The organism is Lentimicrobium sp. S6, from assembly GCF_013166635.1.
GTDB lineage: Bacteria > Bacteroidota > Bacteroidia > Bacteroidales > UBA12170 > UBA12170.
Map to the genome: position 1 here is coordinate 1 of NZ_JABKBZ010000014.1, position 57,671 is coordinate 57,671.

The window sequence follows — 57,671 nt, forward strand, 5'->3', positions numbered from 1 at the left end:
AGAATTTTAAAATACTTAAGTTAACACTTGGGTGGAAACGCAAACCACCTTTATATGGACCGATTGCATTATTAAACTGCACTCTATAACCTAAGTTTACATGAACTTTACCACTATCATCAACCCATGGCACTTTAAAAGTAAAGATACGATCAGGTTCAACAAGTCTTTCAAGTATTCCAGCTGCCTCAAATTGTGGATTAGCTTTTAATACATCTTCTAATGATTCTAAAACTTCCTGAACTGCCTGAAGATATTCTTTCTCACCGGGGTGTTTAGCCTCCAGATTATGCATAAATTGTTGTAAATCCATTTTATTATGTTTTTTAGTTGTTTGAATGATTACTGGGCAAAATTATGATCAATTCAGTAGGTGTATCATCAGTATTTTGCTGATTTTGGTTTCTAAATTAATCTCATTGATTGCAAGCACATTACAAACACAAACCTAGCTTGTTTAGACTATAAAGATACATATTTTTTTTCTAACCAATAAATTCACTTAGAGCATGGGGCACGATTATGGCTTGGTAAAGATAATATCGTCAAAATGCCCCTTCAATAACTCATTAATATAGGTCAATAATTCTTTGGATTGCAATTCCTCTTTACTGAAGTTCTGGTGGATAGCATCGGAGTTTAAAACATACTCCCCTCGTGGACTCATATACGAAAATACAATATTACAATGAGGATGATCCAAGATTATCATAGCCAATAAGGAATGAAAATTACCTAAATCCGGAATCAATCCAGAATCTAGTTTCAATTCCATGTTGAGGTTATTATAACCTTTATGATAATATATATGATTTTTATGAGGGTTTTGAAGATTTAGGACCTTAATTATTTTTTCAGACTCTTCTAGAGTCTTGTCTTCAATTTTATCACCAGAATCTTTAATAATGATATCGTAGGAAGCACTATTGACCTGATCAACCAAATATAATTCCAACTCCTTGGCAGATTTTAATCGAAACTGTAAATATTGGGCTAAAAATAAAGAAATATTCATGTAGGTAAATAAAAGTATCAGACTTGGGATTCCAAATCTGATCTAAATTAATATATAAGAAGAATAATTAGCGTCTGTCTCTTTGATATTGGTATGACTCTCCGTATGCAGGGCATTTCTTACTAGAAACACAAGAAGACATCACTAAACTCAAAACAAAAATACTGACTAATAATATGGCTATTCTTTTCATTATAATTATAATTTGTTCAATTCTTGATTTTCCGCTAAAATAGGCATTTTTTCCAAAACAAATCAAGCTCAATACATTTTTAGGAAAATATTACAAGGAATTATTTAATTGTTTCTAAATTTACATGCTCAAAAAAAACAAGAGATATGTCATCCACCCAAGTAGATATCCATCCTGAATGGTTTGAAGTTCTAGAAGATCAGTTTGAATCAGAATATTTCAGAAAACTAAGAGTCTTTTTAATAGAAGAGAAAAAAAAATATCAAATATTTCCTCCAGGAAAAGAGATATTCTCTGCCTTTAATGAAACTCCATTTAGCAAAACCAATGTGATTATCCTAGGTCAGGATCCTTATCATGGCCCAGATCAAGCCAACGGCATGTGCTTTTCTGTTAAAGATGGGATTCCTCATCCACCATCCTTAAAGAACATATTTAAAGAGATAAGGGATGATTTTGGTTTTCCGATACCTCAATCGGGCGATTTGACTCCTTGGGCAAAACAAGGTGTACTTTTGATTAATGCGACTTTAACTGTAAGAGCAGGACAAGCTGGTTCTCATCAAAAAAAAGGCTGGGAAGAATTTACCGATACCATTATAAAAAGACTCTCTGAACAAAGAGAAGGATTAATTTTTCTGCTTTGGGGTAATTTTGCCATTGCCAAGTCAAAACTCATAGACCAAGAAAAACATCACATTTTGACCAGTGTTCACCCCTCTCCATTGTCTGCATACAGAGGTTTTTTAGGTTGTAAACACTTTTCTAAGACCAATGAACTACTCAAATCAATGGGAAAAGAGCCTGTTAATTGGAAAATTAAATAATTCTTTAAAAAGATTTGTTTTTCATTAGCGCTGACAACTAGAATGTTGTAGCAAATAAAGCTTAGCAAAAGCACAAAACCTAAAACAATATGCTTCCTAGTCTTTGCAGAATGGTTTTTTCTTGTATATTTGCAGTCTCAAAACAACAACAGTGCGGGATGGAGCAGAGGTAGCTCGTTGGGCTCATAACCCAAAGGTCGTAGGTTCGAATCCTGCTCCCGCTACAATGAAAAGCTTAACAGAAATGTTAAGCTTTTTTTGCATTTAATAGCTTTGTTTCTTGACGATAAAAAAAGCCCATCAAAAGAATGATTTCTTTCAATGGGCTTCTGATTAAATTTTTGATAATCTATTTCACCATCATCTTTTTAGTAATGATTTGATCTTCTACCAAGATCTTCACAAAATATATTCCGGTGCTAAGCTGAGAAATATCAAGATTAATGCTTCTATCATTGATAGCTTGACTCATCACCTGATGCCCTTTGGTATCTATCACCTCAATATGCTCAATGATATAATCTGATGCAAACTGAATATTACGGCTTCCTGGATTTGGATAGATTTGAATTTCTTCCTCCTTTATCTCTTCAATTCCATAATAAGGTCCAACCTTTACATAATTGCTTTTGGTTTCGGTATGCATTCCCACCCCATCGCTCACTGTTAAGGAAACCGTGAATTCACCATTATTAGTAAAGGTATGACTTGGATTCTGTAAAGTACTGGTTTGTCCATCACCAAAATCCCAAGACCATGATGTAATACCCTGAATGGCTTTTGTTTCTTGCTCTATTTTTGTTGGATAATCAGGAATAGATTTACCAGTACCTGGCTCGGTTTCTTGTATAACATTAATAATATTTAAACCTTGGGAACCACCATCTATGGTACCTACATACCAAAATCTACCAACACCTGTTGTTGGAGCTTGTAAGGTATAAATCAATCCATTCTGATTGTAAATTTGCACTACAGCATCAGAACTTGTTATTTCTCCGTCACCAGCAAATTTATAAATGTAAAAATGGTAAACTCCATTATAAAACTGATAAATAGTTGTGGTTTCAGGACCATAGCCAGAAGTTACATCATGATCTAGAGCTGCAAATGGAATATCTGTTGCATTTCCTTTATTGGAATAGTAAATATGATGGCTATATCCATCTATCTCTGGAGTTCTTAAATGAGAATCTAAATCTCTTGGATTGGCTCCCCAGTTCACCACAAAACGCATTTCGTTTCCTGTTAATACCGGAGAAAGAGATATGTTTAATTCTACAGTACCATCTGCAGGAATAATTACTTGGTTATTATTATAGGTCAGATAATCGGCAGCCGAACAAGTGACCAATTGAGTATTACTGGTTGACAAGTCGCTAAACTGAACATTTAATGGTCCAACGCCCTGAGGAGGGGTCGCCATAAAATTCGCAGTTAAAGAACCTTCCGGAACATTGGCTATGGAATAATTACCATTGGCATCGGTATAGGCCGATAAACCGCCCACTTCAACTAAAGCACCAGCAATGGCAGTTCCATCAATGGCATCACTTACCATTCCTGATAAAGTAGCTTCACCTTGAGAACCTTCAACATAAATATAATTTTCTTCTGTGGTAGTATGATTAGATACACCGTCGCTTACTGTCAGAGATACATTATAATATCCTCCAGAAGTATATATATGAGAGGGGCTTTGCTCAGAGGAGGATTGTCCATCGCCAAAATTCCAATTCCAAGAAGTAATGGCTTTTCTTTGCTCTTTTTTCTCTGGATAATCCACATTACGTTTTCCAGTACCTGGTTCAGTTTCTTGTATGGTGTTGATAATATTCAAACTCTGTGAAGCTCCATCAATAGTACCAACATACCAAAATCTTCCAACACCTGTAGTTGGTGCTTGTAGGGTGTAAATCAACCCATTCTGATTATAAATCTGAACCACAGCATCGGATGTGGTAATCTCACCTGTTCCAGCGTATTTATAAATATAGAAATGATAAACCCCATTAAAAAACTGATAAATAGTTGTGGTTTCAGGTCCATAACCACTAGTTACATCATGATCTAAAGCCACCCAAGGTGCAGAAGTTGCCGAGCCTTTGTTAGAATAATAGATATGATGAGCTGAACCTTCAATTTCTGGAGTTCTAACATGAGAATCTAAATCACTTGGATTGGCGCCCCAATTGACAATAAAACGCATCTCTTGCCCAGATAAAACGGGAGAAAGTGAAATATCTAATTGCACCTCTTGATTTTCAGGAATAGAAACCTGAGTATTCTGGTAAGTGATATAGTCGGTAGCCGAACAACTAACCAATTGAGTATTACTAGTGGATAAGTCGGTGAATTGAACATTCAATGGGCTACTACCAGAGGTAGGCGTTCCCATAAAATTGGCTGTTAAAGAGCCAGGAGGTACATTGGCAATGCTATAATTCCCAGAAGCATCGGTATAAGCCTGAAGACCTGCCACTTGAACCAAAGCACCTTCGATAGCGGAACCATCCACAGCATCGCTTACTTTTCCAGAGAGTGTACTTCCAACTGAAGACGCCTCTGTACTGACCAAAATATCGTCGAGCATTAAAATAAAAGCATCTTCTGAAAGACACTGAAAAGCAATATATACATCTTGGTTATTATAAGCGGATAAATCTATTTGAAAGGATGACCAGTCATCTGGTAATTCGATAATCCCATCACTGATTTCTGTAAAATCATTAACATTAGTTCCTGTAGTAGAAATTAAGACTTTCAATTTCTCTGCTCCATATTGAACTGTATAGGATTTTCCATAAAAACTTAATGCCGAATTTATTCCTAAAGATAGATTAGAAGTAATCATCCAGTCGTTATTTGTTGGTCCTTGCGAGGGTGCAGAACTAAAGCAAGCTGCAAACTTAGCACCGGAATATGCTGCTAATTCAGTATCAGCAGACTGAGAAGGAGTGGTATTAGCAGGATTAAAGATAATATAGGACATAGCCGTACCCGAATTAGGGAAAGTAACATCCTGAATTCCATAAGTAGTTGTTCCATCAATATCATAAAGTGTCCAAGGGGAGAATACAGTACTAAAATCGGCATAGGATTCAAAAGTCTCTATTACATTTGGCTCCAATTGAATACCTACTCGTTCATTGCTTATCTCCACTTTATTGGGAGGAGTAATAGCTCTATTTGACTGTGCGAAAATCCCTATTGGGAGGAGAAAACCAAAAAGAAAGAGAATAGTGAATTGTTTTTTCATGTTATGGGTGTTTAGTGTTAATATTCAAAATTACTACAATATCACTCCTCTCTGAATTAAATGTATATTCGTTGACGAATAACAAATATCCGCAAATGAATTTTGCATTTTTGAAATTCGTAAATTGAAAAACAATAAATCAGAAAAAATGAACACATTGTATGATTACAAAATTAATTATTGAGGTGTTCAAATAACCACTAATGTATAATCGAATTATTCAATTGTAATACTCTGTGTATTAGATTTTTTTGTTTGCCCCAACCCTAAAGGGAGCAAAAAAACATCAAGCTAAATCAAGTTTGCTGTGACAATTTTAATATATCGCTGATTAACTAATAGGTTATCAAACTGATAGGATAAGTGAACAATTGAGCACCTCAAATTAATTATTATTTCATGAATAAACTGTGATCAAAGGGCTTAAGTAATATTATTTTATCCACAGCTTTTAAACAATAACAGAAGGTGAACAAATCATGATAAAAGAAAGTATTATTCAAAATTTTGTAGCAGAATTTCTAGGAATTTCCCGTAATTTGCAGTTAAATTATAAACTATGATTAAAACATACCGATTACACATCATCCTTTTGTTAATGATTTTCGTGAGTTCTTTCACAGCATCTGGCCAAATTATTAATGAAAGCTTTGAAACTTGGCCCCCTGCCGATTGGACCATTTCTCCTAATTCTGGCACTGGCGCTTGGGTTCAGAATAATGGAATATATAACACTGATGATGGAAATGCGGGTCCAGGATTTGTTTTTGATGGAGAACAAGCAGCTATGTTTAGTAATTATGATTTTATCCCCAATATAGAAGGCTCTATAACCACTCCTAGCTTCGATTTAAGCTCTCTGATAACTCCATATCTAACATTCCAATGGTGGAATAATGACGCCCCATTAGAACCTTCACTATTGAAGATTTCAACATCCATTGATGGAGTGATATTTGTTGAAATTGATGTGATAGAAGCAACTGGCAGTGGCGATAATTTTGTTGAATACCATAAAGTTTTAGATCCTGACGTGGTCAAAATTCAAATTACAGCTGTCAGTGATTTTGGTTTTAAAAACACCTATGTGGATGCTTTTATCATCGATGAAGCTCCTGATTGTATTAAACCAAATGACTTGAGTTTAGTATATACTGACGGAAACTCAGCCACTATCGATTGGACCAATGGTGGAATAGAGGAGTCTTGGTTTATTGAGTATGGTGAATCTGGATTTAACTTAGGAGAAGGAACAAGCTTAAGTACCGATTCTCATCCCTATGAAATAATGGATCTAGAAGCCAATACTAGCTATGATGTTTATGTTAAAGCCAATTGTGGTGAAAATGAGTCAGATTGGGAAGGCCCACTTTCATTTTCAACAGATTGTGATGTCATTATACCAATTGATTGGGAAGAAGGCTTCGAAAATGGAAATCTGGGATGCTTCTCTGTTCAGCAATCTAACGAAGAAGATACTTGGTACTATACCCCCGCAGCTGGATTCATTGAACCACATTCGGGCGAAGGACATGCTCGAATTGGGTATAATGTAAACCCTCAAGATGAGTATTTAATCTCTCCTGTATTTAATTTAGCATACACTGGGTTTCCACAATTAAGCTTCTGGTGGGCCCTTTCTTATAACTACTCTGTGGCTCCTAATGATAATTACGACTTGATTGTAGAAGTAACTACCAACGGGGGGCTTACTTGGACTCCAATTTGGGACGAAACCATGGTGGGCGAATTTGAAAATTGGGTTTATTATGAAGCTTTCATTGATATATCTGCCTATTCTGATGAAGATAGCTTTCAGTTTGCTTTTCATTATATAGGAGCTGATGGTGCTGCGGCTTATATTGATGATATTATTTTAACAACTGAAGTTGGGATAACGGAGAATAAGTCTTCTGATAATGTTCGGTTATTTCCAAATCCTGCCAATGACTTCGTGCAAATTTCTTCTGCTGAAAGCTTAAATAGAATTAATTTATATAACCTGATGGGACAGAAAATATACACACTAAATGTTTCAGACCAATCTCAGGTGCAATTAAATACGGCACTATTTGAAAATGGAATTTACATTTTAGAAATTGAATCTTCCACAAGTATTGAATCTAAAAGGCTGAGTATTCAACACTAAAAGATATAAATATCTTATCAAGAATATATACAGACAATTAAGTACCGATATACCCCTTTGAGTATTGGTACTTAATTTTTTTCGCCTATACAAATCTAGTTAACAAACATTCATTCAAGCTTTTAAACCTTTTCATATTTTTATTTTTCAATCAAAATAAAAGATATATTTGCCTACTTTTAACACTAACATATAAAAGCTATGAAGTTAAAAGTTCTTATTGTTTTCATCCTTATTTCTTCTTGAATGAGCCTTTCGGCGAAAATATTCAGTTGCACTAAGACCTTGGGAAGAACAGAAACCATCCGACCACAACTGTAGAAATGTTCAATCCAGACAAATATGGTAATACCTTCTTTATCGACATGGCCTACAACAGCGGTGGGGTAAAAAGATATTCACACGCAAAGAAAATGAAAAGGGAAATCGCAAAGTTAGCGAAGGGATAAAGCTGAACACAGATGAGACGGATTGAACAGATTCTCGCGGATAGCTTTGAATAAAACAAATGGAAAAATGCATGAGGGAATCAATAATTCGCCAGCTCGCCAGCTCTCTTTTCAAGCATGAATGAGGAAATGATTTAATGATAGAATAGTTTGAACTGCATTAATTTATAAACCCTCTCCAACTCTCCAACTCCCGTATAATGTAGTTTCACGCAAAGAAAATGTAAAGGGAAATCACAAAGTTCGCGAAGGGATAAAAATGAACACAGATGAGACGGATTGAACAGATTCTCACGGATTGCTTTGAATAAATCAAATGGAAAAATGCATGAGAGAATCAATAATTCGCCAGCTCGCCAGCTCTCTTTTCAAGCATGAATGAGGAAATGATTTAATGATAGAATAGTTTGAACTGCATTAATTTATAAACCCTCTCCAACTCTCCAACTCTCCAACTCTCCAACTCCCGTATAATGTAGTTTCACGCAAAGAAAATGTAAAGGGAAATCACAAAGTTCGCGAAGGGATAAAAATGAACACAGATGAGACGGATTGAACAGATTCTCACGGATTGCTTTGAATAAATCAAATGGAAAAATGCATGAGAGAATCAATAATTCGCCAGCTCGCCAGCTCTCTTTTCAAGCATGAATGAGGAAATGATTTAATGATAGAATAGTTTGAACTGCATTAATTTATAAACCCTCTCCAACTCTCCAACTCTCCAAGTCCCATATAATGTAGTTTCTCACAAAGTAAACGCAAAGGGAAATCGCAAAGCTCGCCAAGAAATATGAACACGGATAATACGGATTTAGGGGATTTACACTGATTATGAAACCCATTTCTAATGACTACAACCTTGAACTTTGAACCTTAAACCTTAAACCTTAAAACTTGAACCTTAGGCTTTAAACTATCAGTCCCTACCCCTCTTTTCGCCAAACTTTTAAAACAGACCAGCTAAGCCCCCAAGCTCCAATTCCAGAAACTATAGCCAAGATTACAGCTCCAAGGTAATACTGCAGTAAATCTTCTTTAACATCCTCAAAAGACAAATCGGAGGACAGCTCCGGAAATGTATTTCCACCAAGTAGAGCTGCTCCAGTTAGAAAACTAAAATAAATAATAAAAGGTATGATGGGTGGAACAGAAATATTAGCGGCAATAAGTACAATGGCTTTATTGAGTTTAAGCGGAATGGCAAGCGCGACAGCAATCAGCATTTGAAATCCCCAAACTGGAAAAATCCCCATAAAAATACCAAAGCCAATACTCTTAGCTATAGACTTATTGGAATCTTTAGTTTTTAAAACTTCCTCTAAAATAATTTTCTTTAATTCACCATTAAAAATACGACGGGTTAAATCACGGGGTTTAATCCATAATAAAGCAATCAGCACCAATAAACTATTGAGGAGACTAATCCTAAAAAAATCCCAGAACTTACGGAAATGCGTAATTCTATCATCAGGATATTTTACTTCGATTGGAACCCAAAGCATGGCCACTCCTTTCCAACTCAACCTGACTATGCTCTCTATCTCAAACTCGTAACGTGTGGTGATAAATCGCATCTTTTTAAAATGGGATAAGGGATATAAACGATAACCCGATTGGGTATCAGGGAGACTCTTTCCTGTTTCCAGTTTAAACCAAAAATTACTGAATTTATGTCCAAAGCTAGAACCACCAGGGACACCATCGGCGCTTTCCATATTTCTAGCTCCAATAATCATTGCGCCAGGCTCCTCCTCTACTTTATCGAGAAAAGCTTCCAAATCTTTTGCCAAATGCTGGCCATCAGAATCTATAGAGATGAGATAATCGTAGTCATTTTCTAAAGCCCAATCAATTCCTGTTTTTAAAGCGACTCCTTTGCCTTGGTTTTGCTCATGATGCAATACTTTAATCTGAGAATACTGCTCTAGAATCTGAGCTGTTTCATCACTACTGCCATCATTTACGACCAATACAGAATGGGTATAGGACAATACATCCTCCAAAACTCCTTTTAGCTTTGGAGCATTATTATAGCTGGGAATTAAAACCAAAGTCTTTAAGGTTTCAAAACGAGGTTGCAGCTGATATGGAGTTTCTATTGTTGCCATTCTAGTTTTCCAGTCATTTTGAAAAATACAATATCCTCTTTAATCATTTGGGCTTTAACTTTAAAAAGCCTCTCCTCCGTTTTACCCACATTAATTTCCCAATTCACCACATCTAAGTGTTCAGGGTTCAACATTTGTAAAAACTTAATTTGTCCAGCACTTTGAATTAAAAATTTCTTTTCTTCCGCTATTTCTAGTAATTCCTTTACCATTTGCATCATAGTCACGCCAGGCAGCACAGGGACATCGGGAAAATGGCCTTTAAAAATAGGATTGGTTTTAATGAGTTTGATTTCAGCTTTTAATACAAAATCCTGATAATCTATATTTTGAATAGTATATAATTGATCTTTAAGCATTATTCAATTTTTTTTAAACTGATGGCAATATCGGGATTCTTTTGTATAATAGAAATCATATCCTCTCCTACTTTTTCTGCCGTAGCCCATAGTTTATTTTTCCCTCTAAAGCGTTCTACTTTTTTTAAATCATCTTGCTCCAGAAAATATATAGAATGTATCTGAGGAGCGTAAACTAATAATTCCTGATCTGAAGAATAAGTCTGAACTTCTATATTAAAATCTTGAGGAAGAAGCATGAGTATATTGAGTGCCATGGAGTGTTTCACAAACTTGTAGTCCATGTGTTTCATGATGTGGTTCATCTGATAATCGCCATTCTTGCTAATGGTTAAATCCATCACTTTTAAGCCAAAATCGGTAATCATCACTGCACGAAAATTGGTATCCTGATTTTTGAGAATCAGTTGCCCACTTAACTTTTGACCAAAAGCATCAACTTTGCTTCTATAATGAATTTCATTACTGGACTGAAAACTCGCTAAGCCCTCTATTTTCAATTTGGTAGACTCACTTTGCTTGTCTAGCTTTTTCAACACACTAGGCTGACAGGAAATCAATAGCAGTAGTCCTAGCGCCCATACAATATGCATCAATCTTTTATTTGAAAACATCCTCAACAATTTCTTGGTTTAATTGTTTATTAAAAAAAGCAATTTTGGTATAATCACCTCCCGATTCCATCATAATCAACTGATTAACATCTAGTTTTTCTTTATCAAAGAATATTTCTATATGCTGTAGATAAGCACTTAAATCATCAGCTAAAGGAATAAACCTCACAATGATATTGTTTTCGTCCTCAAAATACTCTTTTTTATAATTAGCCTCTTCATCTAATAGTTTTCCTTGAATACTGCCTGCAATCAGGCCATTCATTTGCTCAAACATCTTATTGGCACTTAAGTCGGTAGAATATTCATCACCATCATCTTTCACGGTTAATAAACCATCGTTCATGATCATGATATAAGCATATGGCTTTTGGTATTCCCATCTGATTTTTTCTTTTTGCATAAACCAAAACTCACCTTCAGAAACAATAGGCGTTTCCAAAAAGCTTAAAACTTTCTCTTGCTTAAAACTGGAATGTAAAGTTTGAATTTCGGTGGTGTATTGATTGATTTTCTTCAACCAGGTTTCTGGCTCTTCTAATATTCTATATTGAGCCATCATGGTAAAAGGCATCAGAATAAATAAAGTAAATAGTAAAGATATATGTAAATGTTTTTTCATGTTTTCCATTTAAGATTCTCCAAAAATCGTTTGCAAAAGTAAGGAATACTTTTAGTCTTTCTTTTTGGGTTTTCTATAAATTAAAACTAATTGCTGATGATGCTCTTTTCCACCTTCCACTAAAAACTTGGCCTGTTCAAAAAACGGAGGTCCAAACTTTCTTAAAGCAGCATTGCTAAAAGCAAAAGGTTCGGCAGGGATTCCGAATTTCTTGGTATCCAATTCTTGGTTATTATTTAAATCTTGAATGATGGACATAGCGTATTCACCATCGGGAAGATTATTGAAACTGACCCTCAGCTCATGGGCTTTTACTTCCACAATCTTCCTATATTTCTCTTCTACTTCACCACCAGGAAACTTGGCAGAATCACTGGTTAAAGACAGGTATAGCTTACCTTCCAAAAGTTCGATATTCTTAATTTGAACCTGGAGGGTATTCTCATTTTGTGCTTGAAGCAATCCTTGAAATAAGATTAAAGCAAAACTTAGGATACATATTATATTTCTCATCATATCAGGCCATTACAGCTTATTTGGATTTAAATCAAAGTGCTCACTCAACCAAGGTAAGGCTTGCTGAAGTAATGCTATGGTACGTAATCTATTATCATGAAAAAGAAGGATTTCACCACCTTTAATCTTATTCTTTATGGATTTTAATATCACTTCGTTGGTGCGCCTACTCCCATCAAAACTTCTAAAGCTCCATGCTACAGATTTCATGCCAGATTTTTTAATCAAATTTGCTATTCTAGGATTTGTTATCCCAAAAGGTGGACGAAAAAACTGGGTCTTCTCACCAGCAATTTGCTCAATAAGTTTATTCGTTTTTTCTACTTCAGCTAACATTTTTTTTTCTGAGAAAATATCAAAAAGATGATGATGACTATAGGTATGGCAGCCAATAATATGGCCTCTTGATTTTATTTCTTCTAATAGCAAAGGTGCTTCCTCTGCCTGTTTTCCAATCACAAAGAAGATGGCTTTAGCTTGATATTGGTCTAATAAATCAAGAACCAATGGGGTATAAACTGGATGTGGTCCATCGTCAAAAGTTAATAGCACTTTACTTGTATCCTCTATTTTTTGAATGGATGGAAGAAAGAAATTCAAACGAATATTCACAACTCCCAAAACGATGATAAAAAGGTAGATGGCAATAGGGATAATGAGGCAATAATAGGATGTGAAACTTGCAGCTGCTAATGCTATCAGAATGGCAAAAACAATAAAAATTAGGATATTGATATTTCTATAGTTGAGCAATCTAGAATATAAGGAAGTAGATTTCTCAAATGGTGTTTCAATAAATCCATTGTTCTTTTTATTATTGCTCATATAACAATATTTTCTATACCTTGAGTGAATACACAGACAATACAGCACATATACATTTTAATTCCAGTTTTAATTATTTTTGTCCACTTATCATATTAAACAACATAGCCTACATTAAAGGTGAGTATTTATTTGCATTAGGCTTTCATGAATCTAACAAAACTTTCTGGTGTCAAGACAGCTATTTCACTTTTCTTAAAGTCTTTCACATTTCTAGTAATGATCGCTTCTATTACTCCACTTTCAACAGCTGAATAATTCTGTAATGCATCTTCAAAATCTTTGAATTCAGAATTTAAAGCACCTTCAATTACGGTTCTATTCATTTGTAAAACCTGAGTTATGCTCAACAATTGTTTTAATTTCTCTATTACCTTAAGGTGAGGGGCTGTTCGTCGCAATAAATAATACGTATTACTGATGATAACAGGTGTTACAAAACCTTCTATCTGTTTGCGTTCGCACATGCTCAAAATTATTGCCGAATTTTCAGAAAATGGTTTCCTATCAAAGAAAAAATCAAGGATTACATCTGTATCTATCAATATCTTTTTCATTACATGTATTTTTCTGACAAACCTTTAGATAATTCTTTTTTATAATCAAATGGTTCTGTTGACTTAAAACTTCCTCGCATAGAAGTAATTAATGGAGATAATTCTTCCTCTACTTTCAGTTCTTTAGTTATTGCTTTTAAATAGTTTTCTATGATATCAGATAAGCTACGACCTTTATCTTTAGCATAAGCCTTTGCCTTTTCAATAACAGATTGCTCTATTGTTAATGTTAATTTGGTGTTCATATTGATTGTTTTAAATACACACGTGCAAAGATAACATATTCTACACGTCCGTGCAAGTATTATATTATTAGCACGTATAAAAGAACCTTAATAATAGATTATATATCCCATACATCATCAAAAATATTTTAAAGACATGAATAGGTCAGCTATAAAGGACATAACTTAAAAAAGGGCAATAAAACTAATCATTTTGAATTATTTGGACAAAAGAATTAAACTATGTTCTTTTTCTAGGAACTGATTATAAATCAGTACATGTTTTATATCCTGAGGAATGGAACCCGAAACCAAAATACTTTCTGGAACCAGCTGCTTTTTTAAAATTTGGGAAGCCAACCAAAAAGCAAAAGCTGAAGAGGTATAATATTCTCCACATAAGTTCTTAAATTGAGCAACACAGCTGTTTTCAAAAACAGTTTTCTGCAGTTTTTCGTACTTGTTTTGCTCCGCTTCTACTCCATTAAAACCCATTAAAACTATACATTCAGATTTATCAACAGCATGTACTTTCAACAAATTCTCCACCTCAGATTCTATAACAGAATCCTCTGGTTTATATATGGTTTTTAATTCCTTTAACTCCGCATATGTTGTATCGGAGGCATTCTCCTCTAAAACAAAGAAACCAGAACCTTGTCCAGCCACGGCGCCATCCTCATTATCATAATGAGCCATGGTCATCAATAGCCTACTATGATTATCTGTCATCTCATCGAAACCACCAACCAAAGCATTTTCTATTTCTCCTCCACCAATCATTAATTGTGCATCGAGGAGGGCAGATTCGAAGCTAAAACCACGGTTCACATAAGTCATATTATAATTATGACATCCCAATCCGATGGCTATTCCTCCACCAAGGGTATTATGAGTAGATTGTATAAAAGAAGTTGGGGTGAGCAGGGTCTCTTTGTTTTCTGACATGGCCATGAGAAACTTTTCCGTATCTGCTGCACAGCCCAAACCAGTTCCAGTGAGGATGGCTTCCGGGTTTTCTAATCCGCTATCATTTAAAGCAATCTTAGCAGAAACTATTCCGTTTCTAATAATCTTACTCATTCTTCGCAATTCGCGAGGAGCAATATATTCCTTATAAGGAGGCTCAGCAATTTTAAAATAATCGCCATCAAGCGCTATTACCTCTTCCAAAAAAACTGCATTGTCTTTAGTTTCTTGAGGAGATATCAAGCCTATTCCATTTATATATATTGCCATACTTTATTTTCTTGATAATATGATACTTGAATTATTTCCTCCAAAACCAAAGGAATTAGAAAGCACATAATTCAAAGGCTTTTTTACTAATTCAGTTTGTGGAGAAAAGCTCAATTCTTCCATTTGATTGGAGAAATTAAGGTTTGGAAAAATGATTTGGTTTTGCAAAGCCAAAATCACAAAAACAGCCTCAACACTACCTGCTGCAGCAAGGGTATGACCGGTATAAGGCTTAGTAGAACTTACTGGAGGAATATGCTCACCAAATACTTTCATGATGGCTAATCCCTCTGATAAATCATTATTATTGGTAGCTGTTCCGTGAGCATTGATATAGTCTATTTGCTCAGGCTTGAGATTAGCCATTTTTAAAGCATTTGACATGGCCATAGCAGCACCATTTCCTTCGGGTGAACTTGCGGTTTGATGAAATGCATCATTAGCATTGGCATAACCTTCCACATAAGCATAAACTTTACTTTCAGGACTTAAATCGCTTTCGCGTTCTAACACTAAATAAGCAGCACCCTCTCCTAGATTTAATCCTGCTCTAGTTTGGTCAAAACTTCGACAATGCTCTTTATCTAAAATCATAAGAGAATTAAATCCATTCAAAGTAAAAAGAGAAAGAGCATCCACTCCACCAACCAAAACCTTATCGAGTTTTCCACTTCGAAGCATTCTTGAGCCCAACATCATGGAATTGGCAGAACTACTACAAGCAGTGCTTATGGTGGTCATAAAGTCTTTAATCCCTAAAAAATCTGCAATTCTTTCGGTGCTATCTCCAGCATCGTGAGTATCAATGAAAAAGCTTTCTCCTCCTCCATTCTGAAAATCGGCATAGTATTTTTCAGAAGTCCGCATTCCGGCTACTGTAGTAGCAGAAATAACACCTGCCCGCTTAGAATTCTCCTTTGAGGAATCTTTCCAAGCTTCTTGAGCCGCTATTAATGCCAAGAGTGTGGTTCTGGTAAATTCTCTACTATACTTTATTCCTAGAATCTCGGCTAACTCCTCGTCGGTCTTGTTGACTTCAGCCACTGGAAATTCCTTATGAATACTTTCCAATAGCTCCATCCTCTTAATTCCCGATTTTTGATGCAGAAGAGAATCTAGGTTCTCCTCCACATTTAAACCTAAAGAACTAATGATACCAATTCCTGTTATTGCAATGCGTTCAGCCATTTATAGCTTTTATTTTTGGTGAGCAGTAATGTATTCTGCCATTGTTTTAACTGAGGCAAATATGTCTTTTCCTTTTTTAGGATCTTCCACTTTTATACCATAGTTTTTTTCCAATAACACAATCAATTCCAAAGCATCGATAGAATCTAATCCTAAACCATCTCCAAATAAAGGCTCATTGATATCAATATCATCTGGCTCCATATCTTCTAAGTTTAAAGCCTCTATGATCTCTACTTTTAATTCTTGTATTAACTTATCCATTATTATATGTTTTTCTTATTTTCTTTATTGTGTTGCCAAAGCTTTTGATTTCTGATACAATTCTTCAATCAATTTGGCATCTATATGCTCAGCATCCTCCTTTTTTGTAAAAAAGACAAATGCTTCATAATCGTCTTCATCAGCATCTACAAAACCACCAATGAGCATATCAGCTTTATCTGCAGTATACATGCTTTTTATATATTGACACACAAATTTGGCATCAAATTCATTATTCACAAAAACAGCATTCTCCCCTTTAAAACCATGGCGAATACAGATTTCACCTGTCATCACATTGGGGAGGGTATAAACGAAATTGGCTGGACTGGGAAAATAGTTTTCCTTATCGTTAATAGTAATTTGATGTTTCATATCCACCAAATAGGTAGACACCTTATTTTCAAGCACAATGCCATTACGTTCTGCACTTTCTGAACACTTTTTATCTTTTAAAAGAACTTCTGCGGCTAAAAAGCCAAGCTTGCTCAAAGGATCCATTTTAAAATACTTTGAATATTTGATATCAGCATACTTATAGACTTCTTTCAAATACTTCACAAAAATAGAGTTTTCACCCTTTAAAACAAGTTGCCCATTCACAAAAAGGCAAGACTTCGCAATATATACATGTTTTATTTCTTGCATAGCTTAAACTTTTTCTGATTTACTAATGATTACAGCAGCATTACAGCCCCCAAATCCGCTAGCCGTCTTGAGGATGTTTTTCATGGAATAATCTTTTGTTTCTTGTGAAATATGCAGTGGCATTGAAACACCGTGCTTTTCGAAACCTAGTGATTTGAGTATTTTTTGGTCGATGAGGTTATGAATAGCAACGATAGACTCTATGACACCTGCAGCTCCAATAGTATGCCCAAAGTAGGCCTTTAAAGAATTAACAGGCTTTTCTTGTAGTCCAGCTAAATTCAAAGCTTTGCTTTCCATTTCATCATTATATGGAGTAGCTGTTCCATGAGCTGACACATGATCGATATCATCACTGGTCACTCCAGCTTCTTTCATAGCAGAGCTGATGGCAAAAAATTGTCCATCACCAGTACGAGAAGGACCAGAAATATGGTTGGCATCATTGCTTGAACCTCCTCCCAATACTTCTAAAATGTCTTTATTATTCTTTAAATATTTCTCATTTGAAGAAAGGAAAATACACCCTGCGGCTTCTCCGAGGTTCAGACCATCACGACCTTCATCAAATGGTTTGCAAACATTAGCGCTTAGCGATTGAAAAGACATAAAACCACTCACCACAAATTCGGTGAGCATATCAGCACCCACAATAATTACATTTTCGTAAACACCTTGCTTAATGAATTTTGAAGCAATATGTAAGGCCTCCACTCCACTGATACAAGCATTAGACAATACTCTTGCTTTGTTCTCGAATCCCCAGAATTGGGCAATGACCTCAGCGGCTTTGTATAGCATACTTCTTTCCTTTCCCCATTTCTCCATCAATTCCTCTTGCAAAAGATCAATATTCCCTTTGGTTGTAGAAAGGATAAATAAGGTGTTTTTATCTGTGGGAAAGGCTTGCTCACGATACACTCCTGACATGGAGATGATGGCCATTTTTTCGAATCTGGTGAACTCAAACTCTTGGGGCAACTTACTCATCATCAATAAAGAACTAAAACACCTGTTTAATTGCTTATCATCGAGCCTAGCTCCCATAAAAGGTTCAGGATAAAGTTGAATATCCTCAATTCTCTGAACGCCACTTTTTCCAGCATATAACGCCTTCATGTTTTCCTCAGTACCAAATCCCAAAGAACTAATCATGGAGTCTCCTACTATATATGTTTTCTTGTTCATACTGTCTTTTTATTGCAGTTAACTGTTGGCCATTTGCTGTTGGCATATCTCTGCTAACATTAACTGTTCACAATTCTCTTTTCGCTATTCACTATTACCTGTTAACTATCTTCTATCAATCCCCACTTCTTCTTCCATTCTATACCAAATGCAGGATGATTCAATGACAGTTCCAGATTTTTAATATCTAGAAAAACCTGAATAGTTTTGGCTTTAGCCACCTGTACTCCATCCGATTTTCTATATAATCTATACTTAAACATCAATTTAGCAGCTGCCGTATTTACATATTCTGCTTCGGCAATAACCGTATCACCATATCTCAATTGTTGTTTATAATCGATATCTACTTTTACTATTGGGCTAACAAATCCATGCTTCTCCACATCGAGATATCCCATTTCATATTTAGCTCCAAAAGCCTCTCGGGCCTCCTCCAAATACTTCACATAATGCCCATGCCAAACAATGCGTAAACTATCCACTTCGTTGAAGCGAACTTTTATTTCTGTTTGGGCTTTTAATATCACTGACATGTGCTTATTTTTTAATTTTCTTCAAGTCTTTATAAACTTGTTCTTCTCTATCTGCGATGACTAATAATATATCTGCTGCTTGATTATAAGCATCCTCCACTTGGCTTCTGTCTTTTACTATTCTTGAAGTAGCTACCGCGAAAGAGCGCCATAAATCGCCAATCTGAGTCATTTCTTCAGCCGTGTCATTGAGCCAATCTAACTCTAAAATCTCGGCAGCTTCTTGTAGAAAAGCAGCATACATAAAACGGAAACCAGCACCCCCAGTCCCAATTTCCTCCTGAGCTCTCACTATCTGACCTAAAAACTGAGAAGCTTTTCTCTTTCCTAATTTGGTAGGATAGTTCCTCACTTTTTTGGCCATGAAACGAATCCCTTTCACACCAAACATGGGAACAGGAATCCCCAACATATCTTTTGCTGTATGATGAATTCCTTTGATGATGGCTTTTTTAAAGTCAGGATTGGTAGGGATTTTATCAGCCCAATACATGTGTCCTTTGGGAGCAAATAAACCTTTGGCAAACCTTACTTTTTTCAGTTCTGCTTCCGTAAGGCTGGCATAGTCATCCATTACCGGATCGCTTATTTTATAATTCCCATTTTCTTTGCCAAAAACCACTAGGTTATGGGCATTGAAATGAAAACGATAAGGTGCAGGAAAATAGGATAAATGATAAACACCCACCAACATTCCCACAGGAATATCTTTTTGGAGGAGGCCATCTAAGGCAGCCATCCCCTTATCAGGACTTCTAAATTTCTTTCGTTTCACCGAGAAACCCAGTCTACGAGCCGCTCTGCGGAAAATCACACCTGGCAAAGGTCGAAAGGAGGTCACTGGAATATTATTCACCTTCACAAAAGGCATGTGTGAGAAAAACAATCCGGAGCCAATCCCGAAAATCATGGGTTCGCTCAATTTTATTCCATAGAAATGGAGCAAGTTTGAGGCAACGCCATTTTCGCAATGTGCTGATTGTTCGTGCTTAAAATCGATGGCCATTAAAGTAGTTCTTTCTTTTTTAGTGTTTCAATGCTGATTTCAAAGGCATCAGCATATTTTTCTAGTTTCTTATCATTGAGTTTAATGAAGTTCTTCATTTTAAGATGACGCTTTACCGTCCAGCGGAAAAAGCCAGTATAACCTGACAATACACTCAAATCCATGAGTTGTTTTTCCATATAATAGGCAATAGGACTCAATTCATTGGCTTCTACTTGTTCTCTAATCTCCTCCACCCTCTCGTGAACCGCATCCCATGCTTGCTGCATGATTACATTTTTCGGTTCCCAACCAACACTGCCTACTTTTATATATTTACCCTCCTCATCTACTGCATAACAAGGCTCAGTAAACTTACCTTCTAGCATATTGGCATCATCTTGAGGCACTTCTTGCTTCTTCATGATTCTGAAATTTGAGGGTTAAGAAAAATCTTTAATTCGCAGCTGGCCATGATTTCCGAGTCACAGAACACTTGCGCTTCAACAATGCTTGCATTAAGCACTTCATGTTTGATATTGATTTCTGTTTGAAGAATTTTTCCAACTGGGGGAAGTTGATGAACTTTCAAAGCTTTTACGGCACCTATAAAACCCAAAGGAGGCACTTCACCTTTTTCGGTCACTTCGTATCCCTTGCTTAAAGCAGCTGTTTGAGCCATATTCTCCAACAAACCGGCTTCAGTAAATACACCATTATCAACAAATACATTATCGGATAGAATTTCAAAGCCACTCACCGATTTGCGGTCTTCATGACTAATCAATCGGTCGACCATCATCATGGGCTCCCTTTGTGGAATGTATTTCTTAATATTTTCCAATCCAGAGACCATTATTCTACCACTATTTTTGCAGCCTTTTTTCCAAACTTATTGCATTTGGCTACCAATTTAATTTCATCACCTGCTTTAATACCATCCAATTTGAAATCGGCTTCTTCATTTAGAATTTCTGCTTGCTTTTCGAAAGTAGTGACTTTAACTTCTTCACCATTCACATAAATTGTGACATCAGAAATATAATGAGAATTCACATCTTTTACTTTGTGAATCATATCCGCAGTTAAAGTACTAGAGGCTTTGTTAAAAGTTAAGATTATCTTTTTAGGAGCATGGGCCATTATAGTCATACTTATCATTAAAATGGCAATGATTGAGAATAATATTTGCTTTTTCATCTTTTTGTTTTTTAATTAATCATTAATTAAATACTGAGTCAAATAACTTAGTTGACGATATTTTCAACAAAGTCGTAACGAATATTCAAAACCACATGGCTTTTTACACCACAGTTAGTAGCGCATAAGCATAAGAAAAACGAGCCGATTCAGGCACCATTAGTAATAGCTTATCTCCTTTTTTCAGTTTATTGGTATTGAACAATTCTTCCATCATCAGGTAAACACTGGCAGCACCCACATTTCCCACTCTGGTGAGATTGGTAAACCATTTTTCCTGAGGAATGACTATATCGTTATTGGTTAAGTCTTCGATGATATGTGCACGGAAAAACTCAGAAGAAAGATGAGGAAGGAAATAATCCACATCATCAACTCCAAAATCTCGTTTGTCCATGACTTCTCGTAAAAACTCACCTCCTTTTTTGATGATATTCTTACCCAAAAGCTTCACATCCTGTCGCAAGGAGAAAAGGCTTTTAGTCATTATCTCCTCAGCATCATAATCACGCCAAGGCTTTATGCTGCCATCCTTTAATTTATCACAAGCAGCATACATACAGGTTTCCAGCTCATTGGAGAAAGATCGAAATTCTATCCACTCAATCTTTAAAGAATGTCCTTCTTTATTGGGTTTATTTTCTAGTAAAGCAGCAGCAGCACCATCTGATAGCATCCATCTCAAAAAGTCTTTTTCAAAACCTATGATGGGTTGTTTCTCTAAGTCTTTCCAGTTTTCGCTTTCTAACTTGAAGTTTTTGGCATGCATCCAAGTAGACTGTTTCTCGGAACCAAAGCTTACGGCATTCTTTGTATTGCCAGACATCACACTGAGGTAAGCATACTTTAAAGCTTGCATACCGGCATTACAGCTTCCTCCAGCCGACAATATCTCTGTTGAATTAATAGTATCAGGTCCTAATTCTCCTTGTACCATAGAGACATGAGAGGGTAAAAGCTGGTCAGGCGATGATGAACCTCCTGCCAATAATTCCATGTCTTTCAGACAAAAGTTGGAGCTCTCTAAATTACGAATGGCTTCGGCACAAAGTTGCGCATTGCTATGGGTACTATTACCATTTTTATCCAAAGCATAATAACGAGTTTTAATCTTATTATAGCGAAGGATGATTCTCTTAGATTTGGATGGTTTTCCATCAATAAGCCCTAGATAATCTTCCATTTCCTCATTAGGAACTGGTTGATTGGGTAAAAATTTTGATAATGCAGTTATATAAACGTGATTCACTTGCGTATTCTTTAGTTTTGGAACCTGCAAATATATTAAATCCTCGCAATTTATCAGCTTTTCAAGATTAGGAATCATGCTATTCAAAATCAGACTAAAAAGAAGAATACTGATTATTAATTGATGAGAAAACTACTAACGAAACACTTAGGTTAACCAAAAAGGGATTTCAAAATTTTTTAATACTTTTACTTCTTCATATCAAACTAGCTAGCATAGTATAAAACCCAATTATAAACGTTAAAACATGTTCCTCAAACTAAAATCTTTTTTTCTCTTTTTCCTTCTAGTAATGGAATTACACAGCTTTGCACAAGATTTTTGGGAACAATTGTATTTTCCAGACACAGTTTCAATTAAATGTATTAGTACCAACAATCAAGGTCATATTTTTATTGGAACTGGTGCTACTACAGAAATAGGAGCATTATACCGGTCTATTGACAATGCCCAAACTTGGGAAACTATGTTTAATAATGGATCATTAAGTATATCCTGTATTGATATTAATGAAAATGGTAAAATATTTCTAGGAAAAAATGGCCCCGAAAGTATTGTGATGTCAGAAGATAATGGTCAGACATGGGAAGTTGCAGACCTACCGGATGTGAGTTTCGGTAATGTAATGAAAATATTCTGCATAGGAAACGATACCATTTATGTTAGTCTTTGGGGAGGAAATGGTTCATTAATCACATTCTCATTTGATGGTGGCAATTCTTGGGAACATACTTATATTAATAGTGAGAGTAATGCCTATGCTTCTGATATAGATATGACGAGTTCTGGAGAACTATATGTGAGTACAATAGGAATGAATAATAATACTGGCGGAGTATACAAATCTATTGATGGTGGATATTCATGGGATTTTACAGGTCTTTTTAATCACCAAGTATACTGTTTAGAAATCAACCCTTTAAATGAAGTATTTACTGGAGATTGGGATAGTTTTTATCCTGAGCCAAATGGAATCTATGCACTTCTTGAAGGCCAAACAGAATTTGAAAAAGTTGCTAATGGCTATCATATAACAGATATCGCTATAAGTGAAGAAAATGAAATATTTGTAACAAGTAATGGGAGTATATATCGTTCTAATGATAATGGAGAAACATTCGAAAACATCCAAGATGAAAACTCACAATATATTAAGAAGTTATATATCGATCAGAATAACCTACTCTATGGTATAAAGCAAGATAAATTGATTAGAAGTATAGATCCATTAATTACAAATATCAATACAATTGCAAAAGATAATATTTGTATTTATCCAAATCCAAGCAGAGACTATATAAGTTTTGAAGGCCCTACTGCTATTGATGTTCCATACCTTATTGAAATAACGAATATTCAAGGAGAATGTGTATATTCTAAGTTAATACAAGTAGAAAACTCATACATAAATATAAAAGACTTACAGCATGGAGTTTATGTATTTGAGATAAAAAACTCTGATGACTTTTATCAATCAAAGTTTATTAAGCAATAGCAAACAATGTTAAAATCTTAAGAAACCACTGATTGATAGTATTTTATATTCCTCCTAATCCTCAAAAAGAACAAAGGATAAGTGATATAAAATACAACTGTTGCGATTGGTGCCATGAGGAAAATCATCAAGAGAAGATAGTTTTTGAATAGTTTTAATCTACCTACTCTAGCTGGATTACCTGGACCTCCTTTTTTTAGCACAAATTTGGTCCAAATTTTAAAAATCCTTTTGGCTTTGTGCTCCATGCTCATTAAATGAGGTAACACCTGAACTCCATTATTAGCAATATACTCTTCTTGCAGCTCATTTAACTGATCTGACTCCCACTTCTCTTTTAGAATTTCCCCATAGATATTACTGTTCTGAATATCTTGGTCGGAGACTCCTGGTTTTGGTAGCCATCCCCATTTTCTATCTTTTCGTCCAGTAAAAGCCCAATGCATAATAGTGATGACACTGGTTAGGTTATTTACTTTATCGAATAAAACTAAATGACCAATATAGTTTCCTTTGGCTTCTGAAATATAATTTCGAATACTTCTTTGTGCCATAAACCACATATTACGACAAGCATTGATAGTAATAATGGGTGTATCTTTTGCTAAATCTTTAAAATCTTGAGATTGAAGGAAAGCGGTAGTGGGTATTGATGGAGATAAGAACCAAGTTTGAAAACCTAATATAATTAAGTCATATTTCTGCTTGAGCTGAGGAGGGTAAGGTTTTAAATCGCAGCCTACCTCGGTAACAGATTCTGGAAATGAATCGAAAAACTGTTCGCTGGTCCATGGGAAAGGATAGTCGTTGAGGGGTTGAATTTGGTGGAAAAAGAACTCATAGTTTTCATCAGAATCAAAGGGACTTAAAAAACGGTCGATAATTTCTCTTACTTGCCCCGACTGACTATAATAAGCCACTAAAACCTTCTTTTTTTCCATGCTGCTAATTTAAGTTTTTTTCCTCCTCCCAAAACTCGAAAAAATTAAACCATTGATGGGGATATTTTTCAATCATGGTTTCGAGCTGTTTGATATAATCCTCCAAAATAGCAGCACTCACTACTTTTCTATCTTTTATACTTTTTATTTTGGGATAGGTTTTTCCTTCAGTAGCATAAAAATGATAATGCTTAGCGGTTTCTTTAAATGCAAAGGCAAAGCTCACTGGCTTATTAAATCGCGCTGCCAAATAAAAGGGACCATATGGAAAATGAGCATCTCTACCCATGAGTTTTGAAGGAATAAAAGGTGCTCCTTCTACAAATCTATCCCCATGAATCACAATCATTTCATTTCTGTCCAAAGCATTTTTTATGGCTAGAATATGGCTTAAATCATCTTTTAGAGGGATGATATTCATGGTCTTTTCCGATTGGGCATCATCTAAAATGGCTTTAATATTATCACGCTCATTCTCGAGCATTAGGATATTTACTTTGGTATCGAGACGCTTTAATAATTCTCCGGCCACTTCCCAATTTCCCATGTGGGCACCAATCATAAAACCACCTTCGCTCATATTTCGCAAATGCTCTTCTCCATCAAAATCGAAGGTAAACTGCTGACCATGGCCAGAAAGGGCTGCTACTTTGTCTATCAATACTTGACCGAAACGAAAGTTGTTTTTATAACGGCTAAAAAATGCCTTGAACTTAGATTGTTTAAGTATATTTTGAAAATAGAAACGTTGTGGTTTCTTATTGCCAAAGAAGACAAAATAAAAACCCACAAAATATAATAAGAAATAGGCAGAACGAATGCCCGCATATTTAATAAGGTAAATAAAAATCTGATAACCGAGGGGTGTTCCTCTTGATTGGCCTTTCCAGGAAGGCATAACTTAAGAGTTTATTCGAAGATGGATGAAATCGTAAAACTGGTCTAAAGTCTTTACTCCTACCATATCTTCTCCTTTAATTACAAGTCCGAAAACATTCTCAACTACTACTACTATATCTACAAAGTCAAGGCTATCAATACCCATCTCTTTCCAAGTAGCTTCAGGAAGAAGGTCTTCTTCCTCTATCTCAAATTCATCAATTAAAAACTCGTTAACTTTAGAAATAATAACATTCTTTTCCATTAATCTCTCCATTTTTTGGGCATACAAAATTAAAAGAAAAATTAGAATTTAATAGCAGCAATTAATTATTTAGCAAATTTTTCAATAATTAGTGAAGAATTGGTTCCTCCAAAGCCAAAAGAGTTGGATAAAATCCTTTTAAAACTGGCCTCTTTGGTCTGTTGAACAATATTTAATTTAGCGGAATGTTCATCTGGATTTTCAAAGTTGATATTTGGAGCCATAAAATCGTTTTGAAGCATGAGAATGGAATAAATAGCCTCACTAGCGCCGCCCATCCACATTTCGTGACCTGTCATGGATTTGGTAGAAGAAACAGGAATTTTCCCTCCAAAAGTTTTGAAAAGTGCTTGAGCTTCATTGGCGTCACCTACCGGAGTAGATGTGGCATGTGCATTCACATAATCAATATCAGAAGCCATTAAACCACTTTGCTTTAATGCCATATTTATTGAACGACCTGGCCCATCCACATTAGGTTGAGAAATATGACTTCCATCGCTAGAAAAACCATATCCTTTGATTTCAGCTAAAATAGTAGCTCCTCTTTTTTGAGCTGACTCTAAAGTCTCCACAATTAATGTGGATCCTCCTCCACTGGGCACCAAACCATCTCTATCTCTGTCAAATGGTCTAGAAGCTTTAGTGGGATCACTATTACGCATAGAAAATGCACCCAAACCATCGAAACTTCCCATGGCATATAAGTTTAATTCTTGTGCACCACCACAAACTATGGCTTCTTGTAAACCTTGCTTGATGAGCAGATAAGCCATTCCGATAGCATGAGAACTACTGGCACAAGCTCCACTGATGGTTGTATTTATTCCTCTCAATTTGTAAATCACAGAAAGATTCATGGAAATGGTAGAATTCATAGATTGAAAAATAGAACCTGAACCAATTCGTGTCGTATCTTTTTTGGCTCTTAGTGCATCGATACTTTCCACAACAGCTTTGCTTGAGCTATCGTTTCCATAAAGAATTCCAACTTCATTTTTCTCCAGATAATCATTGTCAATTTTCGCCATTTGCATCGCTTCTTCCGTAGCCATAAAAGCATAGGCTCCTTGTTCGGCTAATCCTATCCTCATTCTGCGATCTATTTTCCCTTTGAGTGTAGGCTCCGGCACATGACCTGCTAAACCACTTTGATAGCCAAAATCGATACGTTCCTGCTCGAAGCCAATGCCTGATTTACCTTGGTATAATGATTCTTTTACCTCGTCCACATTCAGACCGATGGTACTATAAATTCCTAATCCTGTAATTACTACACGTTGAGCCATAATAAGATTATTTTATGTATACAAACCTCCATTAATTGATATCACCTGTCCTGTAATATAGGAAGAATTTTCTGATGCCAAGAAGGATACCAAATCAGCAACCTCCTCAGGTTTTCCGAAACGATTCATAGGAATCAATTTCTTATGTTCTTTTTCATCAATATCTGCAGTCATATCACTTTTAATAAAGCCCGGAGCGACTGCATTTACGGTTACTTTTTTCCTAGCTACTTCTTGTGCCAATGCTTTGGTAGCTGAGATCACACCTCCTTTAGTAGCTGAATAATTAGTCTGTCCCGGCAAGCCTTTCAAACCACTTAAAGAAACCATATTGATGATTCTCCCCGATTTTTTGAGGAGCATGTTTTTGATTAGGGGACGAGTGACATAGAAGAAACTATTCAAATTGGTATTTAAAACATCGCTCCATTCTTCATCTTTCATAAAGACCAAAAGGGCATCTTTTCTAATTCCGCTATTATTCACCAAAACTTGAATATAAGCTTCTGGGTTTTTCTCTTGCCATGAATCTAAAGCAGATTGAACGGCTTCTAAATCAGAAACATCAAAAGGAAGTAACTCTGCAGAACCACCAGCTTCAATTATCTGATTTAATGTGATTTCAGCTTCGGTATGATTAGAACGATAATTGATGATGATATGAAATCCATCACTGGCTAATTTGATGGCGATGGCTTTGCCAATTCCTCTGGAACCTCCAGTAACGAGGGCGTAGTTTTTTTCCATATATTAAATAGCTATGTGATGATTATATATGAAGTCTCTCATCTTTTGAATATCAGTATATCCGATTCCATCTTGCTCAAACCTTGGAACCACTTTTCTTAATTCTTGGAAAGTGCTTTTGGTTTTAGAAGAAAGCTTGTCTTCATATTCCAAGTAGTCAACGGCTTGAATAATAGCAATCATGTGAACCGACATCACCTCAAAACTGTTTTTGATGACTTTTTCTGCTATTAACGCTGAATTGGCTCCCATACTCACCACATCTTGATTGTCGTTATTATTAGGGATACTATGTACATACATGGAATTACTCAACATCTGATTTTCAGCAACGGTGCTGGTGGCAGTAAACTGCATACCTTGAACTCCCATATTCAAACCTAAAACACCCAAATTCACAAATGGAGGAAGTTTTTCGTTGATTTTATCGTTCAATAAAAAATTCAACTGACGCTCCATGAGCATGGACAATTTGGTGGTGGCCATTTTAAGCTTATCCATTTCGAATGAAACGTAATCGCCGTGGAAGTTCCCACCATGAAATACATTTTGAGCTTCAGCGTCGATAATTGGATTATCATTTACTGAATTTATTTCACCGATTAAAATTTCTTCACTCTTCTCAATAGTCTCAAGAACAGGCCCTAAAATCTGAGGAACACAACGCAAAGAATAATATTCTTGAACTTTCTCAGAAAATACTTTTTCACTATTCGTTCCATTGAAAAGCTTTTCTTCACGCTTCTGGAGGAGCTTGCTATCAGAAAGAAGCTCACGCATATGAGCAGCAGTCTCATTCTGTCCCTTATGCTTTTTCACGCCATTTAAAGCAGAGGAAATATGATCATCATAGCTTTCTACAATTTGGTTCAGCATGGCACTGGAATAGATTCCCCAGCCATAAAGATTTCGTGCATTGATGAGGTTAACAAGACCAATCCCTGTCATGGTGCTTGTTCCATTAATCAAAGCCAATCCTTCACGAATATGAATTCCTATCGGTGTTAAGTTTTCCTTGGCAAAAATATCAGCCATGGGCTGACGCTTTCCTTTATAGATAGCTTCACCTTCGCCAATCAAGCCCAAGGCAATATGAGCCAACTGAACCAAATCACCACTAGCTCCTACTCCACCATGTTCTGGTATGATCGGGTAAATCTCCAAGTTGAGGAAACGAGCCAATTGCTCCACCACCTCCACATGAATCCCACTATATCCTAATAAAAGAGTATTCATTCGAGCTAGAATAGCCGCTCTAATATATATTTCGTCAATGATATGGCCACTTCCAGCAGCATGACTTCTAATTAAGTTATATTGTAACTGCTTTAAATCAGCATCGTCAATACGATATTGAGCCATTGGGCCAAAACCAGTATTAATACCATATATGATTTTTTCAGCAGTAAAATCTTTTAGAAATTTGAAGCTTTTCTCAACTCGTTCAATAGCTTCGGGAGCAATCTCCACTTTAGCTTTATGTAAAACAACTTGTTCAAAGGCTTTTAAATCTAATGCGTCTTTACCTATTAATATGTTCATTATAATTTTTCTATAAGCTTGCAAATTTAGAAATAATATTGAAAGCTCAGGCGTATATCATATAGCCATATTGTAATTATTATATAGATGACCATCAATCAATTTATTGCAGTAATAATCTAGAAACTAGTGAGCTTGATTTTAGGTGTCCCAGCTTAATATTTGTTTAAATATTTTTTATTATGCCCTTTTTCGAAAAAGGGCAGCAAAAACAGCCGCTGTATCAGCAAGTCTACTCCACAAATGAATTTTCGGAAAAACAATAAACTCCTCCTTATAGTGACATCCTACAGAGTGTCACTAACGAGCGTCAAACAGTATTGTTTATTATTCCTTCAATCCATTTACTCCGTTTAACGACTTCCTGATAAGGCGGAGTAGACTTCCTGTGGAAGTCTTTATAAACTTTGCGGGGGTAAAACCATTTATACATACCATTATTTTCTATTTGAAGCTCTACAGTTCTATTATTTCTAGATTCTTGATTCGAAGACTGCGGGAAGGCCTGTCCAAACAGGGAGGCCAGCTGAGTGGTGAATGTAAAAATGATAGATTTTTCGCTAAGGCGTTTACGTTTTAAAATGATGACAACAGAATTTGCAATGTAAAAGAATCTATATCGAGATTTTGAATACCATTAGAATCCTACATTGTCATTATTTTTCTACTTAGCGCTAAAAAATCATCATTTTTATAGAGGAGGTAGGGCATTTGTTTGGACAAGATTTTGGTACTTTTAGCTTAAAAGTACAATCAAAAAGAAAAATATTAAGACAAAAGAATGATGTATGCTATATTGATTTTGGTTTCGTATTTGACAAAGAAATTGAATATAAATCTTATCCCATCAGAGTTACTCCTCTTGTTTTCATCAATAGGACTCATTAAAAATTATGGACTGTATACTCTCCATAGTTATATGGGAACTCATTAATACAAAAATAATTAAACTTAGTCCGGTACAGATCATAATAATAGCTATGGCTTTCAATGAGATAAAAGTCACCAATCCTAATGATAAACCTACAGAAAAGCAAGTTTTAATAATTACTGATGAGCAAAAACATTTGACAAAAATATTTCGTTTTTGGTAAGGGTTTCCCAGTGCGAAAAACAGGAGCGGTCCAGCTAAGCTACCTAGAAAAGGTCATTTCCAAAACAATATCAGTTTCCCCTGGTTCTAATATCATTTCAGTTTCTGTAAGCTTTTTAATTGTGGTGCGGGCTGTTTTGTCATTCCAATCGGGAACTGTGATATCCAATGCGGTTTGGTTTTCGGCCCAAGCCCAACTGGTGGTTTTGTAAAGCTCACCATTTTCTATTTTACGCCACTCTATGCTACCATCGGTTTTAAATTTCCAAACATATTGCCAAGTGAGATAGGCATAGCCATGGCCATTTAAATAATAGGTATCAACATTCCATGTTTGGCATAATAATTCTTCTTTTGTAGGAGGTGTTGGCTCTTCTTCCTCCTCTTTTTTACAGGCTGAAAATAGCACTGCAAAAATGAATAATGTTAAAATTGATTTTTTCATCTGTTTATAATTTATTTTCATTTGTCAGATGGAACTCTCGATGAATTTTAATCATTCTCGTGTGTATAGTTAGAATGCTAAAATTCATGTTCGTTTCATTTGTTTTGTTTTTGAATAAATGAAGTCAGGGTGCGAATATTTCACATAATACAATTCATTCGCGCCCTGACAATTTATTGTTTATTTCGCTTTTATATGCTCTACCAACTCATATTCTTGTCCATCTCTAAAAACTATTTTTACCAAGCCCATGCCTTTTTTTACATAGGTTTCAGCTACTTCTTCTTGCTGTGGTTTACAGGTATAATGATAAACATCTTTAATCAAGTTCCCATTAATGTTTATGCTGTCTAATTTTATGGCATACCTCAAATCGAAATAACTCTCCGAGTCATGATGACTACCATCTATACTTGCAAAAGGATGTATGACCACATAAAGAGTTTCATTTATTCTATTAATAAAAAAATTGCTCTTAAACACTTCTTGATTATTAATAGAATACCGTGAACGGATTCCCATTCCAGCATTACAATATTTATTACACTCATCACCATTAGATGGGGTATAAAGATTTGAACCATTCTCATAGCCCCTTAAAATTGAATTCAAAATTGTATCAGATATATTATCTTTGAAAATCAAGGAGTCATATTCATTATACGGGAACCAGGATGACTCATCAGATGTTAAATTAGGACAACCTGGCTCTTTACAGTCATTACAGGAACTGATTATTAAAATCAATAGAATTATTGGGAGATAAAAAAACGCTTTTTTCATATCATATTTTTTAGTGTTTTACAATAAATTTTTCTCTAAATGCTATGCCTTTTTTATTAAATATTTCGATATAATAAAAACCATTTGATAGGTCATTAACATTAATTCCTTTATTTTGGTATAGTTTACCTTCAAATAAATATTGACCTTGTTGATTGAAGATTTTATAAATCATTTGATCTGTGTCAATATCACAAGCAATTTTTATTTCAGTTTTAGCAGGGTTGGGATATAATACAATATTTGAATTATTATGTATTTCAATGGCTGCAGTTTTATTGTCAGAATCAAGTTTTGATTGATACATAACACCCAAATCATTGTTAATTGGTTTAATATAATTATTATCCCTAAAAGAAGATTTACTATTAGAGATTTCAAAACAATTATACTCTTCTATTTTTGCACTGAAAGATGAGCCTTGGTATACATGAAACCCAGGTGTGAGCTTAATTTTATGACCAGCAATAAGATTTAAACTACCAGTTTCATTTGAAGCACTTCCGATACTTCCATTATAATTCATAGTTTCAAAAGTCCTTAAGTTTGCTGGATTTTGAATAGTACCAAAATCTGTTCCATTATTTTCAAAAGGGTATGATTGTTCAACATTAGAATAAACCATATTCCGAAAATAAGCATAACCATTATGTTCACCAAGATGCCACATTTGGTACCTTCTATAAAGTAAATACATCATCATATAATCAATCCCATTATAAATACCATGACTATCATTTATTCCTGATTTAAATTCTTCTGGACCATTTTGAAACCTATTTCCTGCTCGCCATCCTGGAGGTGCCATATTTGGAAGTAAACAATCATCACAACCATCAAAATCAAAAGGAATATTTTGCTCAATTCCATTTCCCTTCCAACTATAGTTATAAGGCCCACATAATGGAGCGGAAGCTAATATACTCTCTATTCTTTCAATATAATCATGTTCTTGTATTTTACGGTAATTGTCTTCCCATTCGGTTATGTGCAAAGCTGACCAGAGTAATCCATAAAACAGCTCATGATCTGTACGAACATCTTCTTTAGTTTTTTTCAAAAGTCTATAAATTACACCAGGTGTTCTTCTAAGTTGAATAGGACCTAATGAATGATCCCAAGAATCACCAACAACAGCTAAATTAGCTAAAATAATTCTAGAATAATAAGGGCCAATCCAAAATGAAAAATCTTGTAAAACAGCAATGAATTCCCAAATACTAGCTCCATTTCCAGTTTGTTGATTAAATGTTTCACCTGTAATTTCCTCCACAGCCTTTTTAACACCATATCTTATAAATCTAGCATTCCAAGCCTCTCTACCAACTTTATCTCCATGAGGATTTTTCACAACCCAATTTTGCACTCCATAAAACTCAGGATGAGCAGGGGTGGCAGGTATTACAGAATTCGCAACGGCCAAAGACCACCAAATATTGTCTTCTTCAAGGAGTTCTAATCCATCAGTTGCACCTTCTCTTAAATGCTCTGCTATTTTCAACGCGTTTGTTTTAGCACATTGTCGAAAGTTAAATGGCATATTATAACCTGTTTCAGTATTATAAAACCATACGAAACCATCAGGGGCAAATTTCTTTACTAGAGCTAAACCCATTAATAAAGCAGCTGCCTGATCAATACTCATTTCTTCAAACTTTTGCTCTTCATATGAAGGAGGTACAGATTTATTATCAGCCCAAAATCTATCTGCATAAAATGGCATTCCTGGTACAGCTTTTGTGTAATGATCTATTGAAGGGTCTATACCTTGATTAAAATTGGACATATCGAAATTAAATGGGCCATTACCATAGCCTAAGCCATAAGTTCCATCAGTTAAAGACACATCATGGCGCATAAAAAAACCATCATGTTCTGCTGTTTGGTTCCATGGGGCTTTATCTTCACACATATCTAATCTCTCATATGTTTGCAAAGCGTAATAAAGCTCTGTCAATGTCATATCATTAAACTCATCCACTTCAGCTTCTAGTTGGTATGACTCCAGTGCAAGAACTCCCATATACCATCCTAATTTAATAGTCTGATCTCCAACTGAAATGTTTTGTCCTCTCCATTTATGCCTCGATGCTACTAAGCTTTTACCCTCGCCTGCTCCTATGTCTATAAAGTACTGCCGGAACCTATGTCTATACCACCAATACTTCTCATGCAGTTCTTCACTAAGATCTTGAGCAGATGTAGTTGGAGGAATCAGATTTACTAGAAAAATAATTATAATTATCTTTATTATATATCTTTTCATATTCTTATTATTTAACTAAATTTCTAATACTACCTTTTAAATTCAATGATGATAATTTCATCTTCATTTAGCGATTCCAATATTAGATTGGATGAGTTTAGTTTCGTAATATCATATTTGAAAAGTCTCTTTTTTAGTTTTGATGCCTTTAAACCTTTATCAAAACCTTCAATTTCAATATTTTCTTGATTATCAACCCAAGCCCAAGTTGTTGTATCTGTAATTCCTGTGGTAACAAAGGTATTGATTAGCTTTCCATCACCAATAAACTCCCATTGAAAATCCATCATATAATTTACTACTTCCCCATTTATCGTATATTTATCAATATTCCATTCTTGACATAGCAAATCATCCTTACTAATTTGTGGTTCCGTCTCCTCATCTTTTTTACAAGAGCTCAACCCAATTAGAAGTGCTGCAAGTATTAAAACTATATTTTTCATATTGTTATGTTTTTATTGGTTTTCAAGTTTTTCTTTTAAACTATCTATCTCCTTCTGCTGTTGAGCAATATCCTTTTGCTGTTGGATAATATAAAGAGTCAACTCCTCTACTTTCCTTAATAAGACATCATCCATTTCTCCAAGGTTGTATCCGTTTTCGGCAAACTCCTTGGCACTCATAACTTCTGGCAAATGCTTTTTAGTATTTACATAGCTTTCCAGCTCTGTTAATGGCATTAATGGATAATCTTCTTCGAATACATAATCGGAGCTTGGTACTGTTTCTGTTACTAGTATTTCTTTCGCATTAATGGATCCATTAACTGCTAATTTATGTGCACCAGCATTTTCTGTTCCTATTCCTATTCTACCAGCAAAATATAAGTTGCCATTAATATCCTTAAATTGTGGCTCTTGCCAACTTGCATCACCATCGGCATCAGCGGTTAGTACATAACCTGTAACATCGGTATTGGTTGTTATCTTTATTTTTTTGTAATGAAGGTTCCGTCGTGAAAGGTTAGCCTTGTGGCACTTGGATCTCCATAATAAACCATTTCTAATGTCATTTTATCTACTCCTTGACAAGCCCAATTATAACGAGCACTACTAGAACTAGTTTTAAATGTTAATTCAGGTTTTCCTGACTCATGACTAGTCTCCATTAGAAAATCAGAATAGGTATTGCCTCCAGAGTATGTTGCTCCAACAAATCTCAATCCTATCGTTTGTGACCCAAAATCAATATCCAATGGAGATTGGGGGTTATTCGTTCCAATTCCTACTTTGCCATTAGCTCTATAAATATTGCCATTGCTATCTTCCCACAAATTTGGTTCTGTTACTGTTTCTATACTTTTCCAGCTGGCCAAACCCACACTGTTGGAAACTAAGATCTTGCCATTTCCAGCACCACTAGTCATTTGAAAATTTGTAGTTTTTGTTCTCCCAATCACCTCAAGTGCATTGGTATCATTGGCATCATCGATTCCAATTCCTACATTTCCCCATTTATCAATACTCATTCCTCTCAAACTAGCTTTCCCAGCTCCACCACCTCCATATAGTGATTTTAGCAGAATCGTTTTACCAATAGTTGAGCTTCCAAAACTTATCAAACCATTTGTTGTTGAAGCAAAATTTAACTCAGAATTAGTCCTTATTTTACCGTTTACAACTAATCTGATTCCACTCGAACTTGCTTTCCCAATACCAACATTAGCAGAAGTTCCTGAGTTATAACTTATACCATTGCTTTCTGTACTCCAGGGCGAAGGGTCACCTCCACTACCTCCTGTACTTGGTGCAGCCCAATAGGCTGTTCCAAAACTACCAGCGGTTAAAACATCTCCTGTATTCCCCCTTGGCAAAATTAAACCCTTTGCAGAAATTGTTCCGCTAACATCTAATTTAGAATTCGGTCTGCTAGTTCCAATTCCCACATTATCAGCATCGTAATATAAATCTGCTTTATTGGCAAGTGTCCAGTAATTTGTAAGGGTTTTACCATTTTTATTATTTGAATTATCCAACTCTAGTTTGTTTTCTACTTTTTTTATATCTGTTTGTGCAGAAACAGATGAAACCATAAATGCTATTATAATAGCATACCATAACTACTTTTTCATGAATGAAAAGAAATTATAAGAAAGCTCAAAGAATGTACTTCTAATTAAATTCCAATGACTTTCTCTCACCGATAACATTACTTAATTGCTATCAGCATATATTATTACTACTTTTGTAGCTTATTCGGCCCGATTCTAAGTTTACCCCGGATTTGTTGCGAAAATGGTGAGAGCTAAGGACGGGCTGATTGTTTCTTTTTTATCATAACAAATTGACCAAATAAGCGAAACAATGGCCGCCAGCCAGCTAAGTAAATTCGCTTGCCTCCAATTGATAAATCCTTTTTTTGCTTTGTATCACACCAAACATAGCCCTATACTTTTACAAAGAAATTAATAAAACAGTACTGAATATATGCTCTATAGGTAGTAATACAGGGGGGGGTATGTCTATTTTGCTTTTTCGCCTTATATATTTGTATATTAGACTTTTCTATGGTTTCCATGCGATAATTTAAAAAATAACTTGAACAAATATAGTAATATTCTTTATATACGTAAATTTAAATTGAATAATGACTGAAAAGAAATAATTGAGGAGGGATATATCTATTAATACTCTTTTTGGGGTTTTCGTAACCCTATTTTTTGAGATTTTTTTCATCTAATAGCAAAAGCGCTGTTTTCAGATTGTCTTTTGACAAGCCCATTAAGTAGTTATTCTTTTTATATCTGTCTCTAATCTACTTTACAGCAGAGCTAACTAGTGCCTGCACGAAAACTGCTTAATTTTGGAGTGCTTAGTCAGAAGACGTCAAGTTCGAGGCTTTCGCAGTTTTGAAAGTCAGGCGTCCCGACTATAAATGTCGGGATAACTGTTTTCAAAACAAGAGTAACGAAGAAATTGGCGTTTTCTGGCAAGCACTAACTATTGGTTTCGCCAATGATCTAATAACTGGTACCAAGAGCTTTTATAGCTTTCACTGCGCTCCAGTACAAATTCTTTATCTATTAGCGGCGTGTTCACGATGTTAAACACAAACTTAAGATCATTATAATCGGCATCAGGACCATATTCCCATACCTCACTGGCCTGTTCTTGATACACATGATCTGGAGGACCATAAATCATAAATATCATTCCTCGATCTGTTTTCCAGCCTTCTTTATAGGTAGTAAAGATTCTGTTCGCTCTTAACATTCGGGCATAATAGGTTTTCATCATTTCCTGACTCCTCTCCTTTGTTCTGTCCTCAAAATACCAAAATTCATTAATGGTATGAGCAGGGTCGTCGCCCAACATCATTGAAAATTCTTTTCTGGCATTTAAATATCTTAGGGCAAACACTTTTTGAGCATCGGAGCTTACTGATGGAAAGTCATCATAAAACTGCACTATGGTTTTTCCTGCTAAATCATCCTTTTTTGCATGGATTTTATAAACTCCAGATTTTGGTAATTGTATTAAAGAAGAAAGACCATCTTGCAAACCAAGATCGAATCCTTCAAAAATTTCTGGTTTAGAAAATTCCACTTGTTCTAGATTGGAATATGGTGGTTTTGCTGGAGAAAATTGTGGTTTTATATAACTTAGGTGAAGAACCTTAGCACCTGTATACCGATACTGTATTCTGACTTGCTTTCCATACTCTAACCATGGAAACCAAGATATTTCATTGTTCTCATCTAAGACTCTATAATTCTCAGCGGCATCCTCAGTTTTAAAAATCCTCAGAAACTTTAAATAATTGCTTTTATTTACTGGGTCTTGAAGGCTCACCAAAATCACATAATTGGAATTTTGCACCAAAGGAAGTGGAATTTTTATCTGAGCCACTCCATTTTGGATCTGATCAAAAGCCAATAATTCACTAAGCTTATAGGAGTCCGTTTCTATCACATCCTTTTTATTCATGGAAGTATAAACCGCATAAGTTAAAGTCATATAGCTATATATTTCCAGCTGATTGCTCTTTAAATTAGGAATTAATGATGGTAATACCCTAATAGATAGTTCTGACAGGCTATCATTTACATGAAACACCTGTTGCTGCATCATCCTACCTGGAAATTCATCAACATATTGTTTTGCTGTATTATATTTATTGAGTTTATTGCTTTGAGAGCAAGAAACTAGAGTGGCCATGATTAAAAGAAAACCAAAAAACTTAAGAAATCGATTCATAGTTATATGTTTTTAAGACTTACTTATAGACCAAAAGTTATGCCAAAAAACCACTTGAATAAATAAAAGTATAAGCACAGTAATAACAGTAGTTTAGGTTTCCATCTTTGGTTTTTTATTATCTTTGAACATCTAAACACACAATTATGAAAAAGTCCATATTTCTATTTGTATTGGCTATGATTAGCCATAGCATTTTTGCTCAATTCATTTCCTATCCCGCTGAAATTGTTGGAGGAAGCTATAATTATAAAATGGTTTTCGAACAGGAAATATATTATCCACAAGCGGCCAAGGAAGCCAAGGCCGAAGGAGAAATCATCATCTTTTTTACGGTGGGAGAAGATGGTTTCGGTAAAGATTTCAAAGTGGTTCAATCTGTTCATCCAGAATTAGACCAAGCTTATATCGAAATGATGAAGTATTTAACTTGGGTTCCTGGCAATAAAGATGGCGCAGTATGTGCGTCACAAGAAAAAAAATATCAAAAATTAAAAATTAAGAAATATGATAAATTGGTCAAAAAAAGAGGATACGATCAACCTCCTTTTCCATATACTCCCTACTCGTCAGAAATGACATTAAGGCCAAATAGCAAGTTGGAGCAAAAGACAAAGCCATTTTATAAAAATAAAGAAGTAAATGTTTATAAATTTATTTCAGAGTATATTAAAATTCCTGACGCAGCAGTAAAACAAGGAATTAAAGGAGAAGTAGAAATTGCATTTATAGTTGAGCCTAGTGGCAGATTGAGTAATTTCAGAGAAATTAAAGGACTTGGCGGAGGCTGTACCGAGGAGGCCTATCGTTTGATTCAAATGCTCAAATGGGAACCAGCCAAAGCAAACGGAGAATATGTGAGAAGCGAATATCAGATTACAGTTAATTTTGGGAATTCGAAGTATTAAGGAATAAGTGAACAGTGAACAACTAAATTTAAATGACTAATCTCCAAACAAAACCAAACTATTAGTTGTTAGTTATTCACTGTTAACTCAATTGAAAATTGAATGAAGAGAATAGGTTTGTTATCAGATACACATGGTGTTTTGCATCCTCGAGTGAAGAACTTCTTGAAAGATTGTGACCAGATTTGGCATGCCGGAGATGTAGGAGATGCACAAGTGATTGAAGATTTAAAAGAAATAGCTCCAGTGCGAGCCGTCTTTGGGAATATTGATAATTCTGTAATCAGAGAAGCCTGGCCAGAAGATGCTATATTTGGTGTGGAAGGCCTAAAAATATATATGACACATATTGGAGGTTATCCCGGAAGGTACCAACCCCGTGCTCGTCAACTCATAGAAGCTCATCTTCCAGATATCTTTATCAGTGGGCACAGCCATATCTTAAAAGTGATGCCTGATAAAAAGAAAAGACTCCTCCATATTAACCCTGGCGCTGCCGGAAATAATGGTTATCATAAAAGCATTACCTGTATTCGTTTTGTATTGGATAGGGGAAGAATTGATGATTTGGAAGTATTTGATTTGGATAGGAAGAAGAAGATTTAATAACAATGCCATGGAAAATACTCAAATAAAAATTGGAATTGCACAAATAGCTCCAGTATGGTTAAACAAGGAAGAAAGCACTAAAAAAGTAATATCATTTATAGAAGAAGCTGCAAAAGAATCCTGTAGTTTGGTAACCTTTGGCGAAACCTTATTACCGGGTTACCCTTTTTGGATTTCACTGACCAATGGAGCTGAGTTTAATTCAAAAATTCAAAAGAAAATATTTGCTCATTATCTAAAGAATAGTATCAATATAGAACGAGGAGATTTAAAAGATGTTTGCGAAACAGCCAAACAACTTAAAACTGCAGTATACCTGGGAATTGCAGAACGTGCAGAAAACAGAGGAGGCCATAGTATTTATTGTTCTCTAATTTATATCAATAAGCTCGGTGAGATAAAATCGGTACATAGAAAACTTCAACCTACTTTTGAAGAAAGGTTATGCTGGTCCCCTGGAGATGGAAATGGTTTACGAGTTCATAAGCTAGAAGGATTTACTGTAGGAGGTTTAAACTGCTGGGAGAATTGGATGCCTTTAAGTAGAACCGCTCTTTATGCTCAAGGTGAAAACCTGCATGTGGCCGTGTGGCCAGGAAGTGCTCAAATCACCAATGATATCACAAGATTTGTAGCCAAAGAAAGCCGCTCTTTTGTGATTAGCGCCAGTGGATTGATGCGAAAAGAAGATTTTCCTGCCGAGACTCCTCATTTGGATTTAATTTTAGAAAAAGCACCAGAAATGCTAGCCAATGGAGGCTCCTGTATTGCTGGCCCCGATGGCGAATGGATTATTCCTCCTCAAATCGGGGAAGAACAACTAATAACTGCAGAATTAGATTTGAATAGCGTATACGAAGAAAGACAGAACTTTGACCCAAGTGGCCATTATTCTCGTCCTGACATTACTCAGCTTCATGTAAATAGAGGCCGACAAGCTTTGGTAAAGTTTAATGATTAAGACTTATAACTATTTAACTTCTAGCTTCTAATTTTCAGAAAACAATTCCTGAATATCAGTCACCTGAAAATTAAAACCCTCCCCTATTATTTTATCCGAGGAAACTCTGCTTCCTTCTAATAATATGGAAGACATTTCCCCATAAATAAGTTTAAACACAAAGGAGGGTACCGCAGGCATAAAGAAGGGCTTTTTCTTGGCTTTGGCTAAGGATTTCATTAATTCTTTGTTGCTGATATGACTAGGAACTACAGCATTATAAATCAGTGTGTTTTGAGGAGTCTGATTTTGCAACTTCTGCTCATATACGAAATAGAATAGTCTAGCTAAATCATTAAGCGCTATGCAAGGCATCCACTGTTTACCTGAGCCTAAAGCTGCACCAAAACCCATTTCTACAGGTTTTAGCATTTTCACTAATGCTCCTCCCTTTTCACTCATCACCACTCCTATTCTGAGTATGGCTGTTGGAATATTGAGCATAGTGAATTGTTGAACACTGGTTTCCCATAGTTTTACCGTTTCTGCTAGAAAATCATCTCCTGCAGCATCCTCTTCCTTAAATATTTTATCTGAGGTGAAGGTTCCATAATAACCAATTGCAGAAGCTGAGATAAAGGCATCTATTTTTTTAGATTTCTTTTTCACCATATCAAAAAGCAATTGCGTAGATTGGGTTCGACTGGAGATTATTTTTTCTTTTTGCTTAGGTGTCCAAGCTTTGCTAGAAATATTTTCCCCAGCTAAATGAATAATCACATCAGCAAATTCGATAGCCTCCTCATCTATTTTATCGTCTTCTACATCCCAGTAAAAAGAACGAATTGTTTGTTTGTCAGGATTTCGACTTAAAATGGCAATCTCATGTCCCTGTTTTTGAAAAAGAGCAGCAATTTCTTGTCCTACTAATCCACTACCTCCGCTTATTAATATATTTTTTTTCATAACTTTTAGTTAACAGTTAAAAACTAACAGTTAACAGTTCGATATAATAAAAGCAGTTATCTTTTTTTTAACTATTAACTGTCATCTACTATCTGTCAACTATTTTACCAATCACATACTTCTCGTGTAACTCCTCCAAACTAGTACTCTTATCTGCTTCATGAATATGTAAATGAAAGAAATTCAACTTATTAAAAACAGAAAGCGCTTCATTGAGCTCCTCTTTTTTCAAATTTCCTATCACTATTTCACTCACCTTGTGCATGTCTTCGAAGGCAAACATGACCTCTCTTATCCCTTTTTCAGTGAGAGAAACTCGTTTTGCTCTTTTATCTTTGGCATCAGGATATTCATAAATCAATTCATTCCGAATCAAACGCTTAATGATCTCACTACCACTTGATATTTCTAATAAATGCTTGTGAATCAACTCATTTTTTAATAGGCTTTTTTCTTTTAAAAGTGTAGCGAGGAAACCAAATTCATCAATGGTTTTAATGGAAGTATTGGTGAATGCCTTTTTTACATAATGACGCGCAAAGCGATATAAAGAAGTGAGCAAAGTGGAAAACTCTACTTCGGGATATGTTTTATATTGTTGATAGTTATTTTTATCAAAATCTGAATTTGATGAATTTGCCTCACCTAAAAGCACTTTATCTTTTAAATAAATGGCAAACTCTTTTATGTCAGTATTCCCCACCTCTAATTTATAGGCCTCCACATGGTCTAAAATCTCCTTTATCAACTTAATTTGCTCCGACATCGTAGTAAATTTAAATTTTCACAATTTTTTAAAACTTTATTACTATGTTTTTGTAATATATTTGCAAAATAAATACAAATAAGTATAATTATGAAATTTTACCTATATTTTATCAGTTTATTAGCAATATCCTTATTGCTTATACAGTGTAAAACCACAAAAATTGAAACTGAAAGCAAAATGACTATTCTCATTGATTCAGAGGATAATGGACCAGAAATGACCATTAATTTTATAAATGGCATAGGTTATAATCGCCCAACTTATGTTTTATGGATGGAAGATTTGGAAGGTCATTATATAAAAACCTTATTTATTACGAAGTCATATGCTAGTGGTATTTTTGGATATGAAATGCAAGGTGATAGTATTTGGATAAAAAAATCTGGTCCATCCTATCAACCAGCAGCACTTCCATACTGGTCTCACAAGAAAGGCGAAACTAATGGTCAATTGATTCCTAGTCCCGAGCAACCATTTGTAGACGCTTATACTGGAGCAACTCCAGAACAAAATTTTGAAATAAAAACCTCCTCCATGAATTTGGATAAGAAATATAGAATCTTTTTAGAGGTCAATCAATCATGGGATTGGAACAGCTTTTGGACGAATAATAAATATCCAGAAAACAAAGCTTATCAGCATTCTGCGCAACCTAGTATCGTATATGCAGTGGAGATTAATTCCGCATCGGAGTCCTTTTTCTTAAACCCAATTGGGCATGGAGATGCTAAGGGAGAGAGCGGAAAACTATTTACTAATTTAAACACACTTACTTCGGCTCTAAAAATATTTAACAGCATAGAAGTAAGAATCAATTCTCAAAATAACTAAAATGAAAAAACTATATATACTTTTCAGCCTATTGATGTTTACTTCCATAATATTCGCCCAAAAGGGTGAAGTTAGAGGTATTGTCAACGATGCAAAAAACAACGATCCCATTCCATTTGCTAACATCATAGTTGAAGGAACGACCATAGGTTCTACAAGTGATTTAGACGGAAACTTTATCATCACCGGTCTTGAACCAGGATATATCAACCTTAGAGTATCTTATGTGGGCTATCAAAGCAGTATCAGCTCCGATATCTTGATCAGCAATAGTAAAACACCATTTATTGAGATTGGACTTGAACCTTCACAAAACGAACTTAATGAAGTGGTCGTAAAAGTGGATTACTTAAAGAAAACTGAGGAGGCTCCATTATCTATGCAAAGCATAGGAACGAAGCAAATAGAAGGCAATGCAGGTAGTAATAGAGATATCTCTAGAGTTATTCAGTCCTTTCCTGGCGTAGGTTCCACTCCTGCTTTTCGTAACGATGTGATTATTCGTGGTGGTGGTCCGAGTGAGAATAGGTTTTTCCTCGATGGTGTGGAAATCCCGGTGTTGAATCACTTCTCCACCCAAGGAGCATCAGGAGGACCTGTTGGTATTATTAATGCCGACTTTATTCAAACTGTAGATTTTTATAGTGGTTCTTTTCCTGCTGCAAAATATAATGCTTTAAGTGGAATCTTAGATTTCAAGCAAAAAGAAGGAAGCAAAGACAAAACCAATTTTCAAGTTAGCTTAGGTGCCAGTGAAGCAGCCTTTACCGTGGATGGCCCAATTGGAGATAAAACCAGTTATATTTTCTCCGTAAGAAGAAGTTATTTACAGTTTCTATTTTCCGCCATTGGACTACCCTTTCTTCCCACCTTCAACGATTATCAATTTAAGCTAAAAACCAATTTCAATCCTAAAAATCAGTTGACCATTATCAGCTTGGGCTCATTAGATCAATTGAGTTTGAATACAGGAATTGAAAACCCAGATGCAGGCCAAGAATATCAATTGGCACAAATTCCAGTGAATAATCAGTGGAGTTATACCATTGGAGGTGTTTATAAGCACTTCTTCGACAATGGTTACCATACCTTGGTTCTGAGCAGAAACATGTTAAATAATGAGTTCTACAAATATCCAGATAACGTCGAAAGTAAAGATAAAATCTTTGATTATAAGTCTAGAGAATCAGAAAATAAGTTTCGCTATGAATTAAATTATCAGAAAAATGGTTTCAAGTATAATTTCGGAGTGAATACGGAATATGCAGAATATGAAAATCAAACCATACAGCAATTATTTTTAGAGGATTCCTTGTTTACGCTGAACTATAATACCAATATTAATGTGATTAAGTATGGTTTATCGGGCCAAGTTTCCAAAACTATTCTCAAAAACAGATTACTAGTGAGTTTGGGTTTACGTAGTGATGGTAATAACTATAACAGCAAAATGGCAAATCTCATCAATCAACTATCTCCAAGATTAGCATTAAGTTACTCTTTAACAGACCAAGTTCAGTTGAATGCAGGAGTAGGTAGATATTATCAGCAGCCTTCCTACACCACGCTTGGTTTTAGGAATAACGAGGGTATATTGATGAATGAAAATACAGCAGAATACATTGGTGCCAACCACTATAATTTGGGTGCAGAATACCGCTTTAATTCTCCAATGACCTTATCAGTCGAAGGTTTCTATAAGGATTATTTTCAATACCCTATTGATTTAGTTACGGGTTCAAGTTTAGCTAACCAAGGTGCAGAATACAGCAGTGTTGCAGGAGCAGTACCAGCAGTATTTACAGGAACTGGAGAAGCCATTGGCCTTGAAGTATTGCAAAGAATCAATTTCACAAACTTTACACTTTTGGCCTCCTATACTTATGTGAGAAGTAAATTTACTGACATCAATAATGATTTAGTACCCTCCTCTTGGGACAGCAAACACTTGCTTACCCTAACTGGTAGTAAGCAGTTTAAGAAAAACTGGAGAGCTGGTTTTAAATGGCGTTATGTGGGTGGACTACCTTATACGCCTTATGACCTAGAAACCTCAGCCAATGTTGAAGCTTGGGATGCCAGAGGTCAAGCCTATTATAATTATGGTGAAATCAATACCCTTCGCTACGATCCTTTCCATCAATTAGATTTAAGAATCGACAAAAACTATTTCTTCGATAATTGGAGTTTAATGGTATATTTAGACATTCAGAATGTATATAATTTTAAAGTTGCTGGTCAGGATTATGTGATTAGAGAAAAAAATCCAGATGGTTCCTATATGACTACTAATAACGGACAAGATTATGTATTACAAAGCGTTGCTAATGAATCGGGAACTGTTTTGCCTACTGTTGGGATCATGGTGAAGTTTTAGGAGGAAGATGACGGATGACGGATGACAGATAATCGAATTGGTTAAAATGTCAGGAAAAGCAAGACAGAAAGCAGAAGTAACGAAAGTTCATTGGTTTACCCTTTCAAACCCCAAAAAGAACAAAATAAATGATGAAACAGAACAAACTTATTTTAATCTTATCCCTGTTTGTGATAATCATAAGCACTGGATGTAGCTCAACTAAAGATATGAAAAGAACAAAAACGGTAGAACATTTGGAATTGGATAAATTTCTTGGAAAATGGTATGAAATAGCACGTTTTGACCATTCATTTGAACGCGGATTGAGTGGTGTAACCGCAACTTATTCAATGCAAGAGGATGGCAAAATAAAAGTATTGAACCAAGGTTATAAAGGAGGGCTACAAGGCAAACTGAGTCAAGCGGTGGGAAAAGCCAAAATCCCAAACCCTCAAGAACCCGGAAAACTCAAAGTCTCGTTCTTCTGGATCTTCTACGGCGATTATTTTGTTATGGAGCTTGATGAAAAAGATTACCAATGGGCTTTAATTGGATCCTCCTCCGAAAAGTATTTATGGATATTGAGTAGAAATCCACAATTAGAAGATGCTGTAAAAGTGCATTTATTGCAAAAAATGAAGGAAAGAGGATACGCAGAGGAAAATCTTATTTGGGTAGAACAGAAAGTAAATAATAGCTAACAGTGAACAGTTAATATTTGCATGACTGATGTTTATCTACTGCCGAAACATTAAACTTCCCAACCTCTTAGCCTTTTAACTCAAAAACTTACCTCAACCTATCCATAGAACGAATCAGTTTTTCATCTTTTGTAATGCCTCTGTTGGCTAGAAATAAAAAGACAAAAACCAAAACGGGCATAAAGCTTGCAAATTGATATTCTGGTGGATTCCCGACACTTTTTTCCAAAATCCCCATATAACCTAAAAAATAACCAGCTAAAAGTACTAAAGTAGTTGCCATATTGATTTTTGTTAGTAATAGTTGGCGTTTTCTGTTCTTAAAAGACACCAAAGTGATAATACTTAATGCAATAATAAGAATGACAATTCCCATTAATGGCAATAAAAACATCGAACTTAATTGCAAACTTGGATTGGGGTCGAAAAAGTTTACCTGATAAACATAAAGCGCAAGGTTGCTAGAACCATAAAACTTAGCCAAGGGAAAGGCAAACATAAGGGAGGCTGCAATGGCAGCTAGTATTAAATATAGACTTTGAATTCTTTGTATCATCACTAATAAATTTTGAATGGCAAAGATAGGTTCTTCCTCTCATTTGAAAAAATTCTAGGAAAAATAAATGTCCTAATTAAAAAATATTATATTTGCACAAACATTCCTAATAATCATTCGGTAAATAATAAATTCCCGTAATTTTATTTTTAAGAAGAAACTAATCATAATTTTCATTTTATGTACGATATTATTGAGTTGAGCAGCAAGAAAGTATTGGAGCTCAAAGACATTGCAAAAGATTTACAAATTCCAAAGTTCGAAAAACTGCTTAAACAGGATTTGATCTATAAAATCCTCGATCACCAAGCTCTAAATCCCACCCCTGAAATTTTAGAAAAGGAACAAAAAGAATCTAAACCAAATAAAAACAGAAAAAGGATCAACCGAGCTCCCGATGCTTCTACCAATGTTGAAAGAAGAGAGAGAAAACCTGAAGCTAATAAACCAAAAGCGGAAGCGAAAAAAGAAGATACCCAAAAGGTAGAAAAAAAAGCTCCCCCAATTGCTCCTAAGAAAAGTAATAACACCGAGCTTATTAGTGAAATGAAAGAAGCTGGTGCCGATTTATTCTCTGCAGAACAAAATAAGCCTGCTAAAAACAGACCAAACCCAAGAAAAGCTGCTGCTAAACCTCGTGAGAAGAAATTAGAAGCTAAAGAAGAAACAAAAGAGTACACTGAAAAAGTCTCTAGAGAAAGTACTGACAAACCAGAAGCTAAAAAAGAAGATAAAGCTGTTGTTTCGGATAATGAAAAAACAGAAGCTCCTCGAGAAAAAAGAGAAGCCAGACCAGAAAGAAAAGAAGCTCCTCGTAAATCTGATGTTCGTGATAACGATCGTAAAGCTGAAAACAACGATAACGATCGCAAACCTGAAGCTAAAGATAATGATCGTAGAACTCCGAACCCTCGTCGTCAACAGGAAAGAAATACTCCTAACCCTCGTGAAGATAGAGAAAAGAAACCTGTTTACGATTTCGACGGAATCATTAATAGTGAAGGTGTTTTAGAAATCATGCCTGACGGTTATGGATTTTTGCGCTCCTCTGATTATCATTATCTAAATTCTCCAGATGATGTTTATGTTTCTCAATCTCAGATTAAATTATTTGGATTAATGACTGGTGATACAGTACGTGGTAGCATTCGTCCTCCAAAAGAAGGTGAAAAATATTTCCCATTGATTAAAATTTCTACCATTAATGGAAAAACACCTGAAGAAATTAGAGACCGTATTCCTTTCGATTATTTAACTCCTCTTTTCCCAGAAGAGAAATTCAATTTAACAGGACATAAAGGAAGCACTATTTCAACTAGATTAATCGATTTGTTTGCTCCTATCGGTAAAGGTCAGAGAGGATTAATTGTTGCGCAACCCAAAACTGGTAAAACTGTTCTTTTAAAAGAAGTGGCCAATGCCATTGCTACCAACCATCCTGAAGCTTATTTAATCATATTATTGATTGATGAAAGACCTGAAGAGGTTACTGATATGGAAAGAAGCGTAAAAGCAGAAGTGATAGCTTCTACCTTTGATGAGCCAGCAGAAAGACATGTAAAAATAGCAAATATAGTATTAGAAAAAGCCAAGAGAATGGTAGAAAGTGGTCACGATGTTGTGATTCTTCTCGACTCTATTACTCGTCTTGCTCGTGCTTATAATACAGTATCTCCAGCCTCTGGTAAAGTATTATCAGGTGGTGTTGAAGCCAATGCCTTACAAAAACCAAAACGTTTTTTCGGAGCGGCTCGTAATATTGAAAGAGGTGGGTCTCTTTCTATTATCGCTACCGCTCTTACCGAAACGGGTTCTAAAATGGACGAAGTTATCTTTGAAGAATTTAAAGGTACTGGTAATATGGAGCTTCAGTTGGATAGAAAAATCTCTAATAAGCGTATCTACCCTGCTATTGACATCGTTGCTTCTAGTACTCGAAGAGAAGACTTATTAATTGACAAAGAAGCCATGCAACGTATTTGGGTTTTACGTAATCACTTAGCAGACATGAATCCTGTGGAAGCTATGGACTTTGTAAAAGACAAATTAAAATTTACTGATAATAATGAAGAATTCTTGATGTCCATGAATGGATAATCAGAATTGACAATCATATATGAGCCGATATTCCTTGATGGGATATCGGCTTTTTTACACCCTGCAACTATACTTAATCAAAGCTATAACAACCACTTAAACCCCATAGACTCTATATGTTTTTATCTGAATAATTGGCACAAATATTCAGATAAAAATTGTTGACCTTTATTTTTAATTTTCTTATAAATTAGCCCTTCAAAAACATGTGTATTGGCCAAAAGAAAAAAAAAAACCTAAATGCAAGTCGAAATTCTCCATATGCCATTATTCTTCTACATTGGTAAATACGGTTATATGACTAAAGTGGCTTTCAGTCAAAAAGAAAAATATAGACACATTTTGATTAATCATTGGTAATACTTTTTAAGTCATATTAAAAGTGGGAATTACCTTATAGCAAATGCCCAACCAATTCAGCATAATCCACGCCATCAAAATTTCCGGAACTCATTAAGAGCAGGTTCTGATTTTCCCAGTTTTCTGAGTAAAGTCGTTCTAATAACTTTTTTGAATCGGTAAATACCACTAAATCTTCTCTGGCGAAGGCTTGTTTTACTTGTTCTTCTGAAATGGATTCTAAGCGCTTATGTGCGATGGTATGTGGATTGAAATATACTATGGCCACATCTGCCTTATCCATAGCTCCTCTATATTCTTTTAAAAACTCACTATTCAAACTACTAAAAGTGTGGAGTTCCATGCAAGCGAATAATTTTCTATCGGTAAATTGTTCTTTCACTGCTGTGGTAGTCGCTTTCAGTTTAGATGGACTGTGGGCAAAATCTTTATAAATAGTAGAAGTGTCATTTTTTCCAATGGTTTCTAAACGATTGCTGGCTCCAGTGAAACTCGAAATGGCATTATAGAAATCTTTAGTCTCCACTCCTATTTGCTCACATACTCGTCTAGCCCCCTCGAGGTTCATCAAATTATGTTTCCCAAATACAGAAAGGGAATAGGAATGACCTTGATATTTTATTTTTGATTTATAATCATCAGCATTAATGGTGAATTCTGGAACATCATAAGCTATTACTTCAACATCCTCTCTTACTGTTTTATAAAGATCGGCTAAATATTTATCATCGGAACAATAAATTAGGCTGCCATCTTTTTCTATTAAGCCAATAAACTTTTCAAATTGCTCCAGATAGATATCAAAAGTTGGGAATACATTGATATGATCCCAAGCCACACCACTCAACAAAGCGATATGAGGATGGTAAAGATGGAATTTAGGTCTTCTATCTATTGGTGAAGACAAATACTCATCACCTTCTAATACAATATAAGGTGCATCGCTGAGCTTCACCATGACTTCGAAACCTTCTAACTTGGACCCAACCATATAGTCGGTTTTAATATTTAGTTGGTCTAACACGTGGAGGATCATTGCCGTGATGGTTGTTTTCCCATGGCTTCCGCCTATCACAATCCTAGTTTTATCCTTCGATTGCTCATAAAGAAATTCAGGATAGGAATATATTTCTAATCCTAGCTCCTTAGCTTTTGCCAATTCAGGATTATCTGCTCTGGCATGCATACCTAATATGATAGCATCAATATTACTATTTATTTTCTTAGGCTGCCAACCCATTTCTTTTGGTAAGAGATTATATTTATCCAATCTTCCTTTGGAAGGCTCAAAAATTTCATCATCGGAACCTGTCACTTGGTTTCCTTTTAAATGTAATGCAATGGCCAAATTGTGCATGGCAGCTCCACCTATAGCAATAAAATGGTAGTTCATAACTTCAATATTTAACTCAAAAATACAGAATTAATGCAGGAAATAAGGACTAGTAAATATGACTTTGTTAACAATGAAATTTTAATTATATTTGTCTAAAGGCATAATGTTTCACCTACAAATATTTCATTATGAAAAGACTACAATATCTTACCTTATCTCTCGTCATCGTATTTTTAAGCTCATGTAGCAATATTGTGTATCATCATCCTATTCCAAAGGATCAAATATCATTAGCGGAATTCCCATCCGAACTCCAAGGTTACTATGTAGACAGCGATGGAGATACCCTCTGTATTGCCAGCAATAAATATAGTTATGGTGAAATGAACAATCAAAGCTTCCTACAGGGTGAATTAGGAGCCGATTTGGTTCTGAAAAAATTAGACAGCTACTATTTTATGAATTTCAAGAATGAGGATGGTTATTGGGAAATGATTGCAGCGCAACTTAGTTCTGAACAACTTAGCCTTTTTTGTATTGATATTGAAAATAAAGAGCAGATAAAATTAGTAAATCAGCATATTGAGAAAGGGAAAGTGAGATCAACAAAAAAAGATGGAAAATACATTATAAACCCAAGTGATCAAGAAATATTGAACCTATTAAACGACTCAAGAATATGTCAAAAAGAATTGCTTAATAAGCTTAAATAAATGGAACGTTCTATACAATTTATCGTTAGGTTTTACAATCGTGTGCATCAGGTATGGGAAAACCAGAAAACACATTCCCGATTAGCAACATTGCTTGTTCTAAGCTTTTTGATTTCTTTGGGGATGTCGCTGTTTTTATATTTAGGACTAGTTCCGGAAAACCTTGAATACCTATTTCCAAAAAATATATTTCAATCTATTCAAATTAGCTTTTCACTCTTATTATTAATTGAGGTAGTAGGCTTGGTTTTCACCTTATCTAATTCTGTTTCCTCCTCTCTGGTGAAGCAATTAGAAATCCTAAGTCTTATTCTATTGAGAAGTGCATTTAAGCAGTTTGGAGAGTTTTACGAGCAAAATAACTGGGCTGATTTTGAACCCGTCATCAGTATGTTATCAGATGCTTTTGGAGCCATGGCTATTTTTATTATTATTCTGCTCATCAACAAAACACTAAAACACACTCCAATTACTGACGATCCAGAGAGCCAAACCCGATTTATCATGTTTAAGAAAGTAACAAGCCTGATATTGTTTATGGTATTTCTGACTTCGGGTATTTATGATATCATCCTCTATCTTCAGCATTCTCAAGCTTTCGACTTCTTCAAAAACTTTTATACCATCCTCATATTTGCCGATATATTTCTTGTATTATTATCGCTCCGATATAATTACTCTTATATTGTGGTATTTAGAAACTCCGCTTTTGCAGTAGCCACTATCATTATTAGAATGGCACTCTCAGCACCAATCTACTATAATATAGCTTTAGGAATATTAGCTTCTCTTTTTGTACTTGGGGTTTCATTTTTCTATACGAAATATCGACATTGCAGCTCTGATGTACATTAATCTGCACAAGAAATCCTACCGATTCCATTTAATGGGGTTAAACCATTTTCAGTATTCGCAGTGGTAACTTCCAATATCTTCTTAATGGTAAGAAAATCCTTATTAAAGAACTTGATAGACAAGTAAAATCCCGTATCGGTAAAATATACGTAATTACCAGCTTTATCGGTAATCGTAAAGTTCTTATTATACTCTATATCTTGATGAAATTTCTCTTTTAGCATCCCCACCACTAGTTCTGCTGTTTCTTCATTAATACTACTAAAAACATATTCACCCATGAAATACTCATTTCCACAGTGATAAAGCAGTGTTTTTTCATTGCTATGAAACAATCTACTTTTATAACCCATCACTCCAAAATCCACTTCCTTCTCTTCACTAACTGTGAAACAATCGGGCTTACCTCTTTCCTTCAAAGTCTCTTTCAAATGTGTACCAAAACTCAAATCATCAAAGTCAAATACTTTTTCACTTTGGTATTGAATTGGACTATCAACTGCTTTATGAATAGAAAGAATATGGTAGTAGAAATCGTCTTTGAAACAATAAGGGTGTGGCTTTTTCCTTGTGTATTGTTTGAATTTCAATACATATTTTCGGCTATACTCACCAAAAATCAATTTGTGAAGAAATAAATTTATAATCTTTCTGAATCCTATCGCTATAACAAAAATCACAGCGATTATAACGATAAATGAGTTCATAGATGCGTTTAAAAAAACGGTTTACAGGCTAGAAACCACCTGTAAACCGCTATTATTAATTATTCATCAATATCTTCAGTAGAAATTTGATAGAGCCCTAAATCTTTCAAATCAAAATTCTCAATATATTTGAATTTATCTTCATTTTGTGCCATTCCGATTTGCACAAAAATATCAGCTGATTTTTTATGTTCCATATCTCTTTGCGCATCATTTAGCAATAAGTATCCAATAATGATATTTCCAGCCATCTCCACCATTCTACGTGCATGGAAATCCCATAGATCAGAATCTTTATCACGTTGGACCATTTGTACAGCCTTAGTGTATTGCTCTGTCATAATAATTAAACGACGCTTGATGTGCTGTAACTCTGGTCTATAGTTTTGTTGCTCATAATCACGGATATAATCCAAATATCCGCCAGTGCTTACACCTCTAATAGCCGCTACCACTTGTAACTGAGAAGTACCTTCGTAAATGGTGGTTATACGGGCATCACGATAGATTCTTTCAATTGGAAAATCTTTCATAAAACCAGTTCCACCGTGAACTTGTAATGAATCGTAAGAAATCTCATTACTATATTCAGAAGATACTAATTTCAATAAAGGCGTGAAGAAATCGGCTTTCTTAGAGAAGTATTTCTGATCTTTTCTTTTCTCAGGAGTTAATTTACGATTCTCAGCTAAAAAGCCATATGACTTATAAATATCTACAAAACGAGCTGTTTCATAAAGTAAACTTCTAATACCATCAGTTTTTACTTTCATTCTTGTCAACATCTCATAAACAGCAGGATACTGGATAATTGCTTTTCCGAATTGCTCACGTTCTTTGGCATACTTTAAAGCCTCACGATAAGCAGCTTCTGCAATACCTACAGACTGAGCTCCTACACCTAAACGTGCAGAATTCATCAAAGACATCACATATTTAATCAATCCCAATCTTCTAGAACCTACTAGTTTTGCTGGTGCATCTTTAAATACCAATTCACAAGTTGGAGAACCTTTGATACCCATTTTATTCTCGATACGGCGAACGATTACTTTTTGCTCTGTTCTGTCATAAACAAATAATGAAAGTCCTCTACCATCTGAACTCCCCTCCTCAGAACGTGCCAACACTAATGAAATATCAGCATCACCATTGGTGATAAAACGCTTCACTCCGTTTAGGTACCATTGGTCTTCTTCTTCGTTATATGTCGCTTTTAACATCACCGCCTGGAGGTCGGAACCAGCATCTGGTTCAGTTAAATCCATTGCAGCAGTGGCACCTTCGTTAAATCTAGGAAGAAATTCTTTCTTGATGGCCTCATCACCGAACTCATGAAGTGTTTCTGCACAATCTTGTAATCCCCATATGTTAGCAAAACCAGCATCAGCTCTAGAAACCACTTCTGCAGCCATTACATAAGGTACGATAGAGAAATTTAATCCTCCATATTCTCTAGGAAGTGACATTCCAATTAAACCAGCATCAGTTAATGCTTGATAGTTTTGAGATGTTCCCTTGGCATATATAACTTCGTTATCAATTAATTGAGGCCCGTCGTGATCAACATCCTCGGCATTGGGATCGATAATATCACCACAAATCTCTCCAACAATCTCTAAAGTTTTGTCGTAGGTATCTAATGTATCTTCAAAATCAAGAGGAGCATAATCATACTTTTCTTGATCCTTATAATTATCTTCTTTCAAATCCACACATTTCTTCATCAAAGGATGCTCGAGGTGGAATTTCAGGTTTTTATTGTCTGTATAAAAATTTGCCATTTTTTTCAATTTTTAAACTACCAATGGGCAGCTAATGATTACTTGGAGTTTTTCTTGTAATACTTAATCATCTTAGGAATAACCTCCTCTACTTTTCCTATAATTGCATAATCGGCAATTTGATTGATAGGAGCAGCAGGATCAGTATTAATAGAAATTACCTGAGAGGATTCTCCCATACCGGCAGTATGTTGAACCGCACCAGAAATTCCACAAGCAATATATAATTTAGGACGAACAGTAACTCCAGTTTGACCAATTTGACGTTCGTGAGGCGCAAAACCAGAATCTACAGCCGCACGAGAAGCGCCAACTTCACCACCTAAAACTTCGGCTAAATCCTGTAGTAATTTGAAGTTCTCTTTGCTACCAACACCATAACCACCAGCGATGATAATTTGAGATCCTTTGATATTCACTTTAGCAGGCTCAATATGACGCTCGATAATCTGAACTGCAATATCAATATCCTCTAAAACAGCCGCTACATCAAAATTCTTTACTTCCCCTTTATGATTTTCATCAAAGACTTCCATCTTCATCACACCCTCCCTAACTGTTGCTATTTGAGGCTTAGTTTCAGGGTTGATGATAGTGGCAATGATGTTTCCACCAAAAGCTGGACGAATTTGATATAAAAGATTTTTATAGTCTTTCTTTGCTTTTTTATCTTCATGATCGCCAATAATCAAACTGGTACAATCAGCCGTTAATCCACATTTTAAAGCAGAAGCCACTCTTGGTCCTACATCACGGCCATTAAAAGTAGCTCCAAAAAGTGCAATTTGTGGTTCTTCTTGTTGTAAAACAGAAGTTAATACCTTAGCATGAGCACCACTAGTAAATGGGCTTAAACTTTTATGGTCAGCTAAATGAACCATATCGGCACCAAATGGGAAAATCTCATTTTCAATCCCTTGAAGCTCGTGACCAATCACGATAGCTTCTACTTTAACTCCTAGTTCATTGGCCAAAGAACGACCTTTGGTTAGTAGCTCCTTACTCACATCGGCGATATGCTTCTCTTCTGTGAGTTCACAATATATAAAAACGTTGTTCATTTCTTTACTTTTAATGGTTTTAGCCGATGATATGACCTTCTAATAACTCTACCATTAAGCTTTCAATATCTTGATCGGTACTGCTTAATGTTTTGGATTCTTTGGCAGCAAAAACTACATTTTCGATAGCTTTTACTTTGGTTGGAGAACCAGAAAGACCTAGTTGTTCCACATCAGCTCCAATATCTTCTACTGACCACTCCTCAATCTTCAAATAAGGACGAGCAGTATATAAATCGGTATAATCTTTTGTCTCGTTTTGTAATTCAGTAACAGTACGAGCATGTTTATAGGTCATTAGTTTCTTAGCGTGACGAGGGCGACAGTCATCAGCGGAGCTAGGAACTGTAACAGCCAAAGGAAAAGCACATTTCACAGTCTCTACTCCTCTTTCAATTCTACGTTTGATGGTGATTTCCTTTTCGTTTATATCTAAAATATCTACAGCATAAGCTATTTGAGGAATTCCTAATTTTTCAGCAGTTTGAGGACCTACCTGAGCAGTATCTCCATCAATAGCCTGTCGACCAGCTACCAACAAATGAAATGGAGCTAATTTTTTAACGGCCAAAGAAATGGCATATGATGTTGCAAGGGTATCACTCCCTGCAAATTTTCTATCAGTAACTAAATATCCTCTATCGGCGCCACGATACATGGCTTCTCTAATGATTTCTGCAGCTCTAAATGGCCCCATTGTTAAAACAATAACTTCAGCACCTTCCACTCTATCTTTCACCTTAAGAGCAAATTCCAATGCATTTAAATCTTCCGGATTAAAAATGGCCGGAAGTGCAGCACGATTCACTGTACCATCAGCTTTCATGGCATCTTTACCAACATTTCTGGTATCGGGAACCTGCTTGGCTAATACAATTATTTTAAAACTCATATACTTTTTTTTTCATTTGTACGTAATAAAAAATCGACTTTTGATGCTGAAAATTCCAAAAAAACGCTTTCAAATTTTCAAATTTTAATGGGAAACAAAAATAATCAAAAGAATAGGAATAGCAAATTGTGGATCTGTATTTAGAATTAATACGATCTAGCTATCATTTAACAAAAAATAAGAGTAATAAGCTCCACTATCTAAATGATATACCAATATATATATTCTCTTATTGATTTATACAATAATAGCTTATAGTGTGTATTATCAACCTATCTGTATCATTTAGGCTTACTAATAAAACTCAGCGAAGTTTCAGCTATACCTCTCCTTTAGACCTTAGCCTAACACCATAATTCTGAAATCATTTAACACTACAAACAAAAACACAATGCTTAATATTAGTAATATATAAGAAATAACGTTCTCATGAAGAAACTACTGAAACCATAAGTCTTTTACCTTTTTACTAACTTATGGGTAGATAGCTCTTTTCCTTTGATGATATTAAGTATATATATCCCTGATTCTAGATGGCTTACATTCATGTAGTTTTGAGCATGAGTTGATAAAACCAATTGCCCAGAAATATTATAAATATTCATTTCAACAGCCTCCTCTAGACCTGTTATATATAGTCTATCGTTAACCGGATTGGGATAGGTTCTAATCTGACTTACTGGAGTTTCCTCTATGCCAAATGCTCTGGAGTTTTCATAATTAGGACTACCAAAATCATTTACACAATCCCAGTTTTCTGCAATAGAATTGTCTAAATCTGGATTTATTAGTTCCATTGTTGGACCTGCTCCATCAGCACACATTGGCCAAGGCAAACTATCGGTAAACACCACGATATCATGCAAAATACCCTGATCATTAAACAAACGAACGGCATCTCCTCCACCACTTAAACCAAATCCCAAATCACCAATATGATTAATATCATTAGGGAATACCGATTCAAAATCTTCTACATCCTTAGCAATCACCAAATATCCTTTAGCTGCAATAGAAGTAGATACCGGAAAGGTAAAAGAATTCACATCAAGCTCATCCCTAATTT

The 57,671-nt window shown here is 35.3% G+C and carries 59 protein-coding genes and 1 tRNA gene (1 of these 60 running past the window's edge); 15 read left to right on the forward strand and 45 right to left on the reverse strand.

The features are described from left to right. The 3 genes from HNS40_RS06840 to HNS40_RS23475 form a co-directional block, all read right to left on the reverse strand. The coding region (locus HNS40_RS06840; protein WP_305847157.1) for a Glu/Leu/Phe/Val dehydrogenase dimerization domain-containing protein at nt 1-313 on the reverse strand (313 nt) is incomplete at its 3' end. A 207-nt stretch (nt 314-520) separates the two neighbouring features. Beyond that, nucleotides 521-1,015, reverse strand: a complete 495-nt coding sequence (locus tag HNS40_RS06845; protein WP_172279028.1) for a hypothetical protein — start codon at nt 1,013-1,015, stop codon at nt 521-523. A 67-nt stretch (nt 1,016-1,082) separates the two neighbouring features. Next, the gene (locus tag HNS40_RS23475) at nt 1,083-1,208 is read right to left on the reverse strand and encodes a hypothetical protein (protein WP_256367526.1); all 126 of its coding nucleotides are present in this window, start codon (nt 1,206-1,208) and stop codon (nt 1,083-1,085) included. Between the two features lie 146 nt (nt 1,209-1,354). Between HNS40_RS23475 and ung the strand changes: the two genes are divergently transcribed. Both ung and HNS40_RS06855 read left to right on the forward strand, forming a co-directional pair. Next, the gene (gene ung / locus HNS40_RS06850) at nt 1,355-2,035 is read left to right on the forward strand and encodes a uracil-DNA glycosylase (protein WP_172279030.1); all 681 of its coding nucleotides are present in this window, start codon (nt 1,355-1,357) and stop codon (nt 2,033-2,035) included. A gap of 152 nt (nt 2,036-2,187) precedes the next feature. Continuing rightward, nucleotides 2,188-2,259 (forward strand) — tRNA-Met (locus HNS40_RS06855). A 125-nt stretch (nt 2,260-2,384) separates the two neighbouring features. On the opposite strand, the gene HNS40_RS06860 is transcribed toward HNS40_RS06855, so the two are convergent. Further along, a complete protein-coding gene (locus HNS40_RS06860) occupies nt 2,385-5,294 on the reverse strand; it encodes a PKD domain-containing protein (protein WP_172279032.1) in 2,910 nt (969 codons plus the stop codon). A gap of 559 nt (nt 5,295-5,853) precedes the next feature. Between HNS40_RS06860 and HNS40_RS06865 the strand changes: the two genes are divergently transcribed. Beyond that, entirely contained in the window at nt 5,854-7,443 is a 1,590-nt protein-coding gene (locus tag HNS40_RS06865) for a T9SS type A sorting domain-containing protein (RefSeq protein WP_172279034.1), read from the forward strand. A 1,375-nt stretch (nt 7,444-8,818) separates the two neighbouring features. On the opposite strand, the gene HNS40_RS06870 is transcribed toward HNS40_RS06865, so the two are convergent. From HNS40_RS06870 to HNS40_RS06960, 19 genes are all read right to left on the reverse strand, one after another. Continuing rightward, nucleotides 8,819-10,003, reverse strand: coding sequence for a DUF2062 domain-containing protein (locus tag HNS40_RS06870; RefSeq protein ID WP_172279036.1), 1,185 nt, complete (start codon nt 10,001-10,003; stop codon nt 8,819-8,821). Then, a complete protein-coding gene (locus HNS40_RS06875) occupies nt 9,991-10,362 on the reverse strand; it encodes a hydroxymyristoyl-ACP dehydratase (protein ID WP_172279038.1) in 372 nt (123 codons plus the stop codon). The genes HNS40_RS06870 and HNS40_RS06875 overlap by 13 nt, the downstream gene beginning before the upstream one ends. Further along, nucleotides 10,362-10,955 carry a hypothetical protein gene (locus tag HNS40_RS06880; RefSeq protein ID WP_172279040.1) on the reverse strand — a complete coding sequence of 198 codons (594 nt, stop codon included), beginning with the start codon at nt 10,953-10,955 and terminating at the stop codon, nt 10,362-10,364. Before HNS40_RS06880 ends, HNS40_RS06875 begins: the two co-directional genes overlap by 1 nt. A gap of 7 nt (nt 10,956-10,962) precedes the next feature. Next, a complete protein-coding gene (locus HNS40_RS06885; protein WP_172279042.1) occupies nt 10,963-11,598 on the reverse strand; it encodes an outer membrane lipoprotein carrier protein LolA in 636 nt (211 codons plus the stop codon). Nucleotides 11,599-11,649: 51 nt separating this feature from the next. Further along, nucleotides 11,650-12,111, reverse strand: coding sequence for a DUF2141 domain-containing protein (locus tag HNS40_RS06890; RefSeq protein WP_172346171.1), 462 nt, complete (start codon nt 12,109-12,111; stop codon nt 11,650-11,652). Between the two features lie 12 nt (nt 12,112-12,123). Next, nucleotides 12,124-12,939: a polysaccharide deacetylase family protein gene (locus tag HNS40_RS06895; protein WP_172279046.1), complete on the reverse strand. Its 816-nt coding sequence runs from the start codon at nt 12,937-12,939 to the stop codon at nt 12,124-12,126. A gap of 137 nt (nt 12,940-13,076) precedes the next feature. After that, complete coding sequence (locus HNS40_RS06900; RefSeq protein ID WP_172279048.1) at nt 13,077-13,496, reverse strand: PIN domain-containing protein; 420 nt, start codon at nt 13,494-13,496, stop codon at nt 13,077-13,079. Continuing rightward, the gene (locus HNS40_RS06905) at nt 13,496-13,741 is read right to left on the reverse strand and encodes a DUF6364 family protein (protein ID WP_172279050.1); all 246 of its coding nucleotides are present in this window, start codon (nt 13,739-13,741) and stop codon (nt 13,496-13,498) included. The genes HNS40_RS06900 and HNS40_RS06905 overlap by 1 nt, the downstream gene beginning before the upstream one ends. A gap of 198 nt (nt 13,742-13,939) precedes the next feature. Next, nucleotides 13,940-14,959, reverse strand: coding sequence for a beta-ketoacyl synthase N-terminal-like domain-containing protein (locus tag HNS40_RS06910; RefSeq protein ID WP_172279052.1), 1,020 nt, complete (start codon nt 14,957-14,959; stop codon nt 13,940-13,942). Between the two features lie 3 nt (nt 14,960-14,962). Next, on the reverse strand, nt 14,963-16,147 hold the full coding sequence (locus HNS40_RS06915; protein WP_172279054.1) for a beta-ketoacyl synthase: 1,185 nt from the start codon (nt 16,145-16,147) through the stop codon (nt 14,963-14,965). A 9-nt stretch (nt 16,148-16,156) separates the two neighbouring features. Next, entirely contained in the window at nt 16,157-16,411 is a 255-nt protein-coding gene (locus HNS40_RS06920; protein ID WP_172279056.1) for a phosphopantetheine-binding protein, read from the reverse strand. Between the two features lie 24 nt (nt 16,412-16,435). Beyond that, on the reverse strand, nt 16,436-17,059 hold the full coding sequence (locus HNS40_RS06925) for a 3-oxoacyl-ACP synthase (RefSeq protein ID WP_172279058.1): 624 nt from the start codon (nt 17,057-17,059) through the stop codon (nt 16,436-16,438). Nucleotides 17,060-17,062: 3 nt separating this feature from the next. Beyond that, entirely contained in the window at nt 17,063-18,247 is a 1,185-nt protein-coding gene (locus HNS40_RS06930; RefSeq protein WP_172279060.1) for a beta-ketoacyl synthase, read from the reverse strand. A gap of 101 nt (nt 18,248-18,348) precedes the next feature. Then, on the reverse strand, nt 18,349-18,783 hold the full coding sequence (locus HNS40_RS06935) for a thioesterase family protein (protein ID WP_172279062.1): 435 nt from the start codon (nt 18,781-18,783) through the stop codon (nt 18,349-18,351). 4 nt (nt 18,784-18,787) lie between these two features. Beyond that, nucleotides 18,788-19,789: a BtrH N-terminal domain-containing protein gene (locus tag HNS40_RS06940; protein WP_172279064.1), complete on the reverse strand. Its 1,002-nt coding sequence runs from the start codon at nt 19,787-19,789 to the stop codon at nt 18,788-18,790. Continuing rightward, nucleotides 19,789-20,193 carry a hypothetical protein gene (locus HNS40_RS06945; RefSeq protein WP_172279066.1) on the reverse strand — a complete coding sequence of 135 codons (405 nt, stop codon included), beginning with the start codon at nt 20,191-20,193 and terminating at the stop codon, nt 19,789-19,791. The genes HNS40_RS06940 and HNS40_RS06945 overlap by 1 nt, the downstream gene beginning before the upstream one ends. Continuing rightward, entirely contained in the window at nt 20,190-20,624 is a 435-nt protein-coding gene (locus HNS40_RS06950) for a hypothetical protein (protein WP_172279068.1), read from the reverse strand. Before HNS40_RS06950 ends, HNS40_RS06945 begins: the two co-directional genes overlap by 4 nt. Next, a complete protein-coding gene (locus HNS40_RS06955) occupies nt 20,624-20,968 on the reverse strand; it encodes a hypothetical protein (RefSeq protein WP_172279070.1) in 345 nt (114 codons plus the stop codon). The genes HNS40_RS06950 and HNS40_RS06955 overlap by 1 nt, the downstream gene beginning before the upstream one ends. A 103-nt stretch (nt 20,969-21,071) precedes the next feature. After that, nucleotides 21,072-22,217 carry a beta-ketoacyl-ACP synthase III gene (locus tag HNS40_RS06960; RefSeq protein ID WP_371742924.1) on the reverse strand — a complete coding sequence of 382 codons (1,146 nt, stop codon included), beginning with the start codon at nt 22,215-22,217 and terminating at the stop codon, nt 21,072-21,074. A 247-nt stretch (nt 22,218-22,464) separates the two neighbouring features. Here HNS40_RS06960 and HNS40_RS06965 point away from each other — a divergent pair, with 247 nt between their 5' ends. Next, nucleotides 22,465-23,712 carry a T9SS type A sorting domain-containing protein gene (locus tag HNS40_RS06965; protein ID WP_172279074.1) on the forward strand — a complete coding sequence of 416 codons (1,248 nt, stop codon included), beginning with the start codon at nt 22,465-22,467 and terminating at the stop codon, nt 23,710-23,712. A gap of 17 nt (nt 23,713-23,729) precedes the next feature. Here HNS40_RS06965 and HNS40_RS06970 read toward each other — a convergent pair whose 3' ends face one another. From HNS40_RS06970 to hutH, 6 genes are all read right to left on the reverse strand, one after another. Beyond that, a complete protein-coding gene (locus tag HNS40_RS06970; protein WP_172279076.1) occupies nt 23,730-24,653 on the reverse strand; it encodes a dialkylrecorsinol condensing enzyme DarA in 924 nt (307 codons plus the stop codon). Between the two features lie 4 nt (nt 24,654-24,657). Continuing rightward, nucleotides 24,658-25,551: a lipid A biosynthesis acyltransferase gene (locus HNS40_RS06975; protein WP_172279078.1), complete on the reverse strand. Its 894-nt coding sequence runs from the start codon at nt 25,549-25,551 to the stop codon at nt 24,658-24,660. A 3-nt stretch (nt 25,552-25,554) separates the two neighbouring features. After that, the gene (locus tag HNS40_RS06980) at nt 25,555-25,797 is read right to left on the reverse strand and encodes a phosphopantetheine-binding protein (RefSeq protein ID WP_172279168.1); all 243 of its coding nucleotides are present in this window, start codon (nt 25,795-25,797) and stop codon (nt 25,555-25,557) included. A gap of 65 nt (nt 25,798-25,862) precedes the next feature. After that, on the reverse strand, nt 25,863-27,086 hold the full coding sequence (locus HNS40_RS06985) for a beta-ketoacyl synthase (RefSeq protein WP_172279080.1): 1,224 nt from the start codon (nt 27,084-27,086) through the stop codon (nt 25,863-25,865). A gap of 12 nt (nt 27,087-27,098) precedes the next feature. After that, a complete protein-coding gene (fabG, locus tag HNS40_RS06990; protein WP_172279082.1) occupies nt 27,099-27,833 on the reverse strand; it encodes a 3-oxoacyl-ACP reductase FabG in 735 nt (244 codons plus the stop codon). A 3-nt stretch (nt 27,834-27,836) separates the two neighbouring features. Continuing rightward, on the reverse strand, nt 27,837-29,375 hold the full coding sequence (hutH, locus tag HNS40_RS06995) for a histidine ammonia-lyase (RefSeq protein WP_172279084.1): 1,539 nt from the start codon (nt 29,373-29,375) through the stop codon (nt 27,837-27,839). Nucleotides 29,376-30,268: 893 nt separating this feature from the next. On the opposite strand from hutH, the gene HNS40_RS07000 reads away from it, so the two are divergent. Further along, nucleotides 30,269-30,469: a hypothetical protein gene (locus HNS40_RS07000; RefSeq protein ID WP_172279086.1), complete on the forward strand. Its 201-nt coding sequence runs from the start codon at nt 30,269-30,271 to the stop codon at nt 30,467-30,469. A gap of 39 nt (nt 30,470-30,508) precedes the next feature. Here the strand turns inward: HNS40_RS07000 and HNS40_RS07005 are convergent, their stop codons facing one another. The 7 genes from HNS40_RS07005 to HNS40_RS07035 all read right to left on the reverse strand — a co-directional run bounded on the left by HNS40_RS07005 (nt 30,509) and on the right by HNS40_RS07035 (nt 38,161). Further along, the gene (locus tag HNS40_RS07005) at nt 30,509-30,913 is read right to left on the reverse strand and encodes a hypothetical protein (RefSeq protein ID WP_172279088.1); all 405 of its coding nucleotides are present in this window, start codon (nt 30,911-30,913) and stop codon (nt 30,509-30,511) included. A 180-nt stretch (nt 30,914-31,093) separates the two neighbouring features. Then, nucleotides 31,094-31,696, reverse strand: coding sequence for a hypothetical protein (locus HNS40_RS07010; RefSeq protein WP_172279091.1), 603 nt, complete (start codon nt 31,694-31,696; stop codon nt 31,094-31,096). A 10-nt stretch (nt 31,697-31,706) separates the two neighbouring features. Continuing rightward, nucleotides 31,707-33,962, reverse strand: coding sequence for a T9SS type A sorting domain-containing protein (locus tag HNS40_RS07015; protein WP_172279093.1), 2,256 nt, complete (start codon nt 33,960-33,962; stop codon nt 31,707-31,709). A 29-nt stretch (nt 33,963-33,991) separates the two neighbouring features. Beyond that, entirely contained in the window at nt 33,992-34,408 is a 417-nt protein-coding gene (locus HNS40_RS07020; protein ID WP_172279095.1) for a hypothetical protein, read from the reverse strand. Nucleotides 34,409-34,420: 12 nt separating this feature from the next. Then, complete coding sequence (locus HNS40_RS23680; protein WP_172279098.1) at nt 34,421-34,645, reverse strand: hypothetical protein; 225 nt, start codon at nt 34,643-34,645, stop codon at nt 34,421-34,423. 248 nt (nt 34,646-34,893) lie between these two features. Continuing rightward, nucleotides 34,894-35,997: a hypothetical protein gene (locus tag HNS40_RS07030; RefSeq protein WP_172279100.1), complete on the reverse strand. Its 1,104-nt coding sequence runs from the start codon at nt 35,995-35,997 to the stop codon at nt 34,894-34,896. A gap of 907 nt (nt 35,998-36,904) precedes the next feature. Then, on the reverse strand, nt 36,905-38,161 hold the full coding sequence (locus HNS40_RS07035; RefSeq protein ID WP_172279102.1) for a GWxTD domain-containing protein: 1,257 nt from the start codon (nt 38,159-38,161) through the stop codon (nt 36,905-36,907). A gap of 146 nt (nt 38,162-38,307) precedes the next feature. Here HNS40_RS07035 and HNS40_RS07040 point away from each other — a divergent pair, with 146 nt between their 5' ends. The 3 genes from HNS40_RS07040 to HNS40_RS07050 all read left to right on the forward strand — a co-directional run bounded on the left by HNS40_RS07040 (nt 38,308) and on the right by HNS40_RS07050 (nt 40,639). Continuing rightward, nucleotides 38,308-39,069 carry an energy transducer TonB gene (locus HNS40_RS07040; protein ID WP_172279104.1) on the forward strand — a complete coding sequence of 254 codons (762 nt, stop codon included), beginning with the start codon at nt 38,308-38,310 and terminating at the stop codon, nt 39,067-39,069. 102 nt (nt 39,070-39,171) lie between these two features. Continuing rightward, a complete protein-coding gene (locus tag HNS40_RS07045) occupies nt 39,172-39,675 on the forward strand; it encodes a metallophosphoesterase (protein WP_172279106.1) in 504 nt (167 codons plus the stop codon). 10 nt (nt 39,676-39,685) lie between these two features. Continuing rightward, nucleotides 39,686-40,639: a carbon-nitrogen hydrolase family protein gene (locus HNS40_RS07050; protein WP_172279108.1), complete on the forward strand. Its 954-nt coding sequence runs from the start codon at nt 39,686-39,688 to the stop codon at nt 40,637-40,639. Between the two features lie 27 nt (nt 40,640-40,666). On the opposite strand, the gene HNS40_RS07055 is transcribed toward HNS40_RS07050, so the two are convergent. After that, complete coding sequence (locus HNS40_RS07055) at nt 40,667-41,584, reverse strand: TIGR01777 family oxidoreductase (RefSeq protein ID WP_172279110.1); 918 nt, start codon at nt 41,582-41,584, stop codon at nt 40,667-40,669. A gap of 88 nt (nt 41,585-41,672) precedes the next feature. Then, entirely contained in the window at nt 41,673-42,350 is a 678-nt protein-coding gene (locus HNS40_RS07060; protein ID WP_172279112.1) for a MarR family winged helix-turn-helix transcriptional regulator, read from the reverse strand. A gap of 90 nt (nt 42,351-42,440) precedes the next feature. Here HNS40_RS07060 and HNS40_RS07065 point away from each other — a divergent pair, with 90 nt between their 5' ends. From HNS40_RS07065 to HNS40_RS07080, 4 genes are read left to right on the forward strand one after another with little or no spacing between them, the layout of a single operon-like run. Next, nucleotides 42,441-43,184, forward strand: a complete 744-nt coding sequence (locus HNS40_RS07065; RefSeq protein WP_172279114.1) for a hypothetical protein — start codon at nt 42,441-42,443, stop codon at nt 43,182-43,184. A 1-nt stretch (nt 43,185) separates the two neighbouring features. Next, complete coding sequence (locus HNS40_RS07070) at nt 43,186-45,561, forward strand: TonB-dependent receptor (RefSeq protein WP_172279116.1); 2,376 nt, start codon at nt 43,186-43,188, stop codon at nt 45,559-45,561. 46 nt (nt 45,562-45,607) lie between these two features. After that, the gene (locus HNS40_RS07075; protein WP_172279118.1) at nt 45,608-45,757 is read left to right on the forward strand and encodes a hypothetical protein; all 150 of its coding nucleotides are present in this window, start codon (nt 45,608-45,610) and stop codon (nt 45,755-45,757) included. Between the two features lie 13 nt (nt 45,758-45,770). Next, nucleotides 45,771-46,244: a lipocalin family protein gene (locus tag HNS40_RS07080; protein WP_172279120.1), complete on the forward strand. Its 474-nt coding sequence runs from the start codon at nt 45,771-45,773 to the stop codon at nt 46,242-46,244. Nucleotides 46,245-46,332: 88 nt separating this feature from the next. Here the strand turns inward: HNS40_RS07080 and HNS40_RS07085 are convergent, their stop codons facing one another. Next, entirely contained in the window at nt 46,333-46,800 is a 468-nt protein-coding gene (locus tag HNS40_RS07085; RefSeq protein ID WP_172279122.1) for a DUF4293 domain-containing protein, read from the reverse strand. 180 nt (nt 46,801-46,980) lie between these two features. Between HNS40_RS07085 and rho the strand changes: the two genes are divergently transcribed. Continuing rightward, nucleotides 46,981-48,897: a transcription termination factor Rho gene (gene rho / locus HNS40_RS07090; protein WP_172279124.1), complete on the forward strand. Its 1,917-nt coding sequence runs from the start codon at nt 46,981-46,983 to the stop codon at nt 48,895-48,897. Between the two features lie 394 nt (nt 48,898-49,291). On the opposite strand, the gene murC is transcribed toward rho, so the two are convergent. Continuing rightward, entirely contained in the window at nt 49,292-50,650 is a 1,359-nt protein-coding gene (murC, locus tag HNS40_RS07095; RefSeq protein WP_172279126.1) for a UDP-N-acetylmuramate--L-alanine ligase, read from the reverse strand. Nucleotides 50,651-50,781: 131 nt separating this feature from the next. Here murC and HNS40_RS07100 point away from each other — a divergent pair, with 131 nt between their 5' ends. Both HNS40_RS07100 and HNS40_RS07105 read left to right on the forward strand, forming a co-directional pair. Next, on the forward strand, nt 50,782-51,306 hold the full coding sequence (locus HNS40_RS07100) for a hypothetical protein (protein WP_172279128.1): 525 nt from the start codon (nt 50,782-50,784) through the stop codon (nt 51,304-51,306). After that, a complete protein-coding gene (locus tag HNS40_RS07105; RefSeq protein WP_172279130.1) occupies nt 51,307-52,161 on the forward strand; it encodes a hypothetical protein in 855 nt (284 codons plus the stop codon). Here the strand turns inward: HNS40_RS07105 and HNS40_RS07110 are convergent. From HNS40_RS07110 to HNS40_RS07130, 5 genes are all read right to left on the reverse strand, one after another. Then, nucleotides 52,158-52,868: a hypothetical protein gene (locus HNS40_RS07110; protein ID WP_172279132.1), complete on the reverse strand. Its 711-nt coding sequence runs from the start codon at nt 52,866-52,868 to the stop codon at nt 52,158-52,160. The two genes, HNS40_RS07105 and HNS40_RS07110, sit on opposite strands and share 4 nt — an antisense overlap. A 59-nt stretch (nt 52,869-52,927) precedes the next feature. Continuing rightward, nucleotides 52,928-54,652, reverse strand: a complete 1,725-nt coding sequence (locus tag HNS40_RS07115; protein ID WP_172279134.1) for an acyl-CoA dehydrogenase family protein — start codon at nt 54,650-54,652, stop codon at nt 52,928-52,930. Between the two features lie 38 nt (nt 54,653-54,690). Beyond that, nucleotides 54,691-55,713 carry an electron transfer flavoprotein subunit alpha/FixB family protein gene (locus HNS40_RS07120; protein ID WP_172279136.1) on the reverse strand — a complete coding sequence of 341 codons (1,023 nt, stop codon included), beginning with the start codon at nt 55,711-55,713 and terminating at the stop codon, nt 54,691-54,693. A 19-nt stretch (nt 55,714-55,732) separates the two neighbouring features. Next, nucleotides 55,733-56,605 (reverse strand): electron transfer flavoprotein subunit beta/FixA family protein, encoded by an 873-nt coding sequence (locus tag HNS40_RS07125; protein ID WP_172279138.1) that lies wholly within the window; start codon nt 56,603-56,605, stop codon nt 55,733-55,735. Between the two features lie 458 nt (nt 56,606-57,063). After that, on the reverse strand, nt 57,064-57,671 hold the final stretch of the coding sequence (locus HNS40_RS07130; RefSeq protein WP_172279140.1) for a CotH kinase family protein. 2,878 nt of this gene lie beyond the right edge of the window; the window shows 608 of its 3,486 coding nt (coding positions 2,879-3,486); the start codon falls outside the window, past its right edge; its stop codon occupies nt 57,064-57,066.

Bases quoted from the DNA above. Each gene is read 5' to 3' on its own strand.
- HNS40_RS07005 (WP_172279088.1), bottom strand. From the start codon at position 30,913: ATGAAAAAATCAATTTTAACATTATTCATTTTTGCAGTGCTATTTTCA.
- HNS40_RS06895 (WP_172279046.1), bottom strand. From the start codon at position 12,939: ATGAGCAATAATAAAAAGAACAATGGATTTATTGAAACACCATTTGAG.
- HNS40_RS06885 (WP_172279042.1), bottom strand. From the start codon at position 11,598: ATGAAAAAACATTTACATATATCTTTACTATTTACTTTATTTATTCTG.
- HNS40_RS06980 (WP_172279168.1), bottom strand. From the start codon at position 25,797: ATGGAAAAGAATGTTATTATTTCTAAAGTTAACGAGTTTTTAATTGAT.
- HNS40_RS06945 (WP_172279066.1), bottom strand. From the start codon at position 20,193: ATGAAGAAGCAAGAAGTGCCTCAAGATGATGCCAATATGCTAGAAGGT.
- HNS40_RS06935 (WP_172279062.1), bottom strand. From the start codon at position 18,783: ATGTCAGTGATATTAAAAGCCCAAACAGAAATAAAAGTTCGCTTCAAC.
- ung (WP_172279030.1), top strand. From the start codon at position 1,355: ATGTCATCCACCCAAGTAGATATCCATCCTGAATGGTTTGAAGTTCTA.
- HNS40_RS06930 (WP_172279060.1), bottom strand. From the start codon at position 18,247: ATGAACAAGAAAACATATATAGTAGGAGACTCCATGATTAGTTCTTTG.
- HNS40_RS06955 (WP_172279070.1), bottom strand. From the start codon at position 20,968: ATGAAAAAGCAAATATTATTCTCAATCATTGCCATTTTAATGATAAGT.
- HNS40_RS06915 (WP_172279054.1), bottom strand. From the start codon at position 16,147: ATGGCTGAACGCATTGCAATAACAGGAATTGGTATCATTAGTTCTTTA.
- HNS40_RS07100 (WP_172279128.1), top strand. From the start codon at position 50,782: ATGAAAAGACTACAATATCTTACCTTATCTCTCGTCATCGTATTTTTA.
- HNS40_RS06890 (WP_172346171.1), bottom strand. From the start codon at position 12,111: ATGAGAAATATAATATGTATCCTAAGTTTTGCTTTAATCTTATTTCAA.
- rho (WP_172279124.1), top strand. From the start codon at position 46,981: ATGTACGATATTATTGAGTTGAGCAGCAAGAAAGTATTGGAGCTCAAA.
- HNS40_RS07015 (WP_172279093.1), bottom strand. From the start codon at position 33,962: ATGAAAAGATATATAATAAAGATAATTATAATTATTTTTCTAGTAAAT.
- HNS40_RS06870 (WP_172279036.1), bottom strand. From the start codon at position 10,003: ATGGCAACAATAGAAACTCCATATCAGCTGCAACCTCGTTTTGAAACC.
- HNS40_RS07085 (WP_172279122.1), bottom strand. From the start codon at position 46,800: ATGATACAAAGAATTCAAAGTCTATATTTAATACTAGCTGCCATTGCA.
- HNS40_RS06925 (WP_172279058.1), bottom strand. From the start codon at position 17,059: ATGCAAGAAATAAAACATGTATATATTGCGAAGTCTTGCCTTTTTGTG.
- HNS40_RS07050 (WP_172279108.1), top strand. From the start codon at position 39,686: ATGGAAAATACTCAAATAAAAATTGGAATTGCACAAATAGCTCCAGTA.
- murC (WP_172279126.1), bottom strand. From the start codon at position 50,650: ATGAACTACCATTTTATTGCTATAGGTGGAGCTGCCATGCACAATTTG.
- HNS40_RS07080 (WP_172279120.1), top strand. From the start codon at position 45,771: ATGAAAAGAACAAAAACGGTAGAACATTTGGAATTGGATAAATTTCTT.
- HNS40_RS06965 (WP_172279074.1), top strand. From the start codon at position 22,465: ATGTTCCTCAAACTAAAATCTTTTTTTCTCTTTTTCCTTCTAGTAATG.
- HNS40_RS07020 (WP_172279095.1), bottom strand. From the start codon at position 34,408: ATGAAAAATATAGTTTTAATACTTGCAGCACTTCTAATTGGGTTGAGC.
- HNS40_RS07010 (WP_172279091.1), bottom strand. From the start codon at position 31,696: ATGAAAAAAGCGTTTTTTTATCTCCCAATAATTCTATTGATTTTAATA.
- HNS40_RS07075 (WP_172279118.1), top strand. From the start codon at position 45,608: ATGTCAGGAAAAGCAAGACAGAAAGCAGAAGTAACGAAAGTTCATTGG.
- HNS40_RS07055 (WP_172279110.1), bottom strand. From the start codon at position 41,584: ATGAAAAAAAATATATTAATAAGCGGAGGTAGTGGATTAGTAGGACAA.
- HNS40_RS07070 (WP_172279116.1), top strand. From the start codon at position 43,186: ATGAAAAAACTATATATACTTTTCAGCCTATTGATGTTTACTTCCATA.
- HNS40_RS06985 (WP_172279080.1), bottom strand. From the start codon at position 27,086: ATGGCTCAACGTGTAGTAATTACAGGATTAGGAATTTATAGTACCATC.
- HNS40_RS07125 (WP_172279138.1), bottom strand. From the start codon at position 56,605: ATGAGTTTTAAAATAATTGTATTAGCCAAGCAGGTTCCCGATACCAGA.
- HNS40_RS06975 (WP_172279078.1), bottom strand. From the start codon at position 25,551: ATGCCTTCCTGGAAAGGCCAATCAAGAGGAACACCCCTCGGTTATCAG.
- HNS40_RS06860 (WP_172279032.1), bottom strand. From the start codon at position 5,294: ATGAAAAAACAATTCACTATTCTCTTTCTTTTTGGTTTTCTCCTCCCA.
- HNS40_RS06875 (WP_172279038.1), bottom strand. From the start codon at position 10,362: ATGCTTAAAGATCAATTATATACTATTCAAAATATAGATTATCAGGAT.
- HNS40_RS06950 (WP_172279068.1), bottom strand. From the start codon at position 20,624: ATGGTCTCTGGATTGGAAAATATTAAGAAATACATTCCACAAAGGGAG.
- HNS40_RS07120 (WP_172279136.1), bottom strand. From the start codon at position 55,713: ATGAACAACGTTTTTATATATTGTGAACTCACAGAAGAGAAGCATATC.
- hutH (WP_172279084.1), bottom strand. From the start codon at position 29,375: ATGAACATATTAATAGGTAAAGACGCATTAGATTTAAAAGCCTTTGAA.
- HNS40_RS06900 (WP_172279048.1), bottom strand. From the start codon at position 13,496: ATGAAAAAGATATTGATAGATACAGATGTAATCCTTGATTTTTTCTTT.
- HNS40_RS06940 (WP_172279064.1), bottom strand. From the start codon at position 19,789: ATGGCCATCGATTTTAAGCACGAACAATCAGCACATTGCGAAAATGGC.
- HNS40_RS07065 (WP_172279114.1), top strand. From the start codon at position 42,441: ATGAAATTTTACCTATATTTTATCAGTTTATTAGCAATATCCTTATTG.
- fabG (WP_172279082.1), bottom strand. From the start codon at position 27,833: ATGGAAAAAAACTACGCCCTCGTTACTGGAGGTTCCAGAGGAATTGGC.
- HNS40_RS06905 (WP_172279050.1), bottom strand. From the start codon at position 13,741: ATGAACACCAAATTAACATTAACAATAGAGCAATCTGTTATTGAAAAG.
- HNS40_RS23475 (WP_256367526.1), bottom strand. From the start codon at position 1,208: ATGAAAAGAATAGCCATATTATTAGTCAGTATTTTTGTTTTGAGTTTA.
- HNS40_RS07040 (WP_172279104.1), top strand. From the start codon at position 38,308: ATGAAAAAGTCCATATTTCTATTTGTATTGGCTATGATTAGCCATAGC.
- HNS40_RS07110 (WP_172279132.1), bottom strand. From the start codon at position 52,868: ATGAACTCATTTATCGTTATAATCGCTGTGATTTTTGTTATAGCGATA.
- HNS40_RS06865 (WP_172279034.1), top strand. From the start codon at position 5,854: ATGATTAAAACATACCGATTACACATCATCCTTTTGTTAATGATTTTC.
- HNS40_RS07115 (WP_172279134.1), bottom strand. From the start codon at position 54,652: ATGGCAAATTTTTATACAGACAATAAAAACCTGAAATTCCACCTCGAG.
- HNS40_RS06970 (WP_172279076.1), bottom strand. From the start codon at position 24,653: ATGGAAAAAAAGAAGGTTTTAGTGGCTTATTATAGTCAGTCGGGGCAA.
- HNS40_RS06845 (WP_172279028.1), bottom strand. From the start codon at position 1,015: ATGAATATTTCTTTATTTTTAGCCCAATATTTACAGTTTCGATTAAAA.
- HNS40_RS07000 (WP_172279086.1), top strand. From the start codon at position 30,269: ATGGACTGTATACTCTCCATAGTTATATGGGAACTCATTAATACAAAA.
- HNS40_RS07045 (WP_172279106.1), top strand. From the start codon at position 39,172: ATGAAGAGAATAGGTTTGTTATCAGATACACATGGTGTTTTGCATCCT.
- HNS40_RS07030 (WP_172279100.1), bottom strand. From the start codon at position 35,997: ATGGTTTCATCTGTTTCTGCACAAACAGATATAAAAAAAGTAGAAAAC.
- HNS40_RS06920 (WP_172279056.1), bottom strand. From the start codon at position 16,411: ATGGATAAGTTAATACAAGAATTAAAAGTAGAGATCATAGAGGCTTTA.
- HNS40_RS07060 (WP_172279112.1), bottom strand. From the start codon at position 42,350: ATGTCGGAGCAAATTAAGTTGATAAAGGAGATTTTAGACCATGTGGAG.
- HNS40_RS07035 (WP_172279102.1), bottom strand. From the start codon at position 38,161: ATGAATCGATTTCTTAAGTTTTTTGGTTTTCTTTTAATCATGGCCACT.
- HNS40_RS06880 (WP_172279040.1), bottom strand. From the start codon at position 10,955: ATGCATATTGTATGGGCGCTAGGACTACTGCTATTGATTTCCTGTCAG.
- HNS40_RS23680 (WP_172279098.1), bottom strand. From the start codon at position 34,645: ATGCCATTAACAGAGCTGGAAAGCTATGTAAATACTAAAAAGCATTTG.
- HNS40_RS06910 (WP_172279052.1), bottom strand. From the start codon at position 14,959: ATGGCAATATATATAAATGGAATAGGCTTGATATCTCCTCAAGAAACT.
- HNS40_RS07105 (WP_172279130.1), top strand. From the start codon at position 51,307: ATGGAACGTTCTATACAATTTATCGTTAGGTTTTACAATCGTGTGCAT.